The organism is Micromonospora sp. NPDC048843 (genome assembly GCF_040649965.1).
GTDB classification, from domain to species: Bacteria; Actinomycetota; Actinomycetes; order Mycobacteriales; family Micromonosporaceae; genus Micromonospora; species Micromonospora hortensis.
In genome coordinates this window covers 1-49001 of the sequence record NZ_JBEZGJ010000034.1, presented here as the reverse complement: position 1 = coordinate 49001, position 49001 = coordinate 1, and the positions used below count along the sequence as shown (strand labels likewise).

At 71.4% G+C, this 49001-nt stretch carries 36 protein-coding genes, 1 tRNA gene and 1 pseudogene; 25 read left to right on the top strand and 13 right to left on the bottom strand.

Annotated elements, in window-relative coordinates:
• Positions 1–1233 (bottom strand): chorismate-binding protein (locus AB0C20_RS11420; RefSeq protein ID WP_357567866.1); only part of this gene is annotated, 1233 nt, incomplete at its 3' end.
• Between the two features lie 204 nt (positions 1234–1437).
• On the opposite strand from AB0C20_RS11420, the gene AB0C20_RS11415 reads away from it, so the two are divergent.
• The 3 genes from AB0C20_RS11415 (at position 1438) to AB0C20_RS11405 (ending at position 5906) form a co-directional block, all read left to right on the top strand.
• Positions 1438–2850 carry an FGGY family carbohydrate kinase gene (locus AB0C20_RS11415; RefSeq protein WP_357178152.1) on the top strand — a complete coding sequence of 471 codons (1413 nt, stop codon included), beginning with the start codon at positions 1438–1440 and terminating at the stop codon, positions 2848–2850.
• 99 nt (positions 2851–2949) lie between these two features.
• Complete coding sequence (locus tag AB0C20_RS11410; protein ID WP_357178149.1) at positions 2950–5487, top strand: ATP-binding protein; 2538 nt, start codon at positions 2950–2952, stop codon at positions 5485–5487.
• Positions 5488–5492: 5 nt separating this feature from the next.
• A complete protein-coding gene (locus AB0C20_RS11405) occupies positions 5493–5906 on the top strand; it encodes a roadblock/LC7 domain-containing protein (protein ID WP_355008432.1) in 414 nt (137 codons plus the stop codon).
• Positions 5907–5985: 79 nt separating this feature from the next.
• On the opposite strand, the gene AB0C20_RS11400 is transcribed toward AB0C20_RS11405, so the two are convergent.
• Positions 5986–7329, bottom strand: coding sequence for a GH1 family beta-glucosidase (locus AB0C20_RS11400; protein ID WP_357178145.1), 1344 nt, complete (start codon positions 7327–7329; stop codon positions 5986–5988).
• Between the two features lie 847 nt (positions 7330–8176).
• On the opposite strand from AB0C20_RS11400, the gene AB0C20_RS11395 reads away from it, so the two are divergent.
• Positions 8177–11083, top strand: a complete 2907-nt coding sequence (locus AB0C20_RS11395; protein WP_357178142.1) for a glycoside hydrolase family 48 protein — start codon at positions 8177–8179, stop codon at positions 11081–11083.
• Between the two features lie 340 nt (positions 11084–11423).
• Here AB0C20_RS11395 and AB0C20_RS11390 read toward each other — a convergent pair whose 3' ends face one another.
• Positions 11424–12092, bottom strand: a complete 669-nt coding sequence (locus tag AB0C20_RS11390) for a DUF3159 domain-containing protein (protein WP_357178272.1) — start codon at positions 12090–12092, stop codon at positions 11424–11426.
• Positions 12093–12262: 170 nt separating this feature from the next.
• Here AB0C20_RS11390 and AB0C20_RS11385 point away from each other — a divergent pair, with 170 nt between their 5' ends.
• On the top strand, positions 12263–13150 hold the full coding sequence (locus tag AB0C20_RS11385) for a phosphatase PAP2 family protein (RefSeq protein WP_357178139.1): 888 nt from the start codon (positions 12263–12265) through the stop codon (positions 13148–13150).
• Between the two features lie 8 nt (positions 13151–13158).
• Positions 13159–13827 carry a maleylpyruvate isomerase N-terminal domain-containing protein gene (locus tag AB0C20_RS11380; RefSeq protein WP_357567865.1) on the top strand — a complete coding sequence of 223 codons (669 nt, stop codon included), beginning with the start codon at positions 13159–13161 and terminating at the stop codon, positions 13825–13827.
• Positions 13828–13891: 64 nt separating this feature from the next.
• Here AB0C20_RS11380 and AB0C20_RS11375 read toward each other — a convergent pair whose 3' ends face one another.
• Positions 13892–14755, bottom strand: coding sequence for a DUF1028 domain-containing protein (locus tag AB0C20_RS11375; RefSeq protein WP_357178133.1), 864 nt, complete (start codon positions 14753–14755; stop codon positions 13892–13894).
• 47 nt (positions 14756–14802) lie between these two features.
• Complete coding sequence (locus AB0C20_RS11370) at positions 14803–16023, bottom strand: low temperature requirement protein A (RefSeq protein WP_357178130.1); 1221 nt, start codon at positions 16021–16023, stop codon at positions 14803–14805.
• A 154-nt stretch (positions 16024–16177) separates the two neighbouring features.
• Between AB0C20_RS11370 and AB0C20_RS11365 the strand changes: the two genes are divergently transcribed.
• Both AB0C20_RS11365 and AB0C20_RS11360 read left to right on the top strand, forming a co-directional pair.
• Positions 16178–17161, top strand: a complete 984-nt coding sequence (locus tag AB0C20_RS11365) for an LLM class F420-dependent oxidoreductase (RefSeq protein ID WP_357567867.1) — start codon at positions 16178–16180, stop codon at positions 17159–17161.
• Positions 17158–17949 (top strand): SDR family oxidoreductase, encoded by a 792-nt coding sequence (locus AB0C20_RS11360; protein WP_357178127.1) that lies wholly within the window; start codon positions 17158–17160, stop codon positions 17947–17949. The genes AB0C20_RS11365 and AB0C20_RS11360 overlap by 4 nt, the downstream gene beginning before the upstream one ends.
• A gap of 127 nt (positions 17950–18076) precedes the next feature.
• Here the strand turns inward: AB0C20_RS11360 and AB0C20_RS11355 are convergent, their stop codons facing one another.
• The 5 genes and pseudogenes from AB0C20_RS11355 to AB0C20_RS11335 form a co-directional block, all read right to left on the bottom strand.
• Positions 18077–20422 (bottom strand): transglutaminaseTgpA domain-containing protein, encoded by a 2346-nt coding sequence (locus tag AB0C20_RS11355; RefSeq protein ID WP_357567864.1) that lies wholly within the window; start codon positions 20420–20422, stop codon positions 18077–18079.
• Positions 20416–21615, bottom strand: a complete 1200-nt coding sequence (locus AB0C20_RS11350; RefSeq protein WP_357178121.1) for a DUF58 domain-containing protein — start codon at positions 21613–21615, stop codon at positions 20416–20418. The genes AB0C20_RS11355 and AB0C20_RS11350 overlap by 7 nt, the downstream gene beginning before the upstream one ends.
• Before the next feature lie 14 nt (positions 21616–21629).
• On the bottom strand, positions 21630–22625 hold the full coding sequence (locus tag AB0C20_RS11345; RefSeq protein ID WP_112583044.1) for a MoxR family ATPase: 996 nt from the start codon (positions 22623–22625) through the stop codon (positions 21630–21632).
• 28 nt (positions 22626–22653) lie between these two features.
• On the bottom strand, positions 22654–25278 hold the full coding sequence (locus tag AB0C20_RS11340; protein ID WP_357567863.1) for a fibronectin type III domain-containing protein: 2625 nt from the start codon (positions 25276–25278) through the stop codon (positions 22654–22656).
• Positions 25279–27778: 2500 nt separating this feature from the next.
• A pseudogene (locus AB0C20_RS11335) lies at positions 27779–28195 on the bottom strand (tetratricopeptide repeat protein); the annotation flags it as partial.
• Between the two features lie 232 nt (positions 28196–28427).
• Here AB0C20_RS11335 and AB0C20_RS11330 point away from each other — a divergent pair.
• The 3 genes from AB0C20_RS11330 to AB0C20_RS11320 all read left to right on the top strand — a co-directional run bounded on the left by AB0C20_RS11330 (position 28428) and on the right by AB0C20_RS11320 (position 30132).
• Positions 28428–28511 (top strand) — tRNA-Leu (locus AB0C20_RS11330).
• Positions 28512–28793: 282 nt separating this feature from the next.
• On the top strand, positions 28794–29120 hold the full coding sequence (locus AB0C20_RS11325; RefSeq protein WP_357248402.1) for an AbrB/MazE/SpoVT family DNA-binding domain-containing protein: 327 nt from the start codon (positions 28794–28796) through the stop codon (positions 29118–29120).
• Positions 29113–30132 carry a tyrosine-type recombinase/integrase gene (locus AB0C20_RS11320; protein WP_357567862.1) on the top strand — a complete coding sequence of 340 codons (1020 nt, stop codon included), beginning with the start codon at positions 29113–29115 and terminating at the stop codon, positions 30130–30132. The genes AB0C20_RS11325 and AB0C20_RS11320 overlap by 8 nt, the downstream gene beginning before the upstream one ends.
• Positions 30133–31321: 1189 nt before the next feature.
• On the opposite strand, the gene AB0C20_RS11315 is transcribed toward AB0C20_RS11320, so the two are convergent.
• The 3 genes from AB0C20_RS11315 to AB0C20_RS11305 all read right to left on the bottom strand — a co-directional run bounded on the left by AB0C20_RS11315 (position 31322) and on the right by AB0C20_RS11305 (position 34578).
• On the bottom strand, positions 31322–31876 hold the full coding sequence (locus AB0C20_RS11315) for a hypothetical protein (RefSeq protein WP_357567861.1): 555 nt from the start codon (positions 31874–31876) through the stop codon (positions 31322–31324).
• A 29-nt stretch (positions 31877–31905) separates the two neighbouring features.
• Positions 31906–33762: a DEAD/DEAH box helicase gene (locus AB0C20_RS11310; RefSeq protein WP_357567860.1), complete on the bottom strand. Its 1857-nt coding sequence runs from the start codon at positions 33760–33762 to the stop codon at positions 31906–31908.
• A 387-nt stretch (positions 33763–34149) separates the two neighbouring features.
• Positions 34150–34578, bottom strand: coding sequence for a hypothetical protein (locus AB0C20_RS11305; RefSeq protein WP_357567859.1), 429 nt, complete (start codon positions 34576–34578; stop codon positions 34150–34152).
• A 491-nt stretch (positions 34579–35069) separates the two neighbouring features.
• On the opposite strand from AB0C20_RS11305, the gene AB0C20_RS11300 reads away from it, so the two are divergent.
• From AB0C20_RS11300 to AB0C20_RS11235, 14 genes are all read left to right on the top strand, one after another.
• The gene (locus AB0C20_RS11300) at positions 35070–35999 is read left to right on the top strand and encodes a hypothetical protein (RefSeq protein ID WP_357567858.1); all 930 of its coding nucleotides are present in this window, start codon (positions 35070–35072) and stop codon (positions 35997–35999) included.
• A gap of 2 nt (positions 36000–36001) precedes the next feature.
• Positions 36002–36370, top strand: a complete 369-nt coding sequence (locus AB0C20_RS11295) for a hypothetical protein (RefSeq protein WP_357567857.1) — start codon at positions 36002–36004, stop codon at positions 36368–36370.
• A 96-nt stretch (positions 36371–36466) separates the two neighbouring features.
• On the top strand, positions 36467–37102 hold the full coding sequence (locus AB0C20_RS11290; protein WP_357567856.1) for a hypothetical protein: 636 nt from the start codon (positions 36467–36469) through the stop codon (positions 37100–37102).
• 349 nt (positions 37103–37451) lie between these two features.
• Entirely contained in the window at positions 37452–39152 is a 1701-nt protein-coding gene (locus AB0C20_RS11285) for a hypothetical protein (protein ID WP_357567855.1), read from the top strand.
• Positions 39153–39165: 13 nt separating this feature from the next.
• A complete protein-coding gene (locus AB0C20_RS11280; RefSeq protein WP_357567854.1) occupies positions 39166–40662 on the top strand; it encodes an SCO6880 family protein in 1497 nt (498 codons plus the stop codon).
• Positions 40659–42233: a hypothetical protein gene (locus AB0C20_RS11275; RefSeq protein WP_357567853.1), complete on the top strand. Its 1575-nt coding sequence runs from the start codon at positions 40659–40661 to the stop codon at positions 42231–42233. The genes AB0C20_RS11280 and AB0C20_RS11275 overlap by 4 nt, the downstream gene beginning before the upstream one ends.
• Positions 42233–44086, top strand: coding sequence for a TraM recognition domain-containing protein (locus AB0C20_RS11270; protein WP_357567852.1), 1854 nt, complete (start codon positions 42233–42235; stop codon positions 44084–44086). The genes AB0C20_RS11275 and AB0C20_RS11270 overlap by 1 nt, the downstream gene beginning before the upstream one ends.
• Positions 44086–44685, top strand: a complete 600-nt coding sequence (locus tag AB0C20_RS11265) for a hypothetical protein (RefSeq protein WP_357567851.1) — start codon at positions 44086–44088, stop codon at positions 44683–44685. Before AB0C20_RS11270 ends, AB0C20_RS11265 begins: the two co-directional genes overlap by 1 nt.
• Complete coding sequence (locus AB0C20_RS11260; protein WP_357567850.1) at positions 44682–44942, top strand: hypothetical protein; 261 nt, start codon at positions 44682–44684, stop codon at positions 44940–44942. The genes AB0C20_RS11265 and AB0C20_RS11260 overlap by 4 nt, the downstream gene beginning before the upstream one ends.
• The gene (locus AB0C20_RS11255) at positions 44939–45163 is read left to right on the top strand and encodes a hypothetical protein (RefSeq protein WP_357307430.1); all 225 of its coding nucleotides are present in this window, start codon (positions 44939–44941) and stop codon (positions 45161–45163) included. Before AB0C20_RS11260 ends, AB0C20_RS11255 begins: the two co-directional genes overlap by 4 nt.
• Entirely contained in the window at positions 45160–45663 is a 504-nt protein-coding gene (locus AB0C20_RS11250) for a hypothetical protein (RefSeq protein ID WP_357567849.1), read from the top strand. Before AB0C20_RS11255 ends, AB0C20_RS11250 begins: the two co-directional genes overlap by 4 nt.
• Positions 45660–46742, top strand: a complete 1083-nt coding sequence (locus tag AB0C20_RS11245; RefSeq protein ID WP_357567848.1) for a M23 family metallopeptidase — start codon at positions 45660–45662, stop codon at positions 46740–46742. Before AB0C20_RS11250 ends, AB0C20_RS11245 begins: the two co-directional genes overlap by 4 nt.
• 194 nt (positions 46743–46936) lie before the next feature.
• Positions 46937–47470, top strand: a complete 534-nt coding sequence (locus tag AB0C20_RS11240; RefSeq protein ID WP_357248362.1) for a MarR family transcriptional regulator — start codon at positions 46937–46939, stop codon at positions 47468–47470.
• Positions 47467–48867 (top strand): amino acid permease, encoded by a 1401-nt coding sequence (locus tag AB0C20_RS11235; protein ID WP_357567847.1) that lies wholly within the window; start codon positions 47467–47469, stop codon positions 48865–48867. The genes AB0C20_RS11240 and AB0C20_RS11235 overlap by 4 nt, the downstream gene beginning before the upstream one ends.
• Positions 48868–49001: the final 134 nt, after the last annotated feature.

The following is a 49001-nucleotide window of genomic DNA, read 5'->3' as shown; positions in this document are numbered from 1 at the left end:
CGCGTAGACGCCCGGGTACGCGACGAGGCGGTGCGGCTGCTCGAACGCGCCGCCGCCGGTGGCCTCCAGACCACCGAAGTGCAGTTCTACAGGTTGACCGGCGGCCTTGGCGTGCGTCTCGGCCACCTCGCCGGCCGTCGTCGAATGCCGGACCAGTGTCGCGCCGACCGGCACCCGCAGTCGGCCGGTGGGGGAGATCTCGGCGGTCCGGATCAGGATCGGGGCGTCGAGCGTCTGCCGACCGGCCTCGTCGTGGCCGAGCAACGCCAACACGCCCCCGTAGTAGCCCCGGCCCCGGCGTTCGTGTCGGGCGATCACCCGGCAGGCGTTTTCGATCGGGCTGCCGGTGACGGTGGGGGCGAACATCGTCTCGCGCAGCACCTCCCGCACGTCGCGGGTGCCCCGTCCGGCGAGCAGGTACTCGGTGTGCGCCAGGTGCGACATCTCCTTCAACTGCGGCCCGATCACCTGCCCGCCGTGCTCGGCGACGGTGGCCATCATCTTCAGCTCCTCGTCGAGCACCATGTACAGCTCTTCGATCTCCTTCTCATCGGCGAGGAAGCGCAGCAGGGCCGCCCGGTCAGCGACGCCACCGGGGCAGCGGAAGGTGCCGCTGATCGGGTTCATCATCACCAGTCCGTCGTCGACGCTGACGTGCCGCTCCGGGCTGGCGCCGACAAGCGTCCGGGTGCCGGTGTGCACCACGAACGTCCAGTACGCGCCGCGTTCGGCGATCAGCAGCCGACGCAGTGCGGCGAGCGCGGCCCCCAGCGGTGGGCCCTGCACTGTGGCGTGCAGGGCGCGGTGGATGACGAAGTTGGCGCCCTCGCCGCGGCCGATCTCCTCGGACAACACCCGCTGCACGGTCCGCGCGTACTCCTCGTCGCTGACGTCGAAGCCGGCGTCGGTGGTGTGCACCGGTTCGTCGGGCAGCACGGCGAGGGCGTCGGTCAGGGTGATCCGTTGGTGCTCGCGGATCTGGAGGAACTCCAGTGGTGCGGCGTCGTCGACGCAGGCGAAGCCACGTTCGGTGATCTGCCGGTACGGCACCAGTGCGAGCGTCCGTGCCCCGGGCGGGCCCGCCGGCAGCGGGAGGTCGGTGAGCGCTTCGACGGTGTCGACCGGGCCGGTGAACAGGTCCAGGTCGTCCGCGCCCTCGCGGCGCAGCAGCGCGAACGGGCCGGGGTCGACGCCGTGCGCGACGGCGGCGAGCAGGTCGGTCAGGTGGGTCATCGGAGTCTCCGTCGGGCTGGGTGCCGCCGTCGAGCGGCCCTGGAGCCGGGAGATCCGGCGACCGCCTCGATGGCGGCCGCGTGGATGGAGCTACGCGCGGGAGATGGCCGCCGGGTCGGCGGGCCACCAACTGGTCAACTGCGCGAGCATGTGATCCACCCTACGCGCCCGTCGGCAGGCTGGCACGGGGTAACTTGACCGGCGATGAACATTCTCGCGCTCGACCTGGGCACCTCCTCGGTACGCGGGCTGGTGCTGGACGCGGACACCCAGCCGCTGCCCGGCGCTCTGGCCCGCCGCAAGGTCGATCTCGCCATTGGCGACGACGGCACCGGCACGCTGTCCGGTCGGGACTATCTGGCCAGCCTTGTCGAGTGTCTGGACGAGCTGGCCGACTCGGGGCACCTGCACGACGTCGGCCTGGTGGCGGTCTCCGCCCAGTGGCACTCGGTGCTCCCGCTGGACCGCGACGGCGCCCCCATGGGCCCGGTGGTCACCTGGCTGGACACCCGGCCCGCCCCGGTCGGGCGCACCGCCGGGCCGGCCGACCCGGACGGCTTCCACCAGCGCACCGGCTGCTGGTGGCACCGTTCGTACTGGTCGATGCGGTTGCCCTGGTTGCGTGAGCAGTCCGGCACCCCGATCGCCCGGTTCGTGGGTCTGCCCGAGTACGTGCTGGGCGAGTTGCTCGACTCGGCACCCATGTCGATCTCCCAGGCCTCCGGGACCGGTCTGCTGGATCTGCGCACCCTGCGCTGGGACGAGGAGGCGCTGACGCTGGCCGAGGCGCGGCCGGAGGAGCTGCCGCCGCTGGGCGAACTGGACTGGCACGGCCGGCTCCGGGTCGACCTGGCCCGTCGGTGGCCGCAGTTGGCGCAGGCCCGCTGGTCACCGCCGGTGGGCGACGGTGGGGCGTCGAACGTCGGCTCGGGCTGCGTCGATCCGAGCCGGGCCGCCGTCACGGTGGGCACCTCCGCTGCCGTACGGCTGATGCAGCGGATCCCGGCGGGCGAGCCGATGCCGCGCCTGCCCGAGCGGTTGTGGCGGTACCGGGTCGACCACGACCACGTGGTGACCGGGGCCGCGTACGCCAACGGCGGCAACCTCTTCGCCTGGGCGGACCGGGAGCTGCGGTTGCCTCGGGGCGCCGAGCTGGACGCGGCGCTGGCGCTGGTGCCGGCGGGTGGTGGCCGGCCGTCGGATCCCCGCTTCGGTGGCGACCGGGCGCCCGGGCTGGCGCCGGCGGGCAGCGGTGAGCTGCGCGGTCTGAGTTTCAGCACCACCTCGGTCGACATCCTGGCCGGGCTGATGCAGGGGTTGTGCGAGCTGGTCGCCGAGGATCTCGGGGTGCTGGAGTCCACAATCGACAAGCCGGTCGGTGTGGTGTTGGGCGGTGGTGCGGTGGCCGCCTCGGTGTGGTGGCGGCAGGCCTTCGCGACCGCGCTCGCACCGCGACCGGTGTCGCATCAACGCAACCCGGAGATCGGTGCCACAGGTGCCGCGTTGGTGGCGCTGGGGCGCTTCGGTGACGCGATCGAGCTCGCCGACATCGGCCGGACGGACGAGCTGGTTTTACCGACCACGGCAGGAGGTTCCCACCCGCAGTATCCTTCCTGAACCTTGGCCTCGCCCGGGCCGTTGACAGCGGTACCGAGCCTGGTTGGATGGACTGCGCTCCCCCGACCGCGGTGGACGCGGTAGGACGGAGGAGGCAGGGTGGCGGCAGGTCCCGACCCGGCGAACGGCGCGGTGTCGAACCATCGCCGACGCCGCTTCGATGTCCGAGTCGTTCCGCATCGACGGCGCTCGCCGTTCCGGCTGCGCGACTGGCGGATGAGCACGAAGCTCGCCACGGTGCTGCTGGTGCCGTCGATGGCGTTCCTCCTGCTCGCCGGGGTGCAGACCAGCACCCTGGTGGGGCGGACGACGGCGTTGAACGACTTCTCCAGCCAGGTCGGCATCGGCAGGCAGATCACCGCGGCGGTGCACCAGCTCCAGCAGGAGCGTGACCGTTCGGCGGGGGAGCTGGGTGAGCTGCGTAAGGGTGGTGACCGGCAGGCCGCCGCGAACGACCTGAAGCCGTTGCAGGCGGCCACCGACAAGGCCATCGTGGACCTCAGCCGGGCCGCCGAGCCCCTGGCCGACGCGGACGCGTCCTGGCGGGTGGCCTTCTCCGAGGCGCTGGAGGCGTACGACCAGGTGGTCGACATCCGCTCGGCGATCCCGCCGGCGGTGCTCAGCACCGAGACCATCCTGGGCAACTACCACCGGGCCGTCGGGGCGTTGCTCGACCTGCTCGCGGAACCGACGCCGGGGCAGAACCAGCCGGCGTTGAACGACGCGGTGCTGCGCTACGTCCAGTTGGCCCGGGTCAAGGAGCTCTCCTCCCGGGTGCGGGCCCAGCTCTACGCCGCCGCCCGCGCCGGTGCGTACGGCACCGAGGACCGGGTGGTCCTCGCCGACCTGCGCGGTCAGCAACTCACCGCGCTCGGCGCGTTCCGGGTGGCCGCGACCAGTGCGCAGATCCGCCGCTACGACGAGACCTCGGTGTCGCCGAGTTTCCTGGTCGCGACGGGGTTGGAGGAGCGCAGCCTGTCCTCCGGCGCCGCGTCGCCGCAGGTGTTGCCGTCGGAGCAGTGGTGGTCGGCCAGCCAGCAGCGTCAAGAGCTGCTGCGTCAGCTCGAGGCGGGTGTGCTCGACGACGCCGTACGGCAGGCAGAGGATGCCAGCGACGATCAGCTGCGGACGACCCTGCTGGTCGTCGGCGGGGTGGTCACGGTCCTGCTGGCCGCCCTGCTGATCTCGTTGCTGATCGGGCGGTCGGTCGCCCGGTCGATGCGGCTGCTGCGTAGCCAGGCGCTGCGGATCGCCCAGGTCGAGTTGCCGGACGCCCTGGACCGCCTCAAGACCGTCACCGGTGGGGTGCCGCGCATCGATGTCGCGCCGGCGGTGGTCCGCTCACTCGACGAGATCGGTGAGCTGGCCGAGGCGTTCGTGGCGGTGCACCGTAGCGCGGTCACTGTCGCCGTCGAGCAGGCGTTGATGCGGCGCAACGTCAACGCGATGTTCGTCAACCTGGCCCGCCGTAGCCAGGTGCTGGTGGAGCGTCAGCTCGAGCTGCTGGATGACCTGGAGCGCGAGGAGAGCGACCCCGACCAACTGGAGAACCTGTTCAAGCTCGATCACCTGGCCGCCCGGATGCGCCGTAACGACGAGAGCCTGCTGGTGCTCGCCGGCACCGACTCGACACGTCGGTGGAACCGGCCGGTCGGGCTCGGTGCGGTGCTGCTGGCCGCCGCCGCGGAGATCGAGCAGTACCAGCGGGTCCGGATCGAGTCGGTGGCCGATGTGCACGTGGTCGGGCACGCGGTTGGCGAGTTGGTGCACCTGCTGGCCGAGCTGCTGGAGAACGCCACTGCCTTCTCCCGCCCGGACACCGTGGTCGTGGTGACCGCCCGGGTCGAGGCGGGGGGTGCGCTGGTCGAGATCGTCGACCGGGGTCTGGGTATGAGCCCGACCGCGTTGGTGCAGGCGAACGAGGTGCTGGCCAGCCCTCCGGCCGCGGACGTCGCGGCGGTGGAGCGGATGGGGCACTTCGTGGTCAGTCACCTGGCGGCCCGGTTGGGCGTCCGCGTGCGGTTGGAGGGCGGCGAGGACGGCCTGGTCGCCCGGCTCGCCCTACCAGCGGTGTTGCTGGCGCCGGCGGGCAGTGTGGAGCTGGATGCGCCTCCGTCGGCGCGGATGCTGGCGGCGAGCGCGGCGCGAGGGCTGGTTCCGCAGCCGCAGGCAGCCCGGCAGGCCGCGGCCCCGACGCTGAACGGCGGGGTGCGGGACCTGCCGGTGGCCGGCCGCCCGCCGGGCGTCGGCGTGCCGCGTCAGGGCCGCCCGGTGCCGGTACGCGCCGAGGACGTGTTGACCCCCGCCGCTGCTCGCGGTGCGGGCGGGGGCTGGTACTCGCGGCAGGGCCCGACCGCGCCGGTGGTGCCCGCCGCGGCGGCGCCACCGACGATCCCGGTGACCGCCGGCACGAATGAGCGGGGATTGCCGGTGCGGGTGCCCATGGCGCAGTTGAGCGCTGTCACCCGTTCGGCACAACCGATGACGGCACCGACCCGCACCGACCCGGACCCGGAGGCGGTCGGCGGCATGCTCTCGCGGCTCTACAGCGGAGTACGGCGCGCCGAGGCTGAGGACACCACCGAGATACCCGTGCCACCGTCCGGGGGGCACGACGAAGGGGGACGACGACAGTGACGACGTTGAGCCAGGAGGCGCGTGACCTGAGCTGGCTGGTGAGCGCGTTCGCGGAGCGGGTGCCGGGTGTGGCGCACGCGGTGGTGGTCTCCTCTGACGGGCTGCTGGTGGCGATCTCCGATCACCTGCCGCGCGACAACGCGGACAAGCTCGCCGCGGTGACCTCCGGGCTGATGAGTATCACCGCCGGCGCGGCCTCGATGTTCGACGGCGACATCGTCAAGCAGACGGTGGTCGAGATGGGCCGTGGCTACTTCCTGGTGATGCAGATCCGCGACGGTTCGATTCTGGCCACGCTGGCCGCCGGTGACGCGGACATCGGCGTGGTGGGCTACGAGATGGCCCGGTTGGCCAAGCAGGCGGGGGAGATGCTCACCCCGGCCCTGCGGGCGGAGTTGCAGCAGGCGTTGCCCCGCTGAGTGAGCCGGCCGAGGCCCGGACGGTCACGGCTCACCCGAGCCGAGCCGTCCGGGCCCGGCCGTCCGGGTGGCGGCGCGGTCAGAAGCCGCCGTCGGCGATGACGGAGCGGTACCAGGTGGCGGAGTTCTTGAGCACCCGACGCTGGGTGGCGTAGTCGACGTAGACCAGGCCCCAGCGCTGGTCGTAGCCCTGGTCCCACTCGAAGTTGTCCAGCAGTGACCAGACGTGGAAGCTCTCCAGCGGCACTCCGTCGGCGATGGCCCGGTGCGCGGCGGTGAGGTGGTCGCGGAGGAACCTGATCCGCCCGATGTCCTGGACGGTGTCGTCCGCGCCCAGGGTGTCCGGTGTGGGTAGCCCGTTCTCGGTGATGGTGAGCGGGATCGGTCCGTACTCGCGGGTGATTCGGGTCAGCAGGTCGTACATGCCCTCGGGGTAGATCTGCTGCCATTCGGCCTCGGAGGTCGCCCAGCGGTGCGCGGTGCCGCCGTCGCCGGTGACGTAGATCGGGGTGTAGTACTGCACGGCCAGCAGGTCGATCGGCGCGGAGATGGTCTCCAGGTCGCCGTCGCGGATGCCCTGGACCATCCGGCTCTGCGGGCCCAGGTCGGCCAGCAGGTCCTCCGGGTAGCTGCCCTTGAGCAGGGAGTCGAGGTAGAGGCGGTTCTCGTAGGCGTCGTAGAGGTGGGCGGCCGCGGCAGCCTGCGGGGAGTCGTCGGCGGGGTAGCAGGGGTGCAGGTTGAGCGCGGGGCCGATGCGGCTGTCGCTGCCGGTGGCCCGCAGCGCGGCGACGGCGTACCCGTGGGCGAGTTGCAGGTGGTGGGCGACCAGGTAGGCGGCGTCCGGGTCCTGCCGCCCGGGGGCGTGGTGGCCGGTGAGGTAGCCGTTCTGCACCACGGTCTTGGGTTCGTTGATGGTGAGCCAGGCCGGCACCCGGTCGCCGAGGGCGCGGAAGACCACGTCGGCGTAGTCGGCGAAGCGGTGGGCGGTGTCGCGTGACTCCCAGCCGCCGGCGTCCTGGAGCGCCTGCGGGAGGTCCCAGTGGAACAGGGTGGCCATCGGGGTGATTCCGCGCTCGTGTAGGCCGTCGAGGAGGCGGCGGTAGAAGTCGAGGCCGCGTTGGTTGGGCGTGCCGGTGCCGTCGGGCTGGATCCGGGGCCAGGAGATGGAGAAGCGGTAGCTGCGCAACCCGAGGTCGCGCATGAGGTCGAGGTCCTCGGCGTAGCGGTGGTAATGGTCGATGGCCACGTCGCCGGTGTCGCCGTTGCGGGTGCGACCTGGGACGCGGCTGAAGGTGTCCCAGACCGACTCGCCGCGCCCGTCCTCCTTGGCGGCGCCCTCGATCTGGTAGGCGGAGGTGGCCGCGCCCCAGCCGAAGTTGTCCGGGAAGCGCAGCGGGCCGGCGGGCCCAATAGGTATCGACATGGATTCTCCTCATGGATACGGGGCCACCGCCGAAAGATTCGGGAGCGCTCCCATGATAGGGCAGACGCTGCCGGCCGGTCAGCCGGCCGTCAGAACGGCCGGCGCTGGCGGGTGGGAGACGGGTGTGGCCCCGAGCAGCGAACGAGGCCGTCCGGGCGGCGCGGCGCGCCTGTCCCGTCGGCCTCTTTTCCTATCGTGTACGGGGGTTTAGTGTGGGGACGGGGGAGGGCAACCCCCGTCCCCACCGTAACTGCACACGCACGGGCGGAATTTGGGTCCTGCCGTGCATGTCGCGCGGGAGCCGGGCCACGCGAGTGGCTCTGGTTCCACCTCCCTCCCTGTGGCGGGACGATGGCTGACGACGGCGTCCGGGCTGGCCCGTCGTCGGCCCTCGGTCTGGTTCGCTGGGCTCGTCAGGAACGACCCCAGCGATCTTCTTGTTGGAACCTTGTCGATGGAAGCGCTCCCATCGACCGATGTTGCGACTGTAACGCCCGTCACGCCTTTGTGAAAGACCCAAAACGAGATCGAAACAAGGAGCTGATCCGGCGCTCCGTGCGCTTGTTGTGGGAGCGCTTCCATGGCACACTGTCGATTCGACGCGACAGGAGCCACCTCGCGTGAAGTGCGGGTCCACCGAGGGCAACCGGCAGCACCAGCTCCGGTCACGGTCACCCGAGCGCAGCCGGCGGGACCCGCTCCCGCGCGGGCCGCACGCCCTACCCCGGCCGGGCCCGGGGAAGACCACCTTCCCGGCGCCTCGACATCCCCGCGGACCACCACCACCCTCGCGGGCAGGCGCCTCGCCGGGGACCATCCCGGCCTGGTCCGAGGAGACACCGCGCACATGAGACAACTGGCAATACGCCGGCGCGTGGCGCTCGCCGCCGCCGCGCTGCTCGCCATCGGCGGGGTGACCCTGCCGGCCGGCGCCGCACAGGCCGCACCCGCCTGCGACGTGGTCTACGCGACAAACGACTGGAACACCGGCTTCACCGCGAACGTCACCATCAAGAACCTTGGTGACCCGGTGAGCAACTGGACGCTCAAGTGGACCTTCCCAACCAGCGGTCAACGGGTCACCCAGGGCTGGTCGGCCAGATTCAGCCAGACCGGCAGCGAGGTCACCGCTACCAACGAGTCGTACAACGGCAACCTCGCCACCGGGGCCTCCACCACCATCGGCTTCAACGGCGCCCACTCGGGCAGCAACCCGAAGCCCACCTCGTTCACTCTCAACGGCACCCCCTGCAACGGCACCCCTGCCAACCAGCCGCCGACGGTCTCCCTCGGCCTGCCGACCGGGCCGTTCACCGCGCCGGCCGACGTGCCGCTGACGGCCACCGCCAGCGACCCGGACGGGACGATCAGCAAGGTCGAGTTCTACCGCAACGGCCTGCTGATCAACACCGACACCTCCGCTCCGTACGCGTACACCCAGGAGGACCTGCCGGCCGGCAGCTACACCGTCCAGGCCAAGGCGTACGACAACGGCAACGGCATCGGGGTCGACGAGAAGGCGTTCACCGTCGGGGCCGCCACCGGCCCGACACTGGTCGCCACCCCGTCCGCTGTGAGCGTCACCGAGGGTGGCAGCGCCACCTTCAACCTGAAGCTCAGCGCCGCTCCGACGGCCAACGTGCCGGTCACCCTCACCCGCACCGGTGACACCGACGTCACGGTCTCGCCGGCCACCGCCACGCTGACCCCGAGCAACTGGAGCACCGGGGTCACCGTCACTGTCTCCGCGGCGGAGGACACCGACACCGCCGGCGGCGCCGCCACCATCACCGCCTCCGCCACCGGTCTCGCTTCGCTGGCGGTCAGCGCCACCGAGATCGACAACGACACCCCCGGCGGCGACAACGCCTACACCGCGAAGTTCCTCGAGCAGTACGGCAAGATCAAGAACTCGGGCTACTTCAGCCCCGAGGGCGTGCCGTACCACTCGGTGGAGACGCTGATCGTCGAGGCGCCCGACCACGGCCACGAGACCACCTCGGAGGCGTTCAGCTTCTGGCTCTGGCTGGAGGCCTACTACGGCAAGGTCACCCAGAACTGGGCGCCGTTCAACAACGCCTGGACGGTGATGGAGAAGTACATCATCCCCACCCACGCCGACCAGCCGACCGCCGGCTCCGCGGGCACCCCGCAGTACGCCGCGGAGTACAACCTGCCCAGCCAGTACCCGTCGGCGCTGAACCCGAACGTCTCGGTCGGCCAGGACCCGCTCCGCTCGGAGTTGCAGTCCACCTACGGCACCGGCGACATCTACGGCATGCACTGGCTGATGGACGTCGACAACACCTACGGCTTCGGCCGCTGCGGTGACGGCACCACCAAGCCGGCCTACATCAACACCTTCCAGCGGGGCACCCAGGAGTCGGTGTGGGAAACCGTTCCGCAGCCCTCCTGCGACACCTTCGAGCACGGTGGTCAGTACGGCTACCTCGACCTGTTCGTCAAGGACACCGGCGCCCCCGCCAAGCAGTGGAAGTACACGAACGCCCCGGACGCCGACGCTCGGGCCGTGCAGGCCGCGTACTGGGCGCTGACCTGGTCCAAGGCGCAGAACAAGCAGGCCGACGTCGCCGCCACCATCGCCAAGGCCGCGAAGATGGGCGACTACCTGCGGTACGCGATGTTCGACAAGTACTTCAAGAAGATCGGCAACTGCGTCGGGGCCAGCACCTGCCCCGCCGGCAGCGGCAAGGACTCGGCGCACTACCTGCTGTCCTGGTACTACGCCTGGGGCGGCGCGTACGACGCCAGCCAGAACTGGTCCTGGCGGATCGGCTCCAGCCACAACCACTTCGGCTACCAGAACCCGTTCGCGGCCTGGGCGCTGACCAACACCCCGGAGCTCAAGCCGCAGTCGTCGACCGCTGTCGCCGACTGGACCAAGAGCTTCGAGCGGCAGTTGGAGTTCTACACCTGGTTGCAGTCCGCCGAGGGCGGCATCGCCGGTGGCGCCACCAACAGCTGGGACGGTAGCTACGCCCAGCCGCCGGCCGGCACCAGCACCTTCTACGGCATGTTCTACGACGTCGACCCGGTCTACAACGACCCGCCGTCGAACCAGTGGTTCGGTATGCAGGCCTGGTCGATGCAGCGCATCGCCGAGCTGTACCAGCAGACCGGCAACGCGAAGGCCAAGGCGCTGCTGGACAAGTGGGTGCCCTGGGCGATCGCCAACACCACCCTCGGCACCAACTGGTCGATCCCGTCGGACATGGCGTGGACCGGTCAGCCGACCACCTGGAACCCGTCCAACCCGCAGCCCAACACCGGTCTGCACGTCGAGGTCATCAGCAAGGGTCAGGACGTCGGTGTCACCGCCGCCTACGCCCGGATCCTGATCGCTTACGCGGCCAAGTCCGGCAACGTGGCGGCCAAGGACACCGCCAAGGGGCTGCTCGACGCGCTGTCGGCCGCCAGCGACGCCAAGGGTGTCTCCACCACCGAGAAGCGTGGCGACTACCGGCGCTTCGACGACGTCTACAACGCGTCCACCGGGCAGGGCCTCTACGTCCCGCCGGGTTGGACCGGGACGATGCCGAACGGCGACGCCATCGCCGCCGGCAAGAGCTTCCTCGACATCCGGTCCTTCTACAAGAACGACCCGGACTGGCCCAAGGTGCAGGCGTACCTGGACGGTGGTCCGGAGCCGAGCTTCAACTACCACCGGTTCTGGGCGCAGGCTGACGTCGCCATGGCGTACGCCGACTACGGCAGCATGTTCCCGAACGGCTGAGACGACCCGGGGTGGGTGGCGTGGACCGCCCACCCCGGGATCCGGCCCCGGTCCGGGGAACGACGGACCGGGGCTGGCGGGACGGCCTGACACCCACGGTCAGGCCGGGGTGGGCCGGCCATCTGGCCGACGCAGCGGATCGGCTGGCCCACCCCACCGCCCGGACTGGAGCCAGCCGCGAAAAAGCCCAGAAATTCGGGCCCTCGCGGGATCACACCGAGGTCTGTGACGGAGTAACGTACGTCACCGGAGAGGCCGCTCCCCCCGTGGCGGCCTCTCCACTTTTTTGCCCCGAGTCCGTCCGCCCCGTTGTCCCGGGTCCGCCCGCGCGGGGCGGGTTTCAGCGAGGCGGCGCGACCGGGTGACGCAGCCCCGGGTGCCCGGCCGGCAGCGAGCGCCGCAGCACCACCCAGCTCAGCGCCAGCGCCGCGGCGACCAGCGGCCAGGTCAGCGCCACCCGGGCCACCACCAGCGCGAGCACCTGCCCACCCAGGTAGAGCGGAACGAACACGGCCAGCCGCAGCAGATAGGTGGCCGTCCACACCCAACTGGCCCGGCCGTAGCCGCGCAGCAGCGCCGGATCACGCCGCCACCCGGCCCGTTGGCCCAGCACCGCGCCGACCAGCACACCGAGCAGTGGCCACCGCACCACGATGCTGACCGTCCACGCCAGAGCGCTCGCGGCGTTCGACAGCACCTGGATCAGAAAGAAGTTCTCGGCCCGGCCGGTGCGCACCGCGATCAACGCGGCGACGCAGACGGCCAGCAGCCCGATCAGCACCGAGCGCGGCCGGCCACCCCGACGCAGCCGTACGCCTGCCACCACCGCGCCCACGGCCAACGCCGCGCCGACCCCGCCCCACAGCGACTCGCCGCCCAGCAGCCAGCCCGCCGCGAACGCCAGCGGCGGCAGGGTAGCGTCGATGGCGCCGCGTCGCCCACCCAGCAGATCCGTCAGCGACTCGGCCCGTGCCGGCCCACCCGGACCGGTGTCGGTGCCGCCCCGCACCGACCCTTCCGACGCCGGGTTGTCGCCTTCCCGCTGCTCCGGGCCGGGTTCGGCCGGGCCGCTGTCGCGCTCCGGTGTTCCGCTCACCACCGCCTCCTCGCCTCCGGCACAACCTAACCGGCCATTGGCGGCAGGCCACCGGTCGGACCGCCGACACCTGCCGCTACGGTGTGCGGATGCGCGCGACGGCACGGGGTTGGACCGCGGTCTGGTTGGTCGTACTGGCCCTCGTCCAGGCGGCCGCCTTCCTCGCCGTGTGGCGGGTGGCCGTGCACTCCGAGATCGGTCAGTGGGTGGACACTGTCGCCCTCACCGGCAACCGGATCGGGCAGGACACCATCGACGGCCCGGTCGACCGGATCCTCAACGCGATGTCGGTGGTCTCGCTGCTGGCCGCCACCGCGACGATCGGGTTCATCGCGCTGATCCGAGGGCGGATCGCCCTGGCGATCACCGCGACCCTGCTGATCGCCGGAGCGAACGTCACCACCCAGCTGCTCAAGTACGGGCTGAACCGGCCCGACTTCGGTGTCGACCCGGAACGCGCGGCGGTGGGCAACAGCCTCCCGAGCGGGCACGCCACTGTGGCGGCCTCGGTGGCTGTCGCGCTGATGCTCGTGCTGCCGCGCAAGGTGCGGGCCGTCGGTGCCTTCATCGGTGCCGGCTACGCCGCCGTCGCCGGGGTCGCCACCCTCTCCGCCGGCTGGCACCGACCCAGCGACGCGGTCGCCGCGTACCTGGTGGTGGGTGTGTGGGCGGCGTTGGCCGGGTTGCTGCTGCTGGTCACCCAGCGGGAGCAGGCCGAGATCGCCCCCGGCGACGCGCACCGGGTCGCGGCGCTGGTGCTCGGCCTCGGCGGTGTGCTCGCCCTGGTCGCCTGCGGGCTCTCCCTGTCCTGGCTGCTCGACCTGCGCGACACCGGGCCGGAGGAACTGGCGCGCCGCCCCTTGTTCGTCGGTTACGCCGGCAGCGCCGCCGGGATCGCCGGCACGATGGCGGTGGTGATGGCGTTGGCGCTCACCGTCGTGCACCGGCTGGTGCCCCGGGTCAAGGGCTGAACCGCCCGGTGGAGCCGGTCCTGGCGGTGTTCTCCGCCGAGTGCGCCCGGTTCACCGAGATCCTGGCCGAGCTGACCGACGATGAACTCGGCCGTCCTACCGACTGCCCTCCGTGGAATGTCCGGGACCTGATCGCGCACACCCGCACCGGCGTTGGCCGACTGACCGACATGCTCGCCGCGCCCGCCCCACCTCGCGCCGAGGTGGACGCCGCCGGCTACTTCGGGGCGGCGAAGTTCACCGCCGAGGTCGACGCGGACCGGATCGCCGGCGGCCAGCGGGAGGCGCTGACCGTGGACCGGGCGGCGCTGGCGACCGAGTTCGACCACGCCTGGCGGGCCACCGAAGCGGCGATCGCCGCCGCGCCGCCCGACCGGGTGGTGCGGACCCGGCACGGCGACGCGATGCGCCTCGGCGAGTTCCTGCGGACCCGGGTCGTCGAGGTGGGTGTGCACGGGTTGGATGTGGCAGCGGCGCTGGACCGGCCCCCGTGGCTCACCCCACCGGCGGCCGTGGTCATCGCCGAACTGCTCACCGGCGGACGCCCGACACCGGCCGGGTTGGGCTGGGACCGGCTGACACTGATCCGCAAGGCCACCGGGCGGGCGGCGCTGACCGCCTCGGAACGGGCAGCGATCGACGCCGCCGGCTTCCGCTGGCTCGCCTTCGGCCGCTGACCCCGGGCATCCGGAACCGCTGCCGTTCGGTCGGTGCTGACCCCTTGCTGACTGCGCTGACCTGTCAGCTCGCGGCGCGGGGCGCGGGGACGTGCGGGGCGACACCCCGCAGGTGCGTCAGCACCACCGGGTCGATGCGCCCCGGCACCAGCCGCTCCTCCAGGTTCTCCAACCCGGCCCAGGAGATCAACGCCGCTTCCGTGTCGTCCTCGTGCACCGGATGGCCCAGCGCGCCGAGCAACGCCGCCACCTCGGCGGCGACCGCGCCGCTCAGGTCGAGCAGTGTGGCCGGGTCGGGTCTGCCGAACAGCATGGTGTGCACAGTGAGCAGGCGACCCAGTTCGGCGACCGGGTCGGGGTGGTCGTCCACGCGCAGGTCCACCACCACGTCGCTGGTGCCGCCGTACCCGCCGCCGCGCTCGACCACCAGCAGGCCGGCGCTCTGCCGGCCGCGCCTGTCGCCTCCGGCCTCGTCGCCGGCCCGCAGCGCGGCGACCAGCCGCTCGGCGAACGGCAGCGCCGCTCCCGCCAACCAGGCCTCGCCGAGGGCGTCGACGACCTCCGGGCCGGTGAGCACGTTGCCCTGCGCGGCCCAGCCGTCACCGGTCCGCCCGCCGGCCCACGGATGGCAGGCCGGCCCGGTCCAGCTGGCGCCCGCGCCGGTGGCCCCCACGACGCCGAGCTGACGGTGCTCCCGCTCGGGGTCGGCGGCGATCAGCCCGGCCACCACGTCGGCGGGGGCCACCCCGGTGCGCAGCAGGGTGAGGCCCTGCGGGCGGTAGGCGAGGTTGACGTGCGCCTGGGTGGCCAGCGCGCCCACCTCGGCGGCGGCGGCCGGCACCAACGCCCCGGCGGCGAGGAACTTGCTGGCGACGGCCACGCCGTGCAGGCGGCCGTCGGCGGAGCGGGCGACGAGCGAGAAGGTCACCGGCCGAGGGTAACCGTCCACGCCGACGTGACATCGACGCGCGAGGCTCAGAACGGTGGTGCGGCGGCCTCCGGTGGGGCGCCGTGGGCCCGCCGGGCGTCGGCCACCGCGACCGCGGCCAGCACCACCACCCCGACCGCGGTCGCGATCACACCGGGCAGGTACAGCAGCGGCACCGACGACGCCACCAGCACCGTGACGGCGATCCACCGGGACGGGGAGACCCGCCCGAACACCTCGTACTCCAGGCGGGCCCGCCCGGCCAGGAACAGAGCCGGTCCACCGAGCACCATGGCCAGCCACGCCCCCGGGATCCGCTCCAGCGGATGATTGATGATCAGCTCGTAGCCGATCGCGGTGGCGGCGAGACCGATCACCATCAGCAGGTGGGTGTCGGCCGCCGACCGACCGATGGTGGCGGGGTGACGGGCCTTCATCACCGCCTCACCCAGAATCCGCCCCGCCCGCTGCACGTAGATGCGCCACAGCATGATCGAGGTGGCCAGTGCCAGGCCGAACGCCCACACGTGCCCCGACTCGAACGGGCCCGCGCTGTACGCGAAACCCGCCACCAGGATCGTCTCGCCCAGCGCGACGAGGAAGAACTGCTGGTACCGCTCGGCCAGGTGTTCCCCGGCGATCTCCCACTTGGAGATCGTCGAGCGACCCAGGCCGGGCACCGGCCAGCCACAGCGGGCGGCCAGGTACTCGAAGGCCAGCGCCGCCGACCAGAGCAGCACCTGCGCGTTGGTGCTCAGCATCGCGCCGCTGATCCAGAGCACACCGCTGACGGCGAAGATCACCGCCATGCGCACCTTCAACCGGCGGTACGGGTGCGGCCCGAGCGCGATCGACAGGATCACCGGCCGGGTCACCTGCGCGATGACGTACGCCACCGCGAACATCAGCGCGGTTTCGCTGAACGCCCGGGGGACCGCCACCCCCATCACCATGCTGCACACCAATGCGGTGATCACCACGGTCTGCAACGGCACCCGGTACGGGTCGTACCGGCTGGTCGTCCACGCGGTGCCCTGCCAGACCGCCCAGAGCGCGAGCAGCAACAGCAGTGTCTTGCCGCCGCCGGTGACAGTCCCCCAGCCGTGCTCCCGGCCCGGAACCTGAGTCAGATCCTCGAACGCGCGCGCCGAGATGCGGGTGAGCGCGAAAACGAACACCAGGTCGAAGAAGAGTTCCAGGAACGTCGCCCGGCCGGGCGTGGCCGCCGCCGGGACCGGCTCCAGGTGTCCCGCTGCCCTGGAACCCATGGTCAGCGGCCTGCGTCGTCGGTCCGGTCCACCTCGAAGTGGTAGCACTTTCCACCGGCGCGCACTGCCGGAAACCGGCGATTCTGCCCAACCCGGGGATCTTGCTCGGACCGGCGTCAACGGGCACGATCGACCGGTGACGAATCGATGGGGCATGACGGTGCCGCTGGGCGGAATCGCGCTGGCGCAGCACGACGCGGCCTACGCGGCCCTCGACCGGGCCGGGTTCACCGACGTCTGGTCGTCCGAGGTCGCCGGGACCGACGCGTTCACCCCGCTGGCGCTCGCCGCGGCCTGGCAGCCCGGCCTGCGGCTCGGCACCGCGATCACACCGGTCTTCACCCGGGGCCCCGGCCTGCTGGCGATGAGCGCGGCGGCGCTGGCCGAGGCCGCGCCGGGCCGGTTCTCACTCGGCATCGGCGCGTCCTCACCCGTGCTCGTGCGGGACTGGAACGCGGTGCCGTTCGACGAGCCGTTCCGCCGCACCCGCGACGTGCTGCGCTTCCTGCGCGCCGCGCTGGCCGGCGAGACCGTCGACGAGGCCTACGACACGTTCGCCGTCCGACGGTTCACGCTGGAACGACCGCCGGCGGTGCCGCCACCGATCCTGCTCGCCGCGCTGCGCCCGGGGATGCTCCGGCTGGCCGGTGCGGAAGCCGACGGGGTAATCCTGAACTGGCTCAGCGCCGACGACGTGCCGCGCGCCCTCGCCGAGCTGGGCGAACGGCGTACCGACTTCGAGGTCGCCGCCCGGATCTTCGTCTGCCCCACCGAGGACGCCGCGTACGCCCGGGCGCTGGGCCGCCGGCTCATCACCAGCTACCTCACCGTCCCGGCGTACGCCGAGTTCCACCGTTGGCTCGGCCGCGACGAGACGCTCGCGCCCATGTGGGCGGCCTGGGCCGCCGGTGACCGGCGCGGCGCCAGCGCGGCGGTGCCCGACGAGGTGGTCGACGCCCTGGTGCTGCACGGCTCAGCGGAGCGGTGCCGCGCCGAGGTGCGTCGCTACGCCGACGCCGGTGTCGACGTACCGATCATGGCGCTGCTGCCCACCCCGGAGCTCGCCGCCGGCGGCGCGGCCGCGTGGCTCAGCCTCATCGCCCAGTTGGGCGCCGACTCCCTAGGAGCGTCCGCGTGAACCTCACCGACCGGATCGTGGTGGTCACCGGCGGGGCCGGAGGCATCGGGGCGGCGCTGTCGCGCCGGTTCGCCGCCGAGGGTGCCGCCGCAGTGGTGGTCGCCGACCTGGACGCCGACGCGGCCCGCGCGGTGGCCGAGGGCATCGGCCCGGTCGCGCACGCCCGCGCCCTCGACGTCACCGACGAGGAGCAGGTCCGCGCGCTGGTCGCCGACACCGAGCAGCGGTACGGCCGGATCGACCTGTTCTGCGCCAACGCGGGGGTGACCACCGGCGGGGGAGTGGAGGTCGACGACGCCGGCTGGGACCGCTCCTGGCGGGTCAACGTGCTGGCCCACGTCTACTCGGCCCGCGCGGTGCTGCCCGGAATGCTGGCCCGGGGCGGCGGGCACCTGCTGCACACCTGCTCCGCGGCCGGTGTGCTGACCGCTGTGGGCGACGCCGCGTACACAGCGACGAAGCACGCCTCGGTGGGGTTCGCCGAGTGGTTGGCCATCACCTACCGGGACCGGGGCATCCGGGTCAGCGCGCTCTGCCCGCAGGGGGTGGACACCCCGATGCTCGCCGACGGGCTCGCCGACGGTCACCTCGGCGCCCGGGTGGTCGCCGCGTCCGGTGCGGTGCTCACCCCGGACCAGGTCGCCGACGCGGCCATCGCCGGGCTGGCCGAGGAACGGTTCCTGATCCTGCCGCACCCCGAGGTCGCCGACTACGCGCGCCGCCGCGCCGAGGACCCGGACGGTTGGCAGGCCGGCATGCGCAAACTCATCCGCCGGCTGACCGCCTAACGCCCCGCGCCCCCCGATCAGCGCGGCGATCTTGCACTTTCGGTCGCCGATCTGCGTGCAATGCCCCTTCGGCCGGGACAGTAAGTGCAAGATCGCGCAAAAGGGCGGGGTTGGGGCACTGGCGTGACTAGCGGGGGCGGCGTAGGGGGGACGGGTGCACGGACCAGAGCAGGCGGCGCCACCAGGGGCGGGCGGAGCGCAGGGTGGCCACGTAGGCGGTGGCCACCTCGGCGGCACGAGCCGCCTGGTCGGGCGTCGCGGCGGCGGGGGCGAAGCCCACCTGATTGAGCAGGGCCGCCAACTCGTCGACCGCCGGGCTGGACGCGTCCGCTGCCGCTCTGCCGCCGGTGGGCGCGACGGCGTCCGGGTCGGCGGTCGTGTCGTGGCCGGTCGTGCCCGCTTGCACGTCGGCGAGGGTCCGGCGGGCGTGCCCGGCGATCTCGGTGGCGGCCAGGTCGTCCCCGACCGGTCTGCCGGCCAGCCGGAGCGCGTCGGTGACCTCCCGCCAGGCGCCGGCAATGCGCTGGCCGGGGTCGCCCCGCACGAGCCGGCTGCGGGTCAGCGAGCGGCGCATCGCCAGCAGGGTGAGCAGGAGTGCGCCCACCACCAGCAGCAGGCCGCCGCTGCCGCCGGCGACCAGCACCGGTGTGGAGACCCCGTCCGGGCCGGGTGGGGCGTCGGCGGCGGTCGCCGGTTCCGGTGAGGCGCTGGGCTCCGCAGTCGGTGCCGGCGCCTCCGAGGGCGGCGGGTCCTCCGGCGTCGGGCGGAAATCCTCCTCCACCGGTCTCGGCTCGTCGTTGGGGCGGGGCAGCGGGTCGAACGCGACCCAGCCCAGCCCGTCGAAGAGGACCTCCGGCCAGGCGTACGCGTCACCGGCCAGCACCGGCCCCTGCCCGCTGGTCCGGAAGCCCACCACCACCCGCGTGGGCAGCCCGGAGAGCCGGCCGAGGACCGCGAACGCCGCCGCGAACTGCTCCGAGGTGCCTTCCTGCCCACCGCCGTTGCGGGGCCCGAACAGGAAGAAACCCAGATTCGGGTACGCGTGCCCGCTCGGGGCGTCCGCCACCACCCGGTAGTGCTCGGCCAGGAACTGCTCGATCGCCGACGCCCGCGCGTACGGTGCGCCGTTCTCCTCGGCGAGTTGGGTGGCCAGCCGGCGCATCGGGTCGGGTACCCCGTCCGTGACCCGCAGCACCCGGGCCACCTCGTCGCCGGCGGGCACGTTCGCGCTGGCCAACAGGTTCTGATCGGGGCGTTCCTCGGCGGAGGTCACCGTGTACCGCAGCCCCGGCGTCAGCCCCTCCGGCCGGATCAGCGTCCCGCTCGCCGGGTCGTACGCCACCCGCGCCCCACTGACCTCCCGGGGCGTCGCCACGGCGGGCAGCAGCCGGCCGCTCAGCTCGGCCACGCTGATCTGCTGGTGGACCGTCTGCACTGTGCTGTCCCGGGCCGCGGTCGCGGCCGGCAGGATCCGACCGGCGTTGCGGTACGTCGCGCCGACGCGCCAGGTCACCCCGTCGTAGTCGCTGAGCACCGCCAACCGGATCCGCACACCGCGCGTGGTGTCCGCCGCCGGGTCGGCCTCGGGCGGGGCGTCGGCGGGCGGCGCGTCGGGGCGTTGCGTGCTCACGTCGAGGAGCTTCTGCTCCGGGTGCAGCGCCCAGCCGGAGATCCGGATCAACGGGTTCTCGTCGAGCGTCTGCACCTGCGGCGGCTCCACGTACCGGCGTGGGTCCACCGGCCGCCCGTCGACCTGCTCCGCGACGACCGGGCCGAGCAACGCCACCAGCCCGACCACCACCGCCACCCCGAGCGCCGCGCTGGTGGCCAGGCGCAGTCGCACCGCCGCGCGTACCCGGGGGGTCAGCTCGGCGGTCGGATCGCCGCCGCCCGACGCGGTCCGGGTGGGGGTCGCGAGGCCGAGGGCCGCGACCGCGACGAACACCAGCGTCGACCCCAGCGCCGGTTCGGCGTTCGGGCCGACCACGTAGAGGGCGGCGGCGTAGAGCCCCGCCGCCGGCAGGTAACCCAACAGGACCCGGCCGGTGCGCAGCGCCACCTCCGCGCCGGTCAGCCCGGCCAGCCACGCCGCGACGACCGGCACCAGCACGGTGTCCGGGGTGGGCTCCACCGGGATCATCGCGGTGAGCAGCCGGGGAATGCCGTTGCGGGCGGCGTCCGCGGTGACCTCCAACAGCCCGCCCGGTAACTCGGCGCGGGTGGCGGCCAGCCGCAGCGACCACAGTGTCCAGCCGGCCATCGCGGCGACCGACACCGGCGCCACCAGCCAGGACGGCAGCCGCCGGGCGGCCACGCTGACCAGCACCGAACCCGCCGCCGCGCCGACGACAAGCCAGGTCAGCAGGCCACCGGCGTACACCCGGCCGAGCACCACCCCGGCGAGCGCCGTCAGCCCGATCAGCGCCAGCGGCACTACCGCCGCCCGCAGCACCCGCACGGCGACCGTCACCACCGGCGTACCCCGTCCCACTCGGCGGCGAACTGCGCGCCGTCCGCCGCGTCGACGACCACCAGGCCGGCGGTGCCCGGCGGCGTCGGCTCGGCCGCGCCGAACACACCGACCACCACCGACGGGTACGCCCCGCGCAGCGCCCCGACGTGCCCCAGCTCGTCGCGGCCACCCGGCCCGGTCAGGAAGATCAGGGTGTCGCCGAGCCGGTCCTGTCGCAGCCGGGTGGTGGCCGCCCGCACCGCGTCACCATCGGCGGACAGGTCGGCGGCGGCGAGCCGGTCCAGCGGCCCGAGAGGGCCGTCGGCCTCGCCGTCCGGGCCCGTGACCTCCGCCGGTTGCGCCGGCTTGGTCGGCTCCGCCGGCTCCGCGGCGGCCACCAGCAACAGCACCGGCAGGTCGGCGCGGTGCGCGGCGGTGACGACCGACGCCGCCGCCTCACAGGCCGACTCGAACGACTCCGCCACCCCGGCGACCCGCTGCGGGTGCGCGGCGGCACGGTTGTCCAGCAGGACGACCAGGCGCGGCAGACTGGTGTCCACGTTCTCCCGCACCATCAGCTCACCCACCCGGGCGCTGGTACGCCAGTGCACCCGGCGCAGCTCGTCGCCGACCACGTACTCCCGCAGCGAGTCGAACGTGATCGACCCGTGCGGGACCCCGTCCACCCGGCCGTCGAGGCTGCGCCCCGCGCCTCGGGGCACCGCCGTCAGCGGATGGATCCGGGGGTGCACCCAGACCGGCACCGCCGCACCGTACGGGCGGGCCAGCGCCACCAACCCCAGCGGGTCGCGGCGGGTCACCCGCAGCGGACCGACCGGCACCACCCCACGACGATCGGTAGGCACGTCGTAGCGGACCTCGGTGTCCCGGCCGGGTCGCAGGCGCAGCACCGGCACCGGCACGGTCCGCTCCCCGCACCGGTCCTCGGCCAGCAGGTTCGCCGAGCGAAGCCGCCCGGTGTTGCGCACCGTCAACGTCATGCTCGCCGGCTCGCCGCGCGCCACCCGGTCCGGGTCCGCGCGGCGGGTCACCGTCAGCCGGGGCCGCCAGGCCGCGACCAGCGCGGCGTAGCCGACGGCCGCGCCGGCCGCCGCGCCGAGCAACGTCAACTCGGGGTACGCGAACCGGAAACCCACAGCCAGCAGCACCACGGCGGCGACGAGCAGCCCGACCCCACGGGCAGTGATCCCCATCGCGCTGCTGCCGGTCAGCCCTGCACCGGAGCGGGTTGCCCCGACGGGAGCGGCACCGGCACCGAGGCGACGGCCTGACGCAGCACCTCCGCGGGGGTCATCCCGCGCACCTGGGCGTCCGGGGTGAGCAGCAGCCGGTGCGCGAACACCGCCTCGACGAGCGCCTTCAGATCCTCCGGCATGATCCAGCCCCGCCCGTCGATCAGCGCGTACGCGCACGCCGCGCGGGTCAACGCGATCACGCCCCGGGGGCTGACCCCGACACGCACCTGCGGGTGGGTACGGGTGGCCGCTGCCAACCGGACCGCGTACGCGTAGAGCGGCTCGGCGATGTGCACCCGGCGGGCCATCCGGACCATCTCGCCGACGGTGGCGGTATCGGTGACCGGGGCGAGCGCCTCGGGGGACCGCACTGTCGCGCCGCGCAGCACCTCGACCTCGACGGCCTCGTCCGGGTACCCGACGGAGAGCTTCACCAGGAACCGGTCCAACTGCGCCTCGGGCAGCCGGTAGGTGCCGTCCATCTCCACCGGGTTCTGCGTGGCGACCACCAGGAACGGCGACGGCACCGGATGCCGGACCCCGTCCACAGTGACAGTCCGTTCCTCCATCACCTCCAGCAGCGCCGACTGGGTCTTCGGCGACGCCCGGTTGATCTCGTCGGCGATGACGATGTTGGCGAAGACCGGCCCCGGATGGAACTCGAAGTCCCGGGTCGCCTGGTTGAAGATCGTCACGCCGGACACGTCCGAGGGGAGCAGGTCGGGTGTGAACTGGATGCGCCGCCACTCGCCCTTGACAGTGGCGGCGATGGCCCGTGCCAGGGTCGTCTTACCGACCCCGGGCACGTCCTCCAACAGCACGTGCCCCTGGGCGAAGAGCGCGGTCAGTGCCAGCCGCACCACCTGCGGCTTGCCGAGCACCACCGCGTTGACGTTCTCGGCCAGCCGGGCGGCCAGGGCGGCGAAGCCCTGCACCTCCGGCTGGGTGAGCGGCTCGTGGGTGTTCACGGTCGGTGGTGCTCCTCGCCTGGTGTCCTCAGCAGGTGGGCAGGACGTTGATGGTGTCGCCGCCCTCCAGGTTGAGCCAGGCCCAGGGAATGTAGTTCTTCCCCTCGAACTCGACCTGTACCCACCAGTTGCTCTGCTTCTGGTTGTTGTAGATCCACGAGTCGACGTTCTCGCCCGACTTCTTGCAGTACGCCTTCAGCCGAGTGCCGGGCTTCGCCCAGCCGGCCTGCTGGTCGTTGTCCTGCCGGGTGACCTTGAAGACCTCGTTGCCGTTGCGGCCGTCGACTTCCTTGTTGCAGTAAGTCCGCTGGTCACCGTCGGGCCCGTTGTTGCAGGTCGCGACCCCGTACAGCGGCTGTGTCTTCTGGGCCCGCGTCGCGGTGCCCTTGCCGGCGGCGTTGCTCGCCGTCACCGTGAACGTGTAGTTGGTGCCCGGCGTCAGGCCCGTCATCGTGATGCTGGAGCACGCCCCGGCCTTCGTCGGCTCGCCCGTCGTGGTCAGCGTGCAGGTGGCCTGACCGCCACCGGCATCCACTGTGAACGTGACAGTCGCCCCGGTGGCCGTCGACGACGAGCCGGTCACCGTGATTCGCGGCTCGGCCACAGTGCGGGCGGTGGCGGTGGCCTCCGGGCCCGGCCCGGCCTCGTTGACCGCCTTCACCTTCACCGTGACGTTCTGGCCGTTGCCCAACCCGGTAACTGTCGTGCGGGTGTCGGTCACCTCGCTGACCCGCCCACCGACGTCCACCAGGTACTTCGTCACCGGCCGACCATTGGCCTCGGCCGGCGCCCACTGCACCGTCACCGCGCCCGGCTGGTTGGCGACGGTGCCGGCGCGCAGGTTGAGCGGCCGACCGGGCGCCGCGAAGGGCACCACGGTGTTGCTGACTGGTGACGCCGCCGACCCGGCGCCCTTGCTGTTGACCGCCACCACCGTGAACGCGTACTGGGTGCCGAACTCCAACTCACCGGCGGGCACCACCAGCTCCGTCTTGGTCGACTCGCCGGCCGGGGCGTTCGTCCCCGCCGAACTGGCCGTCACCGCGTACCGCGCGATGGTGTTGCCCTGCCCGTTCGCCGCCGGCCACGTGACCAGCACCGTGCCGTCCGGCCGCTCTTGGGCGGTGACGCTCGCGGGTGGGTCGGGCACCGCCGCGGTCGGGGTCACCGGGTTGCTGTTGCGCGGCGGGCCGTCGCCCTTGGCGTTGACGGCGTGCACCGCGAACCGGTACGTCTCGCCGTTGGTCAGACCCTTGACCTCCACCGCACGCTGGTTCGCGCCCACCTGCACACGTTGGCCGGCGCCCTGCACCACGTACTTGATGATCTCGGCCCCGTTGGCGGCGGCCGGGCGCCAACTCACCCGCGCCTGGGCGTTGCCGGCGGCGGCGGTGACGCTGCGCGGCGCGCTCGGCTTGCCCACCCGCGGCTTCTTCGGCGGGGGCGGCGGTGGGGGAACCGGCGGTGGGTCGCCGCCGAGCACGTCGTTGGCGTACTTGTTGACCTCGCGCACCTGGTGCTTGTCGTCCACGACCCGGGCGGTCGCCGAGTCGGGGGAGTTGATGAACAGGTGGTTCTCCCGGACCTCCAGCTCCAGTGGCCCGTTGGCCCGCCCGCGGATGGTCTCGACCAGCTGACCCGCCGCGTCGAAGGAGTAGATGGTGCCGGTGGCCTCGTCGGCGCAGTAGAACCGGTTCGCCCAGGCCACCGCCGGACTGAGGCGATCACCCTCACCCGGCACGGTGAACCCGCTCTCCTGCCCACCGTCACCCACCAGCAGCACCCGCCGGTCGGCGGTCACCGTGACCGGCACCCGGGGGCCGCTGGTGCGCGCGGGAAGCGCCGCCGGGCCGGACAGCGTCAGCGGCGTCGGGTGCACCTCACCGTGCTGCACCCGCACCAGCTTCCCGGCCGTCCGGTCGAGCACCGCCACCCCGTCGTCCAGGGTGGAGACGACAAGCTCGTGGCTGGCGTCGGCGACGTCGTACGACTCGACCCGCTGCGGGCTGAGCCCGGCGCCCGCGGGCGCGGCCGACGCCGGCGCGGACGGCAGCTTGGCGGCGGTGATCGCCGAGACGGTGCCCTGGCTGGGCACCGCGATCCAGAGTCGACCCTTACCGTCGAAGGTGCCGCCGGTGATGCCCGGCGGATAGCGCACCGGCTCACCCACCGGGGTCAACGATCGCGGGTCGAGCTGCCGGACGATGCCCTGCACGGCGTCGACGACGAACGCCGCGTCCTCGTGCAGTGCCACACTGACGCCCAGGCCGGGGGTGGTCCGGGTGGTCGCGCTGAGCTGGAGGGTGGCCAGGTCCAGGGAGCTGACCTGCCCGGTCTGCAGGTCCCGCAGGATCAGCAGCCGGTCGGTCTGGGTGATCTGCATCGGGTGCTGCCGGGCCCCGGGGATCTCGGTGCGGGTGTCCACCCGGGCGGTGACCCCGTTCACCCGGGCCAGCTCGCTGCGCGCCGCGCTCCACAGCCAGGAACTCGCGTCGTAGTTGGCCACCGCGTTGTCCGCCGCGCCCAACCCGAGGACGGTCAGCCCCATGGCGGCCAACAGCGCGGCCACCGTGCCGACGGTCACCAGCCCGCCGCGCAGCCGGGACCAGGAGCGGGGGGCCTCGGTCTGTACGGCGTCGTCGATGCTGGCCACAGCCGGCTGCCTCCCCTGAGTCGTGGCAGGTGGCGCGCCTTCCGGCGACCCCTCCCCTGAGCCGGGTGCCATCATATGGCGCTGGTGGTGGCGGGGGAACCCGCACCGTCACCCCTGTGGATACCGAGAGTGTGCGTTGTGGACGTCCAGCTCAGCCCGGTTCGCGCTCGACACGGCGCGGTTTCGGCTCGACTCAGCGCGGCGACGCCCGGCCGGAGGGCTCCCCACTCGACGAGGCTTCGCGCTCCCGCGCGGTGCAAACCTGCCCGGAAGTCGCAAAGCTGTCAGTGGAGTAGACCGCCAACACGGTGAAACAGTGATCCACTCGGGAGTTCAACCCGTTGACCGTGTACGTGGTCCGGCCCGGGTCCACGGTGGCGATCACGCCCAACGCCTGCCCTGCCCTGCCCGCGGCGACCATGAACGGCACCGCGCCGCCGGTCGGGTCCGTCCAGGTCAACGTGATCGTGGCCGAATCGTCGCGCAGCTTCAGGTCGCCCGGCGGAAGCCCGGCCGCCGTCGGCGCCGCCGCCGTCGGCGCGGTCCCGATCGGCGGCGGGTCGTCGCGCGTCAACATCACCGCACCCAGGCCCGCCACCGCCACGACGGCCACCCCGGCCGCCACGACCGCGCCGATCAGCGCCGCCCGGTTGCGGCCCGTCGGCCCACCGTCATCGGCGTACGCCGGCCGGTACGCGTCCGGTGCCGGGTGGTACTGCTGACCCGGGTACGGCGCCTGGTGCTGACCCTGGGTCGGGTACGACGTCTGGGGCGCCGGGGTTGGGTACGGCGTCTGGGCCGGCTGGTGGTGGTACTGCTGGACCGGTGGCGGCGCGGCTGGCGGCGCCAGCGCCGGCTCGGCGCGCGGGGGCCAGGCTGGCTGCGCAGCGGGGCTCGGCTGCGCGTCAACGGGGCCTGCCTCGGCGATGCTCGCGTTCGCCTGGGCAGCCGTGAGGTGCGTTTGTGCGGCGGTGGGGTTCGTCTGCGCGGCGGTGGGGTTGGTCTGCGAGGCGGCGGGCCAGCCCAGGCTGGTCTGGACCTCGGCCGGGCCGCCCTGCGCCGGTACGGACGGCAACACCACGGTCTGGTCGGACAGCGCGCCAGGAGCCCGCTGAGTCGGCACTACCGGGGCGTCGAGGATGCCCAAGCCAGAGTCACCCTTCGTGCCGGTACCGCCCACGTCCATCGTGGTCTGCCCAGCCGCCGGGGTCTGCCCGGTGGTGGCGGCCTGGGCAGCCGTAGTGGTCTGGGTGGGGGAGTCGGCACCTGGAGTTGGCAGGGGCTGCGGTGGGGCGCTGCTGCTCCAGGGCGGTGCGGTCAACCCCCAGGGCGGCACGGGTGGTGCGCTCACCGGAGGCGCGGAGACGGGTGCTCCGTAGGGCGGCCCGGAGACGGACGGCCCGAAACCAGGCGGCGCGGACACCGGATAGGTGTGCCCGGGTGGCCCGGAGACGGGTTGGGCGTAGCCGGGCGGTGCGGACACGGGGTAGGTGTGCCCGGGTGGTGCGGAGTCGGGTGGGCCGTAGCCGGGCGGTCCGGAGACCGGGTACGGCTGGGCCGGTGGTCCGGAGACCGGGTACGGCTGGCTGGGGGGCGCGGAGATCGGAGGCGGGGTCACCGGCGGGGCGCTGATGGGCTGGGCCGGTGGCCCGCTCACCGGGTACGCCGGCCCGGGGTGGCCAACGGCCGAGGAGGGTCGGCCCGATGACGTCGCCTCGGTGCCGGACACGTTGTGCGATTCGCTCGGCGCCGTTGGCCGTTCGGCGGCTCGGGCGGCCTCCTCGGCGAGCAGCGGCTCGATCTGCCGTACCCGGATGGTGGGGTCGTCCCAGCGAGGTGCCACCACCGCCGGTGTCGCCGGCGGGGCGGTCGACGCCGGGGCGGTCGGTGTCGACGGTGGAGGCGGCACGTCGACCACCGGCGGGGTGGCGTGACCACCAACCCGCTGACGTGGTGCCACGGTCGGCCCGGACGGCGGTCGGTCTGGTGACCGCTGCCCGGCCGTCGTCGGCGGGTCTTCAGCCCTCGGCCGGGGCATCGGCCGAGGCGGTCCAGACGCTTGCTCGTCGAGGCGTTGACGGGGTGGCATCGCAATCGCCGGCCGTGGCGCGTCGGCGCGCGGGCGGGGCGCCGTCGCAGGTCGGGGTGCTGCCGTCAGTGGGTCGGGCGGCGCTGGCGCGATCGAGGAAGCTGCCGGCTGAACGGGCGTCGCCCGAGGGGCTGGGACCGGTGCCGGCGTGACGTCGCGGGGTGGCGTGGGTGTGGCTGGCGCGCGTACCGCTGGAGGAGTTTGTGGGGACGCGGCCGGCGGTTGCGGCGCCCAGGGCGAGACGGCGGGCGGCGGGCCACCGGCGGAGGGCCGCATCGCCGCGAGGGTCGCCAGCGACAGGGTCGGGCCGGCAAGCGCCGACCGGGTGCCCGGCTCGGTCACCGGGTCGACCGGGGCCGGACCGGGCGTCGGCGTGGGGTGCTGCTCGCCCGGCGTCGACGGAGGTGGGCCGAGGTAGTCGCGGGCTGCGCGTACCGCCGGGTGGTTCTCCCCCAGTGCGGCGGGCCCGGCGGTGGCGACGCGGGTGTAGTTGCGGCGGGCCTCGTGCCGGTTGCCGAGTTCCTCCGCCACCTCGGCGAGTTCGAAGGCGAGCGCGAGCATCAGCGGGTCGGAGTGCTCCCAGCGCCGCTCGCCCGCCGCGAAGGCCTCCTCCAACACCCGGCGGGCGGCGAGCGGGTCGTCCCCCTCCCGGTGCAGCCGTGCCAGCAGGTGCGCGGTGTGCAGCACCTCGGGATGGTCGTCACCGTACGGCGGGGGAGCGGATTCGACGGCCTCCGCGAGCAGTTGCCGGGCGGCGCTGAGGTCGCCCGCGGCGCGCAGGGCGAGGGCTCGGTGCTGGGCGGCTGCCAGGGGGGAGGGATGGGACACGTGGCAATGCTGCCGTCAGAGGGCCGCCGGACGCTACCCGGACACGCTCCGACAGCGTGTCGGCGCGGGTGTTTTGAGGCGGCTTGAGCAGTGGCGGAAGCGACGGGGGAGAGGCGCCGGAAGGCGATGTGCATGATCCACGAGCGGCGTGTACAGTAACTCCCCGTGCGGCCCGCTGTGCTGGCTACCGGATGGAAGATCATCTGGTCGGCGAGGTAGGCTGAACGAGTAGGTCCGGGTGGCGGAATGGCAGACGCGCTAGCTTGAGGTGCTAGTACCCGTATAGGGTGTGGGGGTTCAAGTCCCCCCTCGGACACGAGTACGTCTCATATGTGCGACGTAGACGTAGCGGTGGTCAAGGATGCTTGACCACCGCCGAAACCCATCCGACACTGCGTCTGGCGCTACTCTCAGTGACCAGCGCCGGGCGAGCTCCGCGATGACGCGCGGTGGCTCGTCAGTGATTCCCGCCGTTGCTCTGCCCGGTCTGGCACCTGGCCTGCGCGTCGCTACTGGATCCCCCGCGACGGCCATGAGGCGTCCTCCGCTACCACTTCCGAGACTTGCCGCCACCCGAAGCAGCGCAGCTGTCTATGGTGTGGCGACGCTCGACTCGCGTGGTCGGATCGCCGACCGGTGCGCGATGAAGGAACTCCAGTGGACCCCCGGATTGCGACTGAGCATCCGGGAGCGTCGAGGCCTGATCGTCGTATCTGCTGACAAGCAAGGCGTCTTCAAGGTAACGAAGGAAGGCCACGTCCGACTGCCGGCAGTGGTCCGTCAATGGTGCGGCCTCGCCGCCGGTGACCGCGTACTTATCGTGGCTGAATCAGCCAGCAACCGCCTGGTGGTTCATCCGCCGGCAAAGCTTGACGAGATGATCGGGCAGGCTCACGATGCGGTCTTCGGGGGCGAGCATGAGTGACGCATCGGCGAGCCAAGCTGAGGTGGCAGCGGCTCGGCTCCTTCTTGCTCGGATGGGCATCTCGCCTGCCGACCTTCTGGAAGCCGCCGTGGCTCGGCCTTCGTCGCCGACCTTCGCCGAATACGTTCCCGTGGTGGCGGCTGCGGTCTCGGAAGGTACGAAACGTGCCTATGGCTCCTACTGGAACCGTGTGGTGGAACACTGGGGACAACGCAGGCTCGACGAGCCCACGCCGTCGGAGATTGAGAAGTTGGCGGAGTACGTCAAGACGCACGTTGTGGCTCGGCGGAACGCCCGCGGGGGCCGAAGTGCGGCGGAACATCTGATTGCCGCCTTGCGATGTCTCTACAAGAGGGCGATAGCTGATGGTTTCATCGCAGAGTCTGACAACCCTGCTCTAAAGGTGGCGAAGCCGCGGCGTCTGCCAAGCACGCGCCGGGCGGTGGCGGACACGCGGCTGGCCGAGATAAACGAGGTCGCAGCCAGCACGGGTAACGATCCGGCCCTTGACACCTTGCTCTTGCGGCTGCATACCGAAACGGCGTGTCGGCGCGGTGGAGCTCTGGCGCTCCGTCCGGTTGACCTTGACCCTGATCAATGCTTGATTCTGCTTCGAGAGAAGGGGGACTCGGTACGGTGGCAACCAGTTTCCCCCACGCTGATGAGATACGTGCAGCGGCATGCTGAGGAGCGGGGTGCGACGGAGACAGGGCAGCTGCTGCGCTATCAGAACGGTGAGCCCATCACGTACCGGCGATACGACCATCTGTGGGTACGCATCGGCGAGCACCTGCCGTGGGTCTACGCGCAACAGATCAGCATCCACTGGTTACGTCACACTACTTTGACATGGGTGGAAAGGAACTTTGGCTACGCCATCGCGAGAGCCTACGCCGGCCATTCAGAGGGTGGCGGCGACGCTGGCACTACGGCCACCTACGTGAAAGCAACGTTGCAGGAAATCGCCGCTGCCCTCTCGGCGCTTACCAATGAACGGCACCCTCTAGCCTAGTCGTCTGGTGGGGTCCGGTCTTGCGGGACCGGACCCCACCGCGGGATCTTTCGGCGGTATGAAAGTGCAACAAGGGACTTACCGTTAACTGGGCGGCCTGTCATTAGCTTCTGCCTTGGTCGAGTTCTGAACGACCGGTTCATCTGGTCAATGAAGCGGCGCGGACTTGCCGCAATCGGGATAAGAGCAGTAACCATTGGTTCCTGGGGTGTAGGAGTGACTTGGACGGGTGCTCGATGCGCGGCGCGCGGTGGGGCGATGTTTGTTGGTTGGATCCAGTCCGGCAGCCGTACTAGATCTGTCCGGCTGCCGGACTAGCGGTGGTTCTGTGGCCGTACCAACCCCTGCCCCCGTGGGAACTCGAAGGCGATAGGCGGTCCGTGCTTTTCTGCGGCGAGCGTCTTCCACTTTCGGCCTGAACCGGATGACCCAACCCAATTTCTCAAGTCGATTCAGCCAGACTCCGATCGTGGAGCGGGCCAAACCTGTCGCACGTTCCAGGTCTGTCAAGCTCGGCGAGAATTGCGGAGGGATCACCGCAGTTGCGGTATCGGTCCAGGTCAAAAGCGTCAGGATAAGGTGGCGCCCAGAAGGGCTAAGGCAACAGTCGGCGTTTCGAACTGCACGCTCTACCGCCCATCGATCTACCATGCAATACGCCCCTTCCGGCCGTGGCGTTCACTGGTGGCTCTTGACGCCGTATGGCGTCCGAGCCTCGTGACGCTAGCGATGAACCTGGGCTCTGACCAGCCATGCACCTGCTCGTCATGCGCCTTCAAGGCGTCGGCGGCGACGGTGACCTGCGGCTTTGGCGTAAGTGGAGATGCGCCTACCATTGGTTGCTTCGGTTCGTGATTCGAGCAGGTTGACAATTACAGACGGGTAGTACGGCAGCCGCCGTTTGAGATCATTCTGGTGGGGCCGGGCAGACGAGGTGCGACCACCGTTCGGATCTGGCGGTGGCCTCGGGAAGACGATCTCAGACGTGTTGCGGAGGTGGACGGCCAACTCGGCGAGGCAGCGAGTCGCCCATGTTCACCGGCGGGACGCGTTCGGTGTGCGCTGCCTGGTGCTCGAAATTAGGGTGACCAGCAGGCAAACTGTGACCAGCGAGCGCCCACCCCTTGACGAGTCGGGACGCCTGCGGCGGCGGGCCCTGGCGCCGCCGGGCTCGGCGCGGCGAATGCAGCTACTCGCGGTTTAGTTCGGCGATGACTTGCGCCAGGAGGTCGGCTGGGAGTTGCCGGCGCAGCGTCGCCGCCATCGTTTCGGGGGTTCGGACTTCGACGGTGAAGCGGCGGGCGGCAAACCCGGCCTTCACCATCGCGGCGTGGCTGGACAGTGTCCCGGCCAGCACCTCGGCGTGTAGGTCGGGTGCGTCCTTGCGGAGCCGACGCAGGGCGTTTTCCTTGCTGGTGCCTCGTGGTCGGGGTACCTCGTCTGCATTATTGACGAGGTCATTGCGCCGGCCGGGCTGTGAGGCCGCCTGAAGGGTCCGATCGAGCATGTCGAGCGCCTCGACGTCCGCGAATATCACCCGACGGATGAGGTCGATGGTCGTACCGAGACCAGCCAGCGGAGGGGTGACAACAAAGTCCACGAACCGGTCGTGCAGCACGTGGTCGCCGCGCTGGGTTACGAACTCCCGCCACGACTCTTCGGTGAGCACCCGCTTCACCAGTGCCGGTACGGTGCCGATGGCGTGCTCACCTTGACGCAGCGCCGACCCCAGCGCCTCAACCACGTGGGCGTTGCGTCGCAGGCTGTCGACCACTACATGCCCAGCCAGCGGGCGAGCTCGTTGCGTATCTGCTCCAACTGCTCGACGCTGGCCTTGTTACGGGACGGGAATCCGCGGCGCAGCAGCTCCGCGTTTATTTCCCGCTTTTCCTTGCCCGTGCGGTATGACACCTTACCCACGATAGTGTCGATCTCCCCACGCAGGACACGCTCACGTCGGTGCCGAGGCTCCTCGATGCGGGGATTGCCGGCTGCGGCGGTGACACCCGCCGATGTCGCCTCCTGCATGCGGTCCAGCAGCGGCAAAAGGTTCATCGCGAACTGGGTAGGGATGCCGAGCTTGCGGCATTCGGCCTGCGCGGCCTCAACCTTCACCGCGCCGGCTTCTTGCCCCCCGAGGATGGCACGGTCGAACCTGGCCTCCGACGCGGACAGCGGCTCTCGGAAGTCCAGCGTGCCCTGGTTGGCGCTCTCGCCGGCTTCCGCGCGAGCGCGCTCCTCCTGCACGCGATCGGCTTCGAGCTGGTGCCGCAGCTCCTGCTCGATCTCCCGGGCGTGGTTCATGAGCGTGGGCACAGCGGGGATGAACAGACGGGCGTTGAATTCCTCGTCTGGGCGCACACGCACGAAGCGGCCTACAACCTGGCGGAAGAACAGGGGGGTGCGGGTCTTCGTGGCGTACACGCCGACCGCTAGGCGGGGGATGTCGACGCCTTCGGATACCATCTTCACCGCGATGATCCATGGGTCGCGGCTGTCCCGGAACCGGTCGATGGCGGCTTTCGCCTCGGGATCGTCCGAGACGACCACCACGGGGTCCCTGCCGGTGATGCTCTTGAGCAGGGCCGCGTACGCGCGGGCGTGATACTGCCGCTCGGCGACGATCAGACCCGCGGCGTCGGGGATCTCCCGCCGCACCTCGTCTAGTGCTTCGCTTGCCTTGCGCAGTAGGACGGGCATCCACTCCCGCTCGGGGTGGTACACCACGTCGAGGGCGGCGGAAACATCCTCTTCCCCGAGGTTCGCGCCCAGTTCCGCCGTCTCCACGACGCCGCAATCTATCCACCGCGCCTCCCCGTCGTAGGCGTGGAACTCGATGCGCCGGCACACCCCGTCGGCGACGGCCTCCCCGTACTCGTAGCCGTAGTCGACCTGCACAGTGCCGTTGTTGTCGTAGTTGACGAACGGGATCGGGGACGTCGGATCCGCGCGCCACGGGGTGCCTGTCAACGCGAGCCGGTAGATTGCGTGCTCAACGGCGGTCTTGAGCCCGTCACCCCACGACCTGTTGTCACCGGCGTGGTGGATCTCGTCCAGGATCGCGAAGGTAGCGTTTCGCGTGGCGTGGCGGAGCATGTCGGCGCCCTTGCCGCGGGCGACCTGCGCGTATGTGGCCACGCAGCCCTGGTAGCCGGGCTTGGCGTAGTCGGCGAAGTCACCGACCGGCATCAGGGAAATACCGGCCTGCCCGGCGGCGTCGGCCCACTGTTGCCGCAGCGCGTCGGTCGGCACGACCACCGCGATCCGCTGCACCGCGCCCTCAGTGAGGAGCCGCTTGGCGAGCGTCAACGCGAACCGTGTCTTGCCGGCGCCGGGGGTGGCGGCCACCAGGAAGTCCCGTGGGTTGACGGCGTAAAACTTATTCATCGCCGACTCTTGCCACAGGCGCAGGTTCGACACAAAGGCTCCCTTTCGCAGGTTGCAGGTGGGGCAGAGTGCCTGCCCGTTGATGACGTCGGTAGAGCCGCCGCGCGAGTGCGGCTCCTGGTGGTCGGCGTGGAAGCCGCCGGCCAGGTCGGTGCCGCAGTCGATGCACTTGCCGTCGGCCGCCAGGTAGAGGGCGGCGCGTTCGGTCGGGTTGAACCTGCGCCTCGGATCCACAGTCCCCATCCAGCCTCACCATGTCGTTACGCAATGCACTTTAGAGCATGCGTAGCGTCAAGCCGACACGGTGATCGGCCCGATGCGACAGCGCGGCCGGCCGTGTGCGGCACCCAGCTCGGCCTGCGCCAGTCCGCGCTGCGTCGGCCACCGCTCGGCTGTCGGCGACCCGACACAGCTCGCGACCAGCCCCGTCCCTGGCTGCCGATGACCGGGGCCCAATGCTTTGTCTAGGATGGGTTTGTCCGAGCATCCTCGCGGTCGATAGCAGCGCCAAGCTCCTCGCCGAGTTGGAGCTGAACGCCGGTGACCATTCGACGATTCGCTTCGTCCAAGACGATCTGAGCCAGGTCGCGGCGAACCTTCCTGCCGGCACGGCGTCCTGGGCAGCGAGATTCAGTGTGTGTGTCGCCGGGCTTGTTCGGCGGCGAGTTGGGCGGCCTCTCGCGCGGCTTGCTCCATCCTCAAGGTGCTTTGGATGATGGCGTCGATGCCTTCCTTTGCCCCGTCGGATAGTTGTTCGATGGAGCGCGTCATCACTTGTACTTTCGCGCTGACCGGGGCCGGGTCAAGGAAGTAGCCCGCGCCGACGCCGAAGAACTCGGCCAGGGCCGTCAGCGTGGAGGCTGTGGGGTTGTCGTGCGCTCCGATCCGGAGCTTGCGGAGGGTCTCCTCTGAGGTGCGGAGCCCTTTGGCTTTGAGCGCGTCGGCCACCTCGGCGTCGGTATAGACGTGGTTCGGGCGGTGCTTCACGTACAGCTCCTGCAGCCGCTCGCTGATCAGCGTGGGGCTCGGGCCACTGGGTGGCTTCTCGTTCTGTCGCATCGTGGCGCCCCCCGACTCCAACTAAAGTTGGTCCGAACCCAAGTTTGTGTGGAACCCTGTCGTGATCTGTGCTTGACTCTCAGTGCCCGATCCACACAAAGTTGGACTCACGCCAACTTTGGTTGGTTGAGGGTAGCGCATCGGCCGGCCTCCATGGAGGGGGTTGCGAGGCCCGTGATGCGTTCGTGAGGACGTAACGCCTTGTGGCGATGCGGTCTCTGATTTGGCCTGATCGTGTGGTCGACGTCCAGGTCGTGACAGTAACGGGGGACCGGCTCGCGGCGGCGTCCTGCCGTCGCTGGCCAGTGCTGTGCGGCAAGCCCTCGGGGGAGGCGGACGTGTCAGATTTATCGACTGACCGATCAGGCCACCTCGCCGGCTCCGGGACCTCTTCGGAGGTGCCGGAGGCCGGCGAGTGGGGGGCGCTGGCGGAGCGGGCATCACCCGCTCCGCCAGGCGGACCCGGCCGATCTGTCGCGCCAGCTGCGGCTGTGGAGAGCGACCTGTGGTGGGCGCGGGCAGCGGAGCGGGCCCCGCGGGAGATTCCCCGCGAGTTCGGCGGCGGCAGTCAGGTGGAGTCGCTGTGGCTGCGTGCGGCGTCGCTGCGGGCGGGGTGTCCCTTGGTGGCCCTGTCGTCTGCGGACGGCGGTGTCGGTCGATCGACGCTCACGGCGGCGCTCGGTGGTGTGCTGGCGCTTGCCAGCCCTGCTCCGATCGTGGCGATGGACGCGACCGGGCGTGCGTGGGGTGGGCTGGGCCATCGTGTGGCCCGGGGCAACTCCGCATCGACGTGGGATGCCGCGGCCGCGGAGGAGCGGTTGGCTGACCCTCTGGTCGCTGAGGGGTTGATGCAGCAAGGGCCGACTGGCCTGCGCGTTCTGGTCGGTGAGAGCAAGATGACGGCGCAGCGGCGCCCAACTACCTGGCCGGAGACGTTCGGTGTGATCGGCCATTTGCGGTCGGTTTACGCCATGGCGTTGCTGGATCTCCCTGCGGCGGACAACACGCCGACGTGGCGGGCGCTGGGGTGGTCGACGGTACCGGTGTTGGTGACCCGCGCGACCGTAGATGCGTTACAACACACCATGCGGTTGCTGGCGCACCTTCGCGCTGCGGGACTCGATCAGGTCGCGGAGTCGGCGGTGGTGGTGGTCATGACGACCACACACTCCACCGCTCGGGAAGTTCGCGCCGTCGAGCACCTGGCGCGAAAAGCGGCGACGCATCTCGTCCGGGTGCCCTTCGATCCAGTGCTCGCACGCCCTGACCCGCTCGATCCGCGGTCGCTGAGCAAGGCCACGCGGACCGCATTGACCGAGGTCGCCTCAATCGTCGTCGAACACTGCCCCGCTGATCCTGGCCCATCACGCGAGGGGGGTCTGTCGCCCGAGGACGGTGACTTCACACGGGGGAGGAACTAGTTGTGATCGTGCATTGGGTAGCTGCCGTGATGACGGTGCGGATGCCTTCGGTGGTGGCCGCGTTGGCACCGGACCCGAGGCCGACGCCGTCGCCATCTGGGGGCTTCGACTTCGGTCGGATCAGCCCTGACCCGGCGGCAGTGCCGCGTTCGGATCTGTTCTACAAGTTGGCAAACGCCGCGCTGTTCCTCGGCGTGATTTCCGCCGTGGCCGGTCTCGCGGCCGGCGCGATCGCGTTCGGCATCGGACCGATCTTCGGCGCGCACATCATCAGTGATCGAGGCAAATCGATGATGTGGAAGGCCGGGCTCGTGGCGATCGTCGTGGGTTCGGCGACATCGATCATCGGCTTCCTGTTGAGCGAGATTTAGGGGGTGCCCCGCGTGCGGGGAGCAACTTACAAGGCAACCGACGGCGGACGCGTATCAGCCGCAGTCTCTCTGCTTCTCTGCGTGATGGTTGCAGGGGTGGCGGTCTTCGTTGCGGGCCGCGCGAGCGCACCCGAGCGGGGTGCGCCCGGGCAGAGTGCGCCTGAGCGCTACGGCGACCGTCTCGTCCGGGGAGTGCCGGTTGGCTTCGCTGGCACGCCTCGCGGCGCCGGTGACGCGGCGGCGGCGTACGTGGTGGCGGTGCCCGCCGCAGCGGGCCGACCGAACGTCGAGCGGCAGGCGTTGATCGACACGATTGCGGTCGACGGTTCGGGCCCGGCGGTGGCCGAGATGATGGGCGCCGGCTCACCGTCGGCCGACGGTGAGGGAATCTCCCAGACCGTGGCCGCCCGGGTGTGGGTGCCCGACGCGGACGTCGACGCACGGGTGCAGCAGGGCGCCGAGGTCACGGCGCGGTTGCTGCTCTGCGCCCTCAGTGGGTCAGCGACCGATGGCGTGGTCGCCGGCCCGGAGACGGGCTTGGCGGGTGGCTGGTACGTGCAGTCGGTGACGGTGCGGTGGACGCTCGACCGTTGGCGTGTGGTGGCCGCGCAGCGGCCGTTGCCGGTACCTCCGCCTGATCAGCGCGGCACCCGACGCGACGGCGGTCCGCGCGACACTCAACCGCTGCTCGACGTGCTCAGCCGTCGCTCGTGGGTGCCGGGGACGGTCTGATCTCATGTCCTGGGGCAACGCTTGCCGGCGGGGGATCGGCGTGGCGATCAGCGTGCTGGCCTTGGTTGGCGCTCTAGTGCCAGCGCAATCTGCTGCGGCAGCACCCGCCCCGACGCCTGCTCCGTCCGCCCCCGCCAAGCCGTGCCGTGCGCCGTCGTCTAGCGGGCAGTTGTCAGGGCCGCACGAGCAGGCGAGACCGCAGGTGAACTGGTGCCTTCCGTGGGCGGAATGGGAGTCCGGCGACGGGTGGATCACCGACTGCGGTAAGGCCGTCGGCGCTGTAGAGCAGGAACGCTGCGACGCCGTATCGCTCACCCTGCAGTCACCGCCGCCGGCGGACACGGCGTCGGTGCTCGACGATCAGTCTCCGAAAGACGGCGCTTCCCCCGTGAGGTGCGAGCGGTTCGCCGACAGCGCCGCCGAGGACGCGGGCAACGCCGAACGGTGGACCGCCAAGAAAAATCGATGCGAAGCGTTGCGTACGTCGCTGCTGCCGTTCTCGTCGGTCAAGCCCGAGGGCTGCAAGTTCAGTGTGAGCTGCAGAGTCGACGAGAAGGCCAAGGATATCGCTCGGTCCGGGTTCGAAGGCTTGGCCGACATTGCCGTGGCGGGTTTCGCCTGGGCGTTGAGCAAGCTGGCTGAGGTGGTGTTCGAGCAGTCCTCCGCCGTGCCGGACGAGCCGTTCTACGACGTCTACAACGACATCTCCGGCGTACTGATCTTGATGGTGCTGCTCATCTTCCTCATCTCCACGGCGATCAACGGATTGCGCATGAACGGCCCCGGGCCCCTGGCCACCCTCGGCGGGTTGGTGCGCGCGATGTTCGGGATCGCCTTCGCCGGCGGCATCGCCTACATCCTGATGGCCGCGTGGGACGAGGCGACCGTGGCGCTGATCGCCCGCAATCAGGAACGCGACTGGCAGCCGAGCATGTGGGTGGACGCGCTCAACGCGCTCACCGCGGACACCGGCACGATCCTGCTGGCCTTCGTCGTCGCGGTGATCAGCGTGATCGGGCTTGTATTGGTGTTCGTGATGCTGTTGTTCCGCTCCCTGCTGGCCGCCGGGGCAGCGTTGTTCGGGGCGATGGCGATGACCGGTCAGGTGATGGCCGAGACGCGCTCGTGGGGCCGCAAGTGGTTCTGGACCTGCAACGCCCTGGCCAGCTCGAAGTTCTTCATCGCCGCCCTGTGGATCTACGGCACACGCAGCACCTACGAGAGCGACAACGTCCTCAACGTGCTGCGCGGCATGTTCATGATCATCCTGATGGTGCTCGCGCCGTGGATTCTGCTGCGGCTGACGAGCATGTGGGACGGCTACCTGGCCGACGTCGACGCCCGAGGCTTCCTGACCTCCGCTGCCGGCGCGGTCGGCATGGACGCCGCCGCCCGCCGCCTGGCCGATCCGCTCAGCGGTGGAGGCGACAGCGGCGGCGGCCCAGACGCCGCATCTCTGATGCAGGGCAACGCCGACGCGATCCCGACAAACCCCACCAGCGGTGCTGGCCCGCTCGGCACGCGGCCCAGCGCCGTTCCCGAGGCGGTGGAAGCGCTGCAAGGAAGCGGCGACGGCGACCAGGTCGGAAAGCCGAGCGGTGAACCGGGAACTGAAAACGACGGCGGAGAGAACGGTCAAGAAGCTGAGGGGATCGAGCGCGACTCCCGCACCGCTCAACACGATGTGGCGGAGGGACAGCTCACCGCGCCCGGAGACGCCAGCGGACAGCCCGCGCTGCCGGTCACACCGAACGCCATCGGAGAGAAGGCCACCGGCGCGGCAGCCGGCAGCTCGCAGGGCGAGGACGCCCCGCAGGCCACGAGCGGCGGGGGCGCCACCACCCCGACCGGTGCACCTTCTGCCGCCAACTCGCCGTCACCCGCGGCTCCGACGCCAGAGGCGTCCGGGCACAGCCCAGCCGCCGGCTCAGCCGGGCCGTCCAGCTCAGGCCAGCCGTCGCAGGGCGGTGCCGCCTCCGGCGCCGGGGCAGGTCGCGCAGGGGGCGCCGCTGCGGGTGGCGCCGCCGAAGTACCCATCGTCCCGGTCTAGGTGAGGAGTCCAGGTGACCCAGTTCCAGTTTCCGCCGCGGTCCACGCGTGGCTCAATCATGGGCTTCTCGGCAGGGCAGATCGGCACGGCTGTCGCCGGCGTGATCTGCCTAGTCGTCGCCGCGAACCTGCTCGCGACCGGCCGACAGGGTGCTGCCGGTGGCATGCTGCTCGCGGCGCTGCTCCTGCTCACGGTGGGCCTGCTGCGGCTACGCGGGCGGCGTGTCACCGAGTGGGCGCCCATCGTCGCCGGGGCCCTCGCTCAGCGCGCCGCCCGTCAGGACCGCTACCGCGGTGGTGCCTTCGCCGCCACCCCGGGCAGCACGCATCTGCATCTGCCCGGTCCCGCCGCCGGCTACCGCTGGCTGCCGGCGGTGGCCGCCGACGGATTGACCGAGGTGGGGCTACTGCACCACCGCCGCGAGGGCACCGTCACTGCGGCCCTGCTCTGCGCGGGCAGCAACCTGGTCCTGGCCGACACGTCGGTGCAACAGCAGCGTCTAGCCGCGTGGGCGGACGTGCTGAACCTGCTCGGCACCGAGTACGCCGACAGTGGTCTGGCCAGGTGGGCGCTGACGGCCCGCGCAGTTCCGGACTCCGGTAACCGGGCGCAGCGCTACCTGGTGCAAAAAGCGGTCGACACCGACACTCGCGCGTACCGATCGCTGGCGGAACTGACCGCCGCGGCGGCGCCGTCGACGCAGCGCCACGAGGTGTACCTCAGCGTGGTGTTCGACACCAAGAAGCTATCGGCGGAGATCACCGACGCGGGCGGCACCGACGCGGCCATCGCCACCGTCGTCCTCGACAAGCTCGGCGGAGTGCAGGCCGCGGTCGCGGAGGCCGGCGTCGACACCGTCAGCTGGTTGACGCCCAGGGAGTACGCGGCAGTGCTGCGCACCCAGTTCGACCCCGAGGACCAGCCGCACGTGGACATGCGCACCCCGACCACGCCTGGGGTGGCACCGCACATGGCCGGGCCGATTGCCGCGGAGAATATCGGCTGGTCGTCCTACCGCCACGACTCCGGGTTCTCGCAGAGCCTGTGGGTCTACGAGATGCCGCGTCAACCGGTCGCGATGACGTGGATGACCGCCCTGTTCACCCGCACCGTCGGTCGACGCGCGGTCACGGTCATCGCCGAGCCGGTACCCGCGCAGCTCGCCCAGTTGGCGACCCGCCGGGACAAGGTCGCCCGCGCCGGCGACGAGATCACCAAACGCAAGATGCGTCTGGTGCGCACCGCCCGCGAGGACGAGGAGGCCCGCTCGGTGGAGCAGGTCGACCGGGAGCAGGCGGCCGGGCACGTGCGCTACCGCTACGCGATCGTCGTCACTGTCACCGCCGAGAGCGAAGAGCAACTCCGCCATGACGTGCGGGCGATCAAACGGGTGCTGGGCCGCACCGGCTGCCAGGCGGTGGTGCTCTACGGCGAGCAGGATCAGGGCTTCATAGCCGGAGCGCTTCCCCTGGCCCGCGGGCTCAAGCCGATGCGGGGATGGTTCGCGTGAGCCGCGCACGGGTGCAACGAGAAGGATCGCTCGCGCACCGCATCGCACAGTCCGCGGACCGGCGGGACCTCGCGGCGGCGCAGGCCGAACTGGAACGCGAACAGCGCGCTCTGCGCCGGACATCGGAGCGGCTGCTGGGCGCACCGCCGGTTGACGGGCGCGGTGCCCTGGGCCGGGCCGCCGGGCGGGCGTTCTGGCGGCTGCGGCTACCGCCGCTGGTTACCACCAGCGCGCAGCTGTGCAGCGTGTACCCGTTCGTCGCCGACCCCGGCCTCGGGGTGGACGGACCGCTGATCGGTCAGGAGGTGTACTCCCGGACGGGGTTCGTGTTCTCGATGCGGGAGTTGTACCGGGCAGGGCTGCTCAGCGCACCGAACATGGTGGTCACCGGCGAGATCGGCTCGGCGAAGTCGTCGCTGCTCAAGAGCATCGCGTTCCGGGGAATCCCGTTCGGCACCCGATTCTTCGTCGTCGACGTCAAGGGCGAGTACGACGCCCTCGCCGAAGCTGCCGGGATCCGGCCGGTGCGCGTCGGCCCCGGCGCGGGTGTCGTGATGAACCCCCTGGCGGGCATCCGCCGCCAGCCGGGGCAGGCCGAGCCGGAGTGGCTGCAGATCCAGCGGGCCCGCCGGCTGCTGCTGCTCGAAGGGCTCCTCGAGATTCAACTCGGCGGTGCACTCAGCGAGGCAGAGCGCTCGCTGATCGAATATTCCCTCGACGCCGTGACCCACAGCGACGACGGCACCAGCGCCGAACGGCTGGCCACTCCGACCCTGTCGCTGGTCCTCGCGGCGATGGGTGACCCGCAGGCGTGGGCGCACCGCCTCGCCGGGGTGAACTACGACGTCGACCAGTTCGCCGTCGATAGCCGTCGGGTCCGCCTCGCGCTGGAGCGGCTGATCACCGGCGTGCTCGGCGGAATCTTCGACGCACCGACTGCTGCGACGCTGACGGTGGACTTCGAACAGCCGGGGGCGATCCTCGACCTGCGGGCGGTGCGGACCTCCGATCAGATGACGGCGATGGCGATGACCTGCGCCCAGTCGTGGCTGGAGGCGGAACTCACCCGCCCCGACGCCCCACCGAGGGTGTGCCTGTACGACGAGTTCGCGCTGATCACCCGTCACCTCGGCCTGATACGGCGGATGCGCGAGCAGATGAAGCTGGCCAGGGCGCTGGGCACGGAGAACATCCTGGCGTTCCACCGATTTTCGGACTTGGCAGCCAGCGGCAGCGCCGACTCCGAGCAGGTCCGTATCGCCCGGGGCCTCATCGAGGACACCGGTGTGCGGGTCTCCTACCGACAGGCGCCGGGCTCGTTGGACGCCGCCCGCGAATTCTTGGGCACCACCGATGTGGAGACCGATCTGCTGCTGCACCTGCGCCGTGGTGTCGGGTTGTGGAAGGTCGGACTGCGCTCCTACGTCGTCAAGCACCAGCTCTCCAGCGTCGAGCAGGCCATGGTCGACACCGACAGCCGGATGCGCGACAACCCCGAGAACGAACCGCGGGAGCTGACCGACTCCGAGTACGAGGCGCGGGAGTCCGCCGCGGTGGGGCAGGTGCGCTGATGGCCGGCTCGCTGATGTCCCCCGGAAGCCGGCTGCCGCGCCGCGGCATGCCCCGCGCCGACATCCTGGCCCGGCTGGTTCTGCTGGGCATTGCCGTGTTCTGCACGCTGCTGGGCACCTTCACTCTGTGGCTGGCCGGGCAGGTCGGTGGCGTGCTCACCCACGCCGCGTGGCCGGACACCTCGCCGACGGACGCGCCCGGCATTGCCGGGCGGATGATCCTCAACGGCGGCGACCCGGCGGCGGCATGGCCCACCGCGGCCCAGGCGGACCTGCCCCCGACCGCGCTGCTGTACGTGCTGTGGTTCGGCCTGTTCATTGGAGCCTTCGCTGGCCTCGGCATGCCGGCGATCCGGCTCGTACAGCGACGGGTGCAGCGGCGAGGGTTCGCCAGCCGAAAGGACCTCGACCGGGTAGTAACCGCGTCGGCGGTGCTTCGACGCGTCGACATCCTTCGGCCTGGCCTGACCATTCGAGCGACCGACCGCCCCGAGAGCGCGTACGCGAAGGCCCAGCGACGTCAGGACCCGTTGGAGGTGGCGCGGTTCTTGGGGCACCACGCGCTGACCGGGGAGCCGCTGTACCTCGCCAACGAGTACACCGAGCTCCTCGCCGGAGCGGCTCGGTTCGCCAACAAGACGTCGCGCTACATCGTGCCCCGGGTCGCGGACGCCCGAGGGGCAGTGATCTCCACCTCCACCCGCCTCGACGTCGCCGCGGTCACCTACTACCTGCGCGCCGAGGTTGGGCCGACGTGGATCTTCGAACCACAGGGGCAGGTACCTGGACTGCCCCGGCTGCGGTGGTCGCCGATCGAGGGGGCGCACGATCCCGACATCGCGGCGCTGCGCGCGAAGGGCTTCGCCGCCGGTGCCGGCCTCAAGGGTGACGTTGAAAACGGCCAATACTTTCAGGATCAGGCGGCATCGATCATCCGCGGTCTGCTGCACGCCGCCGCTCTTGATGAAAAGGCCACCCTGACCGACGTGGCCAGTTGGGCGGCCAACCCCAGCGACCCGCGGGCCGAGCGGATCCTGCGCCATCACCAGCAGACCGCGTGGGCCGACCGGTTGGCCTTTCACCGCGAGTCCACTGGCCGTGGCCGCGAGAGTATCCAGTCGGTCGTCTTCGGAGCGCTGGATCCGTTCAGCAACGCCCGGATCTTGCGCGCCTGCTCCCCGCCGCGCGGCGAGCAGTTCCAGCCGGAGCAGTGGCTGGATGAGTCCGGCACCCTTTATCTGGTCGGCACCCGCAGCGGGCAGTCGCTGGTCGCGCCGCTGTTCAGCGCGATTGCCGAGGACATCATTTACCGCACCCTGCAACGCTCCTTCGTCGCACCGGGCGGGCGGGTAGAGCCCTGCCTGTACCTGATCGGCGACGAAATCACGAACATCGCGCCGTTGCCGTCGCTGCCCGCACTGGCCTCTGAGGGCGGTGGCGCCGGTATCGCCTTGTCGATTTCTTGCCAGAACACCCACCAATTGGAGGAGCGGTGGGGCCGCGACGGTGGGCAAGCCCTGCGCGACGGTGCGAACGCCCGCTTCGTGATGGGCGGCACGCAGGACGTGGCGGCCCTCAAGGACGCGCAGTCGCTGCTCGGCCAAGTGCAGGAGCTGTCCTCAGCGGCCAGTTGGGGCGGGGGACGCGCCAGCGTGCAGGAGAACGCTCGACGGGAGAACCTGCTCGATCTCGCCGAGTTGCGGACCCTGCCGACCGGCCACGCCCTGGTGTTGCTCGGCAACATGCCTCCGGTCGAGGTCGTGCAACCGGCGTGGTGGGAGCGCCCCGACGCCGATCGGTTCAAGGCCGCGCAGGCCGCGTTCACCGCCCGACTCGAAGGGCGGCGCCGCTGATGACCGACCGCAGGTTCCTGTTCGATGTCCCGGCCGAGGCGTCGGGAGAGCAGCGGGCGATCGCTGAGCTTGCCGAGCTCATCGACTCGCTGCGTGTCAGCGTGGAACGCCTCGCCGAGGCGCACGTCGCGCTCGCTGAGCGCGTCGAGGCGATCGACGGTGACGCGGCATGGGCGCCGGCGGGCCACTGCTGGCGGAACGTGGACGCCGATGCCGCGCGGCAACTGTGGGCGTGGCTGATCGCCTGGACGCGGTGGCTCGTCGACCGCTACGGCCTCGCCCAGGACCTCGGCGCGTGCTGGCCAGCACACCCGGCCCTGGTCGAGGAGCTGACCGCGCTGAGCGTGTCCTGGCACCACGCGTACTCCGGCAAAGCCGACCCGGACGCGCCGCTGCGCTGGCATGAGGCGCTGCACCGGGCCCGGCACCGGTGGCAGGCGTGGGACAGCACCCGCTGTCGGCACGGGCACCACACACCCCGCAGCGCCGACGCCGTCTGGTCCGCGCCGTGGCCCGACGCCGCCGAACAGGCCGTCACCGGCGACATCGAAGCTCGGAAGCGTGCGGTGCCGGCGCGCTCAGAAGGAGGGACGACATGACTCAGCCGGCAGAGGTCACCAACGTCTGGGACTGGCAACGCTTCGAGGCCGCCTTGTTCGGTCTGCGCGAGGGCGTCGACTCGCTCCAGGACTACATCGCCGAGATACACGACACGCGCCACGACCGGCGCGACGACCAACAGGAGGACAGGCAGCAATGGACAGAGTTGGACGAGACGACGCGGCGCGAGACGGAGCTGGACTGGTCCAGCGACGGGCACCTCGACGGGGACTACACCCGCGACGTCGGCGAATGAGTGTCACCGTGCGCACCGCCAGCGCTCCGCTGGCCCGCATCGGCGTCGGCCTGGAGCAGCTGCGCCACGACATCGACGCTCTGGTCGAGGTCGTGGCTGGCCATCCACAAGCCCGCCCGCAGCTCGTGGAGATCCACCACCAGGTGCGCCTGCTGGGACAGCAACTCAACGCCGCGCTTCGGTCACCAGACGAGCAGGTCCCGCCCGAGGAGCAGCAGTGACACCACGTTTCGTCAGGGCGACCATCGCGGGAGCAGCCACCCTGCTGCTCAGCGCGTGTGCCGGGAGCGGTCCCGCTCCGAGCAGTAGCGCACCGACCACCGGCCCCCATTCCGAAGGTGCGGTGCCGGCCGAGACACTGGCTGCGGATCCCGACGGCGTCCTGCGGGCCACGCCAGGCACGGCCGATCCGGCGGCGGTGACAGCCGCGCTGAGGTTCGTGCGGGCCTGGGCCCGCCCTGACCTGCCCGCCGAAAGCTGGCTGGCAGGGGTATCTCCCTACGCCGTTCCCGCCTACGCCGATCTGCTCGCCACGGTGGAGCCGGCCAACGTGCCCGCCACCCGGGTTACTGGCGCGGGCCGGGCGGCGGCGGCCACGGCGCAGCGGGTCGACGTCGATGTCAGCACCGACGCCGGGGTGTTGCGGGTGGTCTGTGTGCGCAGCGACGCCGGGTGGCTGGTGGCCACGCTCGGTGCCCGTGAGGAGGCTGCGGCGCGGTGAACCGCGGATGGATCGGGCTCGGCGCAGCGATCGTGGCCGCGTTGCTGCTGTGTGGGCTGCCCGTGGCGGTGGTGCTCAACACCCCTGCGCCGGCGTCGGCGTGTGCCGCCACCGGCCCCTTGCGCTCAGCCACCGGGGCCGTCGAGGCGGTGGGACGGTGGAACGCCGAACAGGTCGGCAACGCCGCGCAGATCGTTGCCGTGGGGCGGGCGAATGGTGTGCCGGCCCGCGGGTGGGTCATCGCCGTGGCTACGGCCATGGTCGAGTCGAGCCTGCACAACCTGAACGGGGGTGACCGCGACTCCCTCGGGTTGTTCCAACAGCGCCCCAGCCAGGGGTGGGGCACAGCTGCGCAGATCATCGACCCGGTCTACGCCGCCACGAAGTTCTACACGAAGCTGCAGCGCATCGGCCGGTGGGAAAGCCTGCCGCTGACCGTCGCCGCGCAACGCGTTCAGGTCTCCGCGTTCCCCGACCGCTACGGCACGTACGAGCACGCCGCCGAACAGGTCGTCGCCGCCGTCGTCGGTGTCGCGACCATCGCCGACGTGCCCGGGGCCAGCCTCGCCGAGTGTTCGTCAGATCCGGTGACGGTGGCGGCGTCGGGGTGGACGGCGCCGCTGGGTGCTGCGGTGGGTAGCCGCTACGGGCCGCGTGACGGCAAATTCCACGCCGGAGTCGACCTGGGCGCAGCACGTAACACGGTCATCCACGCGGCCAGCGCCGGGCGAGTGGTGTGGGCGGGCTGCGACTCGAGCACCGGCAACTGTGACGTCGACGGCAGCCCCACCACCAAGGGGTGTGGCTGGTACGTCGACCTGGTGCACGCCGATGGGTATGGCACCCGCTACTGCCACATGGTCCGCCGGCCCGACGTCAGCGAGGGCGACACCGTGCAGGCCGGCCAGCCGCTTGGCCTGGTCGGCACCAGCGGCCACTCGTCCGGCCCGCACCTGCACTTCCAAACCCACCAGAGCGTGTGTTCGGGATCGCGGTGCGACCTGGACACCTCCAACTCCACCAACCCGGTCGAGTTCATGCGCCAACGCGGCGCCCCGCTCGGCGAGGAGAGGGGGTGAGGCGCTGGTAGGAGCCGGCAGGTAGGTCATCAGCAACAGCACGGGGGAGAAGACATGTACGACGAGGATGAAGGCATCGAGCGTCCGCGCCGCCCAGCGCCGCAACCGCCGCCGCCGCAGGACCGCGGCGGGCAAGTCGGCCAGCGCCGCAACCGCAAGCCCAACCGGCGCCCGGCGCGGCGCAGGTGGATGCAATGAGCGCCGCCACGGACCGCCGGCCACGTCGAGTCGCGGGCATCTACCGGCCGCCGGTCAACGCCGCTCGGATGCCGCCACCGCGGCCGGGGCCGCTGGCGCAGCTGGTGCGCACCGCCAACACCGTACGCGCTCAGGTGGAACGCGGCGTCCTGCGCGACGAGGGACTGACCTGGACCACCTACGACGTGCTCGTGTTGGTGTGTGCGCGCCGCGCGGTCGAAACCCGCACGGCCGCCGCCGAGGTTGGCATCGCCAAGGCCACCCTGACCAACGCCCTCGTGTCGCTCGTCGACCGGGGCTTGGTACGTCGGGACCTTCAGGAGGATGACCGGCGGCGGGTGGTCCTTCGCCCGACCCAGGCCGGCATGGACCTGGCCCGCCGTGTCCAGGGCCCCGTCGAAGCCGAACAAGCACGCCTGTTCGGTGAGCCTGGCATGCCGTCGGGAGACAGCCTGGCCCGGGTTCTGCGGTCTCTGGCCACCCGCTCTCGTCAGGACGGCGCCACCGACGAGCCGGACGCGACCCGGTGAACGGGCGCATCGGTGTAGCCCGCGGCACCGCCCTGTACGTCGGGGCGGTGCTCGGGCCCGGCGTTCTCGTCCTACCCGCGCTGGCCATGCACGCCGCCGGGCCGGCGTCGCTGCTGGCCTGGGCCGCCATGCTGGCGGTGTCGGTGCCGATCGCGGCGGCGTTCGCCGCCCTCGGCATGCGATATCCCGACGCGGGCGGGGTGGCGACGTTCGCCCGGCGGGCGTTCGGACCAGCAGCGGGCACCGTCGTCGGTTGGTGGTTCTACGCGGCAGTGCCGCTCGGCATGGTCGCCGGGGCACTGGCCGGCGGCCGGTACGCCGCCACGGCCCTGGGCTGGGGACCTACTGCGGCTGGGTGGGTCGCCGCTGGTGTCCTGGGGTTGGCATACGTGATGAACCTATTCGGGTTGCACGTGTCCGGCCGTGTGCACCTCGCGCTCACCGGCGGGCTTTTCGCGCTACTCGCGACGGTCGTCGCCGTGGCGCTGCCACATGTCGCAGCCAGCCGGTTCGAACCATTCGCCCCGCAGGGCCTCGCCGGAATCGGCAGCGCCGCCGCAGTGCTGTTCGTCGCCGTATGCGGCTGGGAAGCTGCAGCCAACCTGGCGGGAGAGTTCACGCGCCCCCGCCAGCAGTTGCCGGTCGTCGCCGCCGCGAGCCTGAGCATCATCGCCCTGCTCTACGCCGGTCTCGCGATCTGCACCGTCGGTGTCCTCGGCGCTGCTGGTGGAGATACCGAGGTGCCCCTGATCCTGTTGCTCGATCCCGCCGCCGGGCCGGGCGCGATGGCGGTCACCGCGCTGTGCGCGCTGCTGTTGACCTTCGGCGCGATTTTCACCTTCATTGCCGCCGCGGCGCGCGCCGGTGCGGCGCTCGGCCGCGACGGCGCACTACCCGAGTGGTTTGCCGCCAATGGTGTCGCCGGGGTGCCCAGGCGCAGCCTCGCCGTGCAAGCGAGCGCCGCGGCGGCGGTCGGAGCCGCAGCGCTGGGGGCACCAGCGCTGGTTGACGTCGACCTGCTGATGCGCGCGTTCTCGGTGCTCGTGGCATCGGTCACCCTGCTGGGAATCGCCGCCGCCGTAAAGCTGCTCTCATCTGCGGTGATTCGCACAGGCGCAGCCGCCGCAGCGGTCGTCGTCGGCGCGGTCGCAGCGTTCGGTGGGCGTCTGGTGATCCTCCCGGTAATCGTTGCCACTGCTGCATGGGCCTGGCACCGGCGCCACCCTCGACCACCCGCACCACCGGTCCCTGCCACACCGACAACGCCCGCCGTCCGGGAGACGCCCGCGCGGATCCAGGCGCTAGCCGGAAACTCCCGGCAGCTACACGATCGCCTCGCCTCAGGCGCACCCAACGCTGCGCCTATCCGAAGCCGCCCGCGCGTCCGGCGGTCTTGACCGGCGGCGGTCGCCGGCACTTCCCGGGCCCCGCGCTGGGCCCGCACGGCATCGTCCTGCCGGGCGCGAGCATCGGCGCGGCTCCCGCGCCCAGTGTCACCTGGTCCATGCTCATCACACGATCATGGAACAGG

Coding starts and splice junctions, on each gene's coding strand:
- AB0C20_RS11260 (WP_357567850.1), top strand. CDS start 44,682: ATGACTCAGCCGGCAGAGGTCACCAACGTCTGGGACTGGCAACGCTTC.
- AB0C20_RS11320 (WP_357567862.1), top strand. CDS start 29,113: ATGAGTGACGCATCGGCGAGCCAAGCTGAGGTGGCAGCGGCTCGGCTC.
- AB0C20_RS11255 (WP_357307430.1), top strand. CDS start 44,939: ATGAGTGTCACCGTGCGCACCGCCAGCGCTCCGCTGGCCCGCATCGGC.
- AB0C20_RS11395 (WP_357178142.1), top strand. CDS start 8,177: ATGAGACAACTGGCAATACGCCGGCGCGTGGCGCTCGCCGCCGCCGCG.
- AB0C20_RS11400 (WP_357178145.1), bottom strand. CDS start 7,329: ATGTCGATACCTATTGGGCCCGCCGGCCCGCTGCGCTTCCCGGACAAC.
- AB0C20_RS11265 (WP_357567851.1), top strand. CDS start 44,086: ATGACCGACCGCAGGTTCCTGTTCGATGTCCCGGCCGAGGCGTCGGGA.
- AB0C20_RS11240 (WP_357248362.1), top strand. CDS start 46,937: ATGAGCGCCGCCACGGACCGCCGGCCACGTCGAGTCGCGGGCATCTAC.
- AB0C20_RS11370 (WP_357178130.1), bottom strand. CDS start 16,023: ATGGGTTCCAGGGCAGCGGGACACCTGGAGCCGGTCCCGGCGGCGGCC.
- AB0C20_RS11415 (WP_357178152.1), top strand. CDS start 1,438: ATGAACATTCTCGCGCTCGACCTGGGCACCTCCTCGGTACGCGGGCTG.
- AB0C20_RS11310 (WP_357567860.1), bottom strand. CDS start 33,762: ATGGGGACTGTGGATCCGAGGCGCAGGTTCAACCCGACCGAACGCGCC.
- AB0C20_RS11270 (WP_357567852.1), top strand. CDS start 42,233: ATGGCCGGCTCGCTGATGTCCCCCGGAAGCCGGCTGCCGCGCCGCGGC.
- AB0C20_RS11365 (WP_357567867.1), top strand. CDS start 16,178: ATGACGGTGCCGCTGGGCGGAATCGCGCTGGCGCAGCACGACGCGGCC.
- AB0C20_RS11305 (WP_357567859.1), bottom strand. CDS start 34,578: ATGCGACAGAACGAGAAGCCACCCAGTGGCCCGAGCCCCACGCTGATC.
- AB0C20_RS11350 (WP_357178121.1), bottom strand. CDS start 21,615: ATGGGGATCACTGCCCGTGGGGTCGGGCTGCTCGTCGCCGCCGTGGTG.